Here is a 57,671-nt window from a genome sequence, read left to right as displayed (position 1 = left end):
AAAATGTGAATACTGTATCGCTATAACGGGCGAACCCGGTGATACCTCATATTGGTACCAACACTCCAAGGCCATTTTCAAACGCGCTTTCAATACCTTCTCTCAGCAAACGAAGGCTCTCTGTAAAAGCAGGGGACGTTTTACTTTCCTTTTTACAGTGTTTCAATATATTGTCTTGTGCTTTGATAAAAAACACTTTACATGAAGCCAAAAAATTTGTCAACATATTTTCTGAAAATTTAGAAGAGAGAGAAATTTGACGCGACTTAAAATCATAGAGAAAAGCTTGTTTATCAATGGTGCAAACAGTAAAATGGAATGGTAAAAATTTTGAAAAGGTTGGTGAAAGGGATGACTCAAAAATGGCAAAGTCAACAGGATGATTCAGAACAGGTTCAACACTTGGCATTGACGGAAATCAGACCGAATCCGTACCAACCTCGAAAAACGTTTGATGCTGAAAAGTTAACAGAGCTCGCGCAATCGATTGCACAACATGGGGTATTACAGCCGATTATCGTGACAAAAGCAATTCATGGGTTTTACATTGTCGCGGGTGAGCGCCGTTATCGGGCGAGTCTTGAGGCAGGCTTAACGCACATTCCAGCTATCGTCAAAACTTTTTCAGATGGTGAGATGCGAGAGCTAGCGATTATTGAGAACTTGCAACGTGAAGACTTGAATGCATTAGAAGAAGCAGAAAGTTATCAACAACTGATGCAACATTTGAATCTGACACAACAAGAAGTCGCTGCACGATTAGGTAAGTCGAGACCGTATATAGCGAATATGTTGAGACTGCTCAAGTTACCTGTTAAGATTAGAACTTTAATACGAGAAGGCGAACTTTCAGGAGGACACGGACGCACACTCCTCGCATTCAAAGAGCCGGAAACCATGATTAAATATGCACATTTAGCCATCCGGGAGTCTTGGAGTGTGAGATATTTGGAGCAACAAGTCGCTGAATTTACAGGCAGTGGACAACAAACGGCATCGCACCAACAGCACACGACGAAAAAGCCCGCACTGATTCGACAACATGAACAACAATTAAAGGAACAGTACGGGACAAGCGTCGAAATTACGACAAAGAAAAATGTAGGCGAGATTACTTTTACGTTCCACTCTGAAAGTGACTATCGCCGACTGATTCAATTGCTTAAAAAAATGTAAAATTTTCAGGGTCGTGCGCATCAATATACATCATTTAAGATTATCCATAGAGAAGGGAGTTACTTATGAATCAATTAGAAGCGATATTAAAAAGTATGGTTCAACCGTTATTAGATCCAGAAACCTATTCAAACTTACTGACGAAACTGATTATTGTATTGATATATGTCATCGTCGCTTTTATTGTTGTGCGTATTTTAAATAAAGTTATCGCGCAATTTTTTAAAGTCAACAATCGTTCAGGGAAAACTAATCGTGCCAAAAGGTCGAAAACATTAATTACACTCGTTCAAAATGTGGTCGGTTACATCGTATGGTTTATTACACTGACAACCGTGCTTAGCAAATTTGGGATTAGTGTTGAAAGTATTTTAGCAGGGGCCGGCGTTGTAGGTTTAGCGATTGGTTTTGGTGCGCAAACACTCGTGAAAGACGTGATTACAGGTTTCTTTATTATATTTGAAAATCAATTCGATGTCGGGGACTATGTGAGTATTAAAAACAATAGTGCACCTATCGCAGAAGGAACAGTCAAATCGATTGGTCTTCGTTCGACACGTATTTTATCATTTACAGGGGAGCTCTCAATTATTCCAAATGGGACGATGAGTGAGGTCACAAACTTTTCAGTGACGAATGGTGTATCGATTATTGACATTCCGGTGTCAATTCATGAGAAAATTGATGATGTAGAGAAGAAAATGAACCTCTTCTTAAAAACGATACCAAAGAAATATGACATTTTTACTGAACCGCCTGAAGTGCTAGGTGTCGATAAATTTAACAGTTATGAAGTAATGATTCGTGTGGCGGGTGAAACGATACCAGGTGAAAGCTTTAGTGGGTCACGTATTTTACGCCGTGAGTTAAAAGAATTTCTACAGTCTGAAGGTATTGAAGCACCGATGCCGACGCTTGTCCAGTTATATCAAGAACAACAAAACAAGGATGCATAGAGGTGAAATTGAGTGGCTTCAAATTACGAATTAAATGATATAGTAGAGATGAAGAAGCAACACGCATGTGGAACGAATCGCTTTAAAATCATTCGTATGGGCGCAGATATTCGGATTAAATGTGAAAATTGTCAGCGCAGTATTATGTTACCACGTCAAACTTTCAACAAAAAAATAAAAAAAGTACTCGAAAAAGCGAGTTCAAATGAGAAGGAGAATGAAACATGGCTTTAACAGCTGGTATTGTCGGCTTACCTAACGTCGGAAAATCAACTTTATTTAACGCAATTACAAAAGCAGGTGCACTTGCTGCAAACTATCCTTTCGCAACGATTGATCCTAATGTCGGAATCGTTGAAGTGCCAGATACACGTTTAACACAATTAGAAGCAATTGTAAATCCTAAAAAAACAGTACCGACAACGTTTGAATTTACAGATATTGCAGGTATCGTTAAGGGAGCTTCAAAAGGGGAAGGTCTCGGAAACAAATTTTTATCACACATTCGTGAAGTGGATGCGATTTGTCAGGTTGTACGTGCATTCGATGATGAAAATGTGACACACGTTGCAGGACGTGTGAACCCGATTGAAGATATTGAAGTCATCAACATGGAATTGGTATTAGCGGACTTAGAATCTGTTGAAAAACGTTTGCCACGTCTTGAAAAAATGGCAAAACAAAAAGATAAAACAGCGGTCAATGAAGTGCGTATTTTAACAAGAATTAAAGAAGCACTTGAAAATGGCCAACCTGCTCGTAGTTTAGAATTTAACGATGAAGATCAAAAATATGTGAATCAAGCGCAATTGTTAACTTCAAAATCGATGTTATATATTGCGAACGTCGGTGAAGATGAAATTAACGATGCAGAAAATGATAAAGTGAAAGCCATTCGTGAGTATGCAGCACAAGAAGATTCAGAAGTTATCGTCATTAGCGCAAAAATCGAGGAAGAGATTGCGACATTAGACGATGAAGATAAAGCAATGTTCTTGGAAGAATTAGGTATTGAAGAGCCTGGTTTGAACCGCTTAATCCGTAAAACATATGATTTATTAGGATTGGCGACGTACTTTACAGCAGGTGTGCAAGAGGTGCGTGCTTGGACGTTTAAAGAAGGCATGACGGCGCCACAATGTGCGGGTATCATTCATACGGACTTTGAACGTGGCTTCATTCGTGCTGAGGTGACAAGTTATGAAGACTTCGTTGCGCATAACGGTGAACAAGGTGCGAAAGAAGCGGGTAAAATGCGCTTAGAAGGTAAAGATTACGTGATGCAAGATGGAGATGTCGTGCATTTCCGTTTTAATGTGTAGGAGATAACAATAAGAGCTAAAGTGTTGAGCACATCAGCATTTTAGCTCTTTTTTTGTTTTGGGATACTTTGATACACTTTACGTACTGGAATGCGAACCCACTCGACTGCTTGAAATAGGCGGCGCGTTCCTAGGAGTCTCGGGAGGTGCTTGCAATCTTGTTTGAGCTTCACATTTCAAAACAAAGGAAGATGGCGTGTACATTATCCTAATTAAAAAAGTTTCTGCATCCATTCATGAGTATTAAGGGGATGTGATAAAAATTTCTTGGTTTTTAAGTCGATAAGAAAGTTTTGGACTCTCTTTGATACAAGCTTTTCTTAGATCATGTAAAGTGTTTTATAAATTTTATGTAAAATTGAAAAAATATAATGTATTATGCATAAAAAGTGGTAAAATGTGCTTAAACAAGCATGTGTAACGCAGACAACGATGAGAGAGGTGAGGACGATGTTAGTCCGTGTAGACCAGCTACAAAAAACATTGAATGGTAAAAATGTGATTAATGATATTTCATTTACTTTGGAAGCGGGAACGATTAATGCGATTTTGGGGCCAAACGGTGTAGGGAAAACAACAACAGTACGATTATTGACAGGGTTGCTTCAACCGACGCATGGCGAAATTGAAGTGTTTGGTGTCAAGACGACAGATCCCCATTTTGAACATGTACGCAAACAAATGGGTGTACAAAATGATGGCAATTTGTATGAAAACTTAACGGTATATGAAAATTTAAAAATATGGGCACGTTTTTATGATGTGCCAAAAGCAGAGATTGACGGCAGAATTGATGCGTTATTAACTTATTTTGAGCTAACTGAGCGTAAAAAAAGTAAAGTTGGAACGTTGAGTAAAGGGTTGAAACAAAAAGTAGCGATTATACGTGCGCTCATTCATCAACCGAAATTATTGATTTTAGATGAACCAACGTCTGGTTTGGATCCGTCAGCTTCTGAATCGTTGAACACATATTTACAAAAGCAAGTGCGTGAAAATCAGATGACGGTATTTATGTGTACACATCATTTACAAGGGCTAGAACAAATTGCAGACCATATTTTCATGATGGATCAAGGCCGCTTTATTGCTTCAGGACGTGCGGAGGATTTGTTGCGTGAAGCGTGGCCACAAGTGGAATTTGATATTCATGTGAGTGATGTGGCACGTGCATTGGCATTATTGGAGCAAGAGCAGACATTTGTTGCTAAAGAAAATAGTGACAAAACAGGATATATTCGCGTGAAAGTGGAGGCGTATCACGATATTTCCCAGGTAATCAAGCTGTTTATTGAGCACCAGTTGGATGTATATACGGTCACTGAAGTTCAACATACGATTAAAGAATTATACTTCAAGAAAATGGATGTGGTGCAACATGATTAATATGAAGCATGTCTTTACAATTGTTTATAAAGACGCTCTAGACATTAGAAGTGATCGTGGCGTTTTTGTGTCGGTATTGATTGTTCCATTTATTTTCAGTTTGGTATTTCCATTAGCGATTGTTATTGGTGACGTCAGTTTTAGTGTCGTCGATTACATTGGTGGTGCACGTACGTTCATTGACCAGTTGCCTGAACAAGTGATACCGAAATCTATCGACCATCATCACGGTATTGTCTATGCGGTTTTGATGTATTTCTTTATTCCATTTTTTATTCTGATACCGGTATTTGTTTCCAGTATGTTAGCTACTACAAGCTTTACAGGTGAAAAAGAGCATAAAACGATTGAAGGATTACTTTATACGCCGATTACAAATAAAGAATTGATGCTCGGTAAGATTTTAGTTGCAGGCATTCCGTCAATTTTGCTCACTTGGATCTCCGTATTGATTTATGGGATTATTGTTAATACTTACGGTGTCAAAGTGTTAGGCGAGATGATTTTCCCGAATTTTAGTTGGCTAATGGTGACATTTCTTATTGCGCCGTTAATTACATTTTTATCCATTTCGCTCGTTGTCGCTGTATCGCAACGAGTGAACACAAGTAAATCAGCGCAATCGATATCAATGATTTTAATTTTACCGATTATTGGGTTCATTATTTCTCAAGCAAATGGGGTATTTTTGTTTGGACCGATGATTTCAGTCATTCTCGTCGTAGTGTTAATCGTGTTAGATCTCGTCGTATATTTAGCCATTTCAAAACGATTTAATTCGGACAAGCTATTAACAAAATAGGATATAAAAAAGAGGCACATATCATTGTAGTACAGTGTCAACAATGATGTGTGTCTCTTTTAATTTTTATTTGAAGAAACCGCCGAATAAACTGCCAAATGCGTTTTTCAATGTGTTAACAGTTTTAGCTGTCTCAATAGCTGTTTTTACCACTTTTGGATTTTCATATAATGTGTATAAAACTTTGCCTGTATTAATGCTTTCTGTTACAAAGTTTCTTGTATGTGCATATGATTTAGAAAATACGTTAGCTTTGTCATCGATGTCTAATGGTTTGATGTATGAGTTAGACCCATTTTTTCCAAGTATAACAAGTACAGACTGATCAATTGTATTTTTGTATTTGAAATATAAATCTGTGTAAGTTTTTGCATTATTATATTTTTCTGTAATCTCGTCGTATTGCTTCTTTAAATATTCATAGCCACTTGTTACACCATTCTTAATGTAATTATAGCCACTAGTCACGCCATCTTTAACATAATTATAACCATTAGTTACACTGTTTTTAAAACCGTTCCAGTAACTTGAAAGTGTTGAAGTTGTTGAGTTTGTTTCGCCTGTTTTAGGTAATACAGGTGCAACTGCTTTTGTATCATTTTTAGACTCAACTGATGGGTTTACTTTTTTAGATTCTTCATTTGTTTTGTTAGCTTCATCTAATTTTTTAGTTTCAGATGATTTTTCAGTTTGAGATTTTTCTTCTGCCTTAGGTGCTGTTTTAGATTCAGCTTCAGGTTTAGCTTTTTTACTGTCATTTGCTTTGTCAGTTTTGTTTTCTTTTTTTACTTCAGGCTTCTTCTCAACTTTTGGTGCTTCATTTGCTTCGTTTTCTACTTTAGCTTCAGGTTTTTGTTCTGTATTAGCTTCAGGATTTTCAATTGGTACTGGTGTTTTTTCAACATCAGGTGATTGTCCAATTTGAAGTTCTTTTTGGTTAGCTTTAGCTTTAATTTCTGCATCACGTGGGCCATTGATTGCTTCTAATTGTTTTTGGAAGTCATCAACGTTAACTCTATTTTTTGGTAATTTGTTGATTGCGCGTTGTGCTGCACGTCTATTTTGAATTGTGTCTTCTTGTTGTAAAGCTTGAAGTGCATTTTTAGCATCAGCAATGCTTTGGTTTTCTTTCTCTAAAATAGGGTTGTGAGGTGCTTTTGGTTCTTCAGCTTGAGGTGCAACTTCAGGTGTGCTGTTTAATGATTTTACGAATACATCTTGGCTTTGATCAGGATTTTCTTTGATTTCTTCGATGTAAGCATCACGTTGTTTGTCTGATAAGTCTTCGTTATGTAATAAACCGTAAAATGCATTTTGTTGTGCTACACGACGCTCAGGGTTTGTCGCATCTTTAATTGATTCTGAAAATACGTTTTGTGCGCTACTTGGATCTTCATGAAGTTGTTTAATGTATTGGTCACGTTGACTTTCTGAAATGCCATCCATGTGTAATACTTGGTAGAATGCTTTTTGTTCAGGTGAAACGTTTGCTGATTCAAAAGTTGCTGGTTGTGCGTCTGCGAGTGATGATGTTTTCTCGCTTGCATCTGCGTTTCCTTGTGAAATAAATGTTGCTAAAGATAATGTTGCTGCCCCAATTAATAATTTTGATGTGTATTTAGTTTTCATGTTCATTCCCTTTCTATTTTTCTAAGCGGTTTGATTTGTTCTTCTTAACACAAAAAAATATACCACGTTTTAATGGCGATAAAAATTAACTGTTTCTTAATTAAAAATAAAAAGTGATTAATTTTGAATTCGATTAAGGAGAAAGCGTTTTAATTTATTAGAATTTTAATGGGGTGCTAATCAAATGAGGCAAGCGAACAATTTAAATTGAGGAATTCGTGAAAGATATTGTAATTTGTAAGGGGCTATGATACAATCTTTGAATGTGAGTAATGAAAATTATTCCTTGCTTATCATTTGAATTTTGATAAGCCGCATAGACCATAAGGAGGTGCCAATATACAATGAGAACATATGAAGTAATGTACATCGTGCGTCCAAACATTGAAGAAGAAGCACGTAAAGCAGTAGTTGAACGTTTTAACGGAATTTTAGCTTCTGAAGGTTCTGAGGTATTAGAAACTAAGGACTGGGGTAAACGTCGCTTAGCTTATGAAATTGAAGACTTCAAAGATGGTTACTACAACATCGTACGTATCCAATCTGAAAACAACAAAGCTACTGACGAATTCCAACGTTTAGCTAAAATCAATGACGATATCATTCGTTACATCGTTGTCCGTGAAGACGAAAACAAGTAATAGAATAATTGGGGGCGTGTAAATGCTTAATAGAGTCGTATTAGTAGGTCGCTTAACTAAAGATCCAGAATACAGAACGACACCCTCAGGCGTAGGTGTAGCGACATTTACCTTAGCGGTTAATCGTACATTTACGAATGCGCAAGGGGAACGTGAAGCAGACTTCATTAACTGTGTAGTTTTCCGTAAACAAGCAGAAAATGTTAACAATTTCTTGTTTAAAGGAAGTCTAGCTGGCGTTGATGGTCGCTTACAATCACGCAGTTACGAGAACCAAGAAGGCCGACGTGTATTCGTCACTGAAGTGGTATGTGATAGTGTTCAATTCCTTGAGCCTAAATCACAAAACCAACGTCACGCGAACCAAAACCAAGGCAACCAATTCGATAGCTACGGCCAAGGATTCGGTGGACAACAACAAGGCCAAAATTCGTCTTATCAAAACAATAATCATCAACCTGCTAATGATAATCCATTTGCGAATGCGAACGGACCTATCGATATTAGCGATGATGATTTACCATTCTAATGACAATCTGAACGTATAGAAAACAATCTTTAATGTAAGGGAGGCACAAATCATGGCAGGTGGACCAAGAAGAGGCGGTCGTCGTCGTAAAAAAGTTTGTTATTTCACAGCAAACGGTATTACACACATCGACTACAAAGATACTGAGTTATTAAAACGTTTTATCTCAGAACGCGGTAAAATTTTACCACGTCGTGTAACAGGAACTTCAGCTAAATATCAACGTATGTTGACTACAGCGATCAAACGTGCACGTCATATGGCATTATTACCATTCGTTAAAGACGAAGCGTAAGCCAATATATAAAAACCCCGTACATCTATTGAGGTGTATGGGGTTTTTATATATCTATCACTCAATAAATATCTTTAACAAAGAGTGAAGATAGTATATATAATTGAAAAAGAAATAAGCAATAAAGAAATTGAAGAACATACAGAACTCATAACTGACTATTTGAAAGTTGAATGGGAGAGCGTTAAATTTAACAAAGGAATGTATTATGTAGAATGTATTTATGAATTTAGATATTCAAATTTACTTTAGAGCTAGATAATTTACAAAATTTGTTGTATATTTCCCAATTGGGTGATATTATAATTAATGTGAGCAATAGCTTACTCATTGAGTGTAAGGGAGGTGAGAGTCCCAATGCACGAAATAATAAAAGCACTAACAAGTAGAGATGTACAAGTTGCGATTGTACTCATTCTACCGTTAGTGCTAAGACAATTGAGATTGTGGCATATAAGCTATCTATTAGTTAGCAAAAAGCCAGACAATCAAGATATTGATTAATTGTTTCGGGAGTCATTCGTGGCTCCCTCTGCTTACACTCACATTATACATTGAAATAGTGAGGATTTCAAATGAGTTTAGTCAAGTTAGGAATGACAGTATTCATTTTTCTTATCCCACAAATAATTAAGTTAGTGAGAATTTTGCATATGCGAAAATTAAGTTATAGATATGAAGGTGAGCACATTGTCAGAATACAAAAAGACGATTGAACGTTTGCTTAACAGTCAGGTAAGTGCATATAAAATTCATCAAGAAACAGGTGTTAGTACAGGGAGAATAAGTGATTTAAGAAATGGTAAACGTGAGCTTGAAGGGATTACACTACAAACTGCTGAAAAGTTGTATGCGTATCAATGTAAGATTGAGGGACAAGGTTAGTTGTGAGATTTAATAAATCACATGATTGGTATGTCAATTTGAGAGATAAAGAAGGTGAAGTTGTAGCGACTTATACACAAACTAAGGATGAGCCAATTATTAAAATAGATGTGCAAGGAAGAAGAATCAAATAGTGATGGATTAAAGGTTTTATTGAACAATGTGTGGGGTGGGTGAAATGAAAGAAGTTCACAAGTTACTTTTTGGACGAGTGCTAACAAATATTGGAGATAGTATCATACTCATCTCATTAACGTGGTATGTAGCTGTCACTTATCATAACACGTTATACTTAGGCATCATTGGTGTCATCTTAGGGGTTATTGATGTATTCATGTTCTTTTTAGGGCCCATTTTAGATAGATATAATATTAAAAAAATCTTATGTATCAGTACACTTGCACAAGTTTTTATAGTGATGCTGATGTCTTTGTATTTCTTACTAGATCATCATCATTTGCTTATTTTGTACATATTGTTAAGTATGTCTACGCTATTTTCGTCTGTGATTTATCCTGCAGAAAGTGTACTTATTCCCAAATTGTCTACCGATGAGCATCAAGTGATTAAATATAATGCAATATTTCAAATGACATATAAAGGGCTAGATGTGGTATTAGATGCTTTAGTTGGGGTTTTACTCAGTATATTTTTGATAGTGAATATCTTTTCATTCAATGTCATCATATTTGTTGTGGCCTTTTTTGTATTTAAACTGCTTAGAATAAATTCAACAACAATTCATCATAAAGATAATATAGAAGCTAGCGACCGAATATTAAGTCGTTATTTAGCAGATTTGAAAGAAGGGACGAAATACGTATCGAGCCCTAAAATATTAAAACTTTTACTTCCGCTGTCCGTAATCAACTTTTCTATTTCAGCCGTAACGGTAATTTATCCTAAAATAGCTGTGCTAGAAGGAAACGATAGTAAAGTGTTTTCATTGATATTATTTGTTAATGGTCTAGGGCTTATCTTAGGTTACCTAGTGGGACCAAGAATCATTGGATATATCAAGTTTAGCAAATTACTATTTAGCAGTTTTTTCATACTGTCCATCATATGGTTATTTATCTATCTATTCATCAATGCAAGTTATGTTTATATTTTACCGATGTTTTTAGTTTCAAATATCATGATTGGAATTATCAACTTAGCATTTATCAACGCATTTCAATTATTGCCACCTAAAAATATGCTAGGTCGTGTAGCAACTACAAATGAAACGCTATTAAGTATTTTGATACCATTTGGCGCGTTCACTGGTGGGATTTTACCTCAAATTTTTGGTACGATAAATATCAATTTTATTTTAGTAAGTATCGCGAGTTTAGTGATTTCGCTTTTTTATGTAACGGATAAGGAAATCAAGAAAATGAATGACTTAATGTTAATGGCAGATGAGTAGATATAAATGAGACCGAAAGTGGTAAAAATATTTTGAGTGAATCATTTTAAAAAACGTGCAAATCAAAACCCCGTCCCTCATCAATTGTAGGGTACGGGGTTGATTTCTTCTATTCACTTAACGGTCCCAATATCTCACGCGATCAAATGCTTGTACAATCGTATCGGGTTCATCTGATGTGAAGACACCGGGTGCGTTGAGATCGATTTTTGAACCTTTGAATTGATCCGCGGCTTTTTCATTCACCACTAATGGTTTTTTATGTTTATACGTCATTTCCGCAAATTCTTCTACTTCTGGCAATAGGTCTGAGCCATCTGATAATACAATCACACTGTCGAATAGCGTAGGGTGTGCGGTATCATAAGTTTCAGTGATACCGAAATCTTCATCAATCGCACGAGGCTGTTTACCGACGAACGCATAATTCAGCTTATTGTCTGTAAATACTTTCACATAAGATTTTAATATGTCCTCGCTCATTTCACCACTGACTAACACAGCTACAGAATGCCCTGGTAATGGGATATCAAATTTTTCCATTGTGAGTTGACTGTCTTTCGCTGTAGACTGTACTTCTTCATTTTCTTCTGGGACAGACACGCCAACATTTGCCGCAACTGTTTCCGCTAATTGGCGATCTACTTTATTCAATTGGTTAACGGCGTTTTGTTTGACCATCACAGACTTGCACATGCCAATTTCAAATGAGAAACCTGCAGCCATATGCTCGTATTCAGCGGGTGTTAAACTATTTAAATACAATTTTGCTTGACTATAATAGTCTTCAAAACTTGCGCTGCGTTTTCTAATTTTATGACCTTCCACTTTTTCTTGATAATGTTCATAACCGCCTTCTTCTCTCGGTGTTGTGTGCGGGTCGTTGTTGTTTAACGCATTTTTATGGTAAGCCGTTTGTCCTTGGTGTACATTCATTTGGTGCATGGCGTCACGTTGATTGTTGTGTACTTCATTGACAGGACGGTTGATTGGGATTTGGTTAAAGTTAGGTCCACCCAATCTTGAAATTTGCGTATCTGTATATGAGAATAAGCGACCTTGTAATAAAGGATCATTTGAAAAGTCAATGCCAGGCACAATATGACCCGGATGGAATGCTGCTTGTTCTGTTTCGTCAAATACGTTAGACACATTGTGATTGAGCGTCATTTTACCTACAATTTCAACGGGCACTTGATCTTCTGGCCAAATTTTTGTTGGGTCTAAAATATCAAAATCAAAGTCGAATTCTTGTTCTGGACGAATGATTTGAAGACCGAGCTCCCAGGCAGGGTAATCGCCTTTTTCGATGGATTCGTACAAGTCTTTACGGTGGAAGTCGATATCTTTACCGGATAAAATTTGCGCTTCATCCCAAACCAATGACTCTAAACCGTGCAATGGCTTCCAATGAAACTTCACAAAATAAGATTGCCCTTCACGATTGACGAGACGGAATGTGTGCACACCGAATCCTTCCACTTGTCTAAAGTTTTTCGGAATGCCACGGTCACTCATTGCCCAAAATGTCGTATGTGTTGATTCAGGGTTTTGTGAAAAGAAATCCCAAAAAGTATCGTGGGCACTTCCGCCTTGTGGCATTTCGTTATGTGGTTCAGGTTTAACGGCATGAATTAAATCAGGGAACTTAATCGCATCTTGAATGAAGAATACTGGAATGTCGTTACCTACGAGATCGAAAATCCCTTCATCGGTATAGAATTTTGTCGCAAAACCACGTACGTCTCTCACTGTATCTGGTGAACCTTTAGAACCTTGTACAGTCGAAAATCTTACAAATACAGGTGTTGTTTTTTCTGGATGCGTTAAAAAGTCTGCAGAAGTGTACTCTGATAAATCTTTGTATACTTGGAATTCACCATGAGCACCAAATCCACGTGCATGAACAATTCTTTCTGGGATACGTTCGTGGTCAAAGTGCATGATTTTTTCTCTAAAATGGAAATCTTCTAGTAAACTCGGGCCACGTTCCCCGACAGTTAAGGTGTTTTCATCCTCACTCACTTTGACACCGTTATTCGTCGTCATTGCTTTACCATCATTGTTTTTTTCATCATTTTTCAATTGTTCTAGCTTTTTATTATCCATTTCCAACGCTCCTTCCGCGATATAGTGATTAACAATATACATTTACCTTTATTAAAATTTATGAAACATTTTACACCAATGTATTCTTAATATACTGATTAATTCACATATATAATGAGCGCATTGTTGAGTTGGGGGCAGGACGTATTGTATTAAAACTTGTCATAGTAATTTCGATTTTAAACAAAGGTGAAATGATAGGTGTCTATGCTAAGAAGGACATCACACGAGAAGCGCTACAGAAATACGTAGAAATGACTGGTGAAAGACAATAAGGTGGACATGGATGGATAGGCAAATATCACAACTGTGAAAAAAGATGTATTGACAATTAATATAATCTCGGTACAATTAGAAATTAAAAAGATAGAGAAAAGAGGTTATTATGAAAGCGGAATTAAGGGAGATACCTAAGCTCGAATTGCATTGTCATTTAGACGGGTCAGTCAGTTTAAAATATCTTGAACATCAAAGTCAGCAACAAGGCGTGGCGATTCAATTGGACAAAGTGACAGTGGATCAACATTGCCAGAGTTTAGCGGAATATTTACAGTCATTTGACGAAATTTTAAAAGTCATGCAGACGCGCACAAGTTTGAGCGATGCTGTTGTTGATGTTGCAGAACAAGCAGTACATGATGGCGTGAAATATATTGAAATTCGCTTTGCACCCGCATTTCATCAAGAACAAGGGTTGCAGATTCCAGAAATATTAACAGCAGTGTGTGAAGGTGCGGCTGCGGCTGAACAAACTTTCGATATCAAAGTGAGAATGTTAGTCTGCGGGATGAAGCATCATTCGGATGAAATGAACCGCGCGATTTTCGACAGTCTCCGCGATCATAAAACTTTAGAAGACTATATTGTAGGTGTGGATTTAGCAGGCGATGAAGCAGCATCACCGACAACAAAACATGAAGCCTTAGTTCAATATGCACAACAACAAGGCTTGAATATTACATTACATGCTGGGGAATGTGGTTGTGCTAAAAATGTGTATGATGCAGTGCGATTCGGTGCACAACGTATCGGTCACGGGGTTGCAGCATTTAAAGATGACGACGTGCTTGCAGCTGTAAAAGCACAAGACGTATTACTCGAATTTTGTCCACAAAGCAACCTACAAACGAAAGCGATTGAATCATTGGACAGTTTAGACTTACAACGTTTATTAAAAGAAAATATCGCATTTTTAATCAATACGGATAATCGTACCGTGACACAAACGAATTTATTAGATGAGTACGCATTGTTATTGGAACATAAACTGCTCAATTGGGAAGATATTGCACACATTAATTTAAAAGCGATTGACTATATATTTGCGAATGCATCCACTAAAACATGGTTAACACAACAATTTGAAGTAGAAATACATTAGAAGAGTAGCAACGGTAGCAGTCATTTTGATTGAAGAAGATGCTGACCTCTATGCTATCCAAAGACGACCACAATGTTCATAGTATCGTAACTATGAGGCATCAGTGGTCGTTTTTATTTTGTGTAGAGGTGCGGAATACGTCAACCCCTGTCATTACGCGAGGTGATTGTCATCTTTTCACTCAATAGAAACAGACTATTCGCTAATATAAACACAATTGTGATGATGGTATATAATGTATGCAAAGACATCCAGTGTAATAGGACAGAAGCGGTATAGCCAGCGATAGGAATCGTTCCCCAAGTGAATAAATAGATGGTCGAGTTTACCTTTCCACGAATATGGGCAGGAATGATTTGATATTGCATCGTTGTTCGTAATACACTACCAAAACTTCTACAAAGATAACCTAAAAATACACCAACAAAAAATAAGTAAGCATCGAATAAAATAAGAATAAAAGGAAGACTTAAGAGTAAATTAACAATGCCTATTGATTTTTTAAGTGAATATCTTTTTAAAATCCATGTAGGTATTAAAGCACCTAAAATCGCACCTATTGATAATAAACTAATGATGATTCCAGAAACTTTGCTGTCAATGTGTAAGTCTCTAATGATGTAAATCACAATCGTATTGGCAAGTATCGTCATTGAAAAATTGATACCTATTGTAACTAAAATGATGAGTGACAAGTTTTTATTGCTGAATATATATTTAAACGCGTTAATTCGGTTACTTTCAGAATGATGGTGTACAGCAGTGACTTGTCTATATGCCGTTTTTCTGAAAATCAGCATATAGAGGCATAAGTTTAAAATTTGCAAAGTAATGAGTATCGTAAAAGCGATAATGACATGCGTGCTTAATGTGAAAACGATGATAGGTGAAATGAAGTTAACGATAGATCTTACAAATTGAATCGTGCTATTAACGGAAGCTAAATTTTTGTTGAAGTAATCTGGAATAAACACACTTGTATTAATTTCAAGTAGGCTAGAAGTCAAACTCAATAATAAAATAAACATAAATATTTGAATGAACGATGTGGCATGAAACATTACGAACATGAAAAAGAGAATATGAAGCAAAACGTTGAATATGTAAGCATAAATAGGGATAATACGGCTATTGTGTCGATCGATTAAATAACCAGATAATTTACTAAACAAAATGAAACCAATTGAATAAGTTGAAGTTAAAAAGACGATTGAAGCATTAGAAAATTGCCATGCCGTAATACTGAGTAAAGGAATTAAATAAATAAGTATATCATTTATCATGAGTCTGTTAAATTCTGATAAAGTAAAATATTTATGCATTTTCGTTATCCTCGTCATGTAGGTTTACCGCTACGTTAAGCATAATCTTCAAATAGGGTGCTATTAATATATTATAATTACCAATATTCTGTCAATTTAAATTTGATGTATCATACTAATCATAAATGTCTATTGTTATTGTATTGTGATTAAACAAATATATATTAAAGAAAACGCTGAGAGCAAATAGGGTATAGCCCTCAGTTTTTATGTGACTACAAACAATCACTGTCTCCAGAAGAAACGAGAGTCTTTTTTATCATGAATATTAAAATCAATGATGTCGTACAATAACTTATAATTGACTTCATCCGTCCACTTGATTTTCATAAACATTTTTGTCATTTGATAGCCCGCTTTTTCAATATCTTTCGCAAAAGTATCTAATGTATATTTCTCTGGTGCAACGGCAAAGTGTGGTTTTGCTTTACTGAATCCTAAAATAAAAGTGCCATTTTCTTTATACAGTAACATCGGTTGATTCCATTTAATTTCCATAGTGAGTTCAGGATATTGATGTAGTATTGTTTCGATTACTGTTGTCAATTTATCACGGTGCTCTTCTTTTTCAATGGTTTTCAAAAATTCTTCAAATGTCTCCATGTTATCGCCTCCATACGCATTTTTAGACTGCGGTCCGTCTTAATTTGATGATTTTGCTTTGATTATAAGTTGTATTTGCAATTCTAGTGATATCGCTCCATACAGTATACCCCAAAGTACTTTAAAATGAACCTCCTTTTATATTGTAAACTTAATTATAAAAATAGTTACAATTATGATATACTGACTTTTATATGAGGAGGAATGACTATGAAAATAGCGAAAGAAATATTAGAAGGTCGTGCATTGACTCCAGAGAAAGCATTAGATTTATTAGTGAATCCGTCATATGACACGATGGATCTTGTACATGAAGCGTATCAACTTCGCAAACATTATTATGGACATAAAGTGAAGTTAAACATGATTTTAAATGCGAAAAGTGGGATTTGTCCTGAAGATTGTGGCTATTGTGGCCAATCACGTGAAATGAAAGAAAAGCAACGTTATGCCTTAATCTCAGAGGATGAAATTACAGAAGGTGCACGCGTCGCAGCAGAGAATGAAATTGGAACGTATTGTATTGTGATGAGCGGTCGAGGTCCGAGTGATAAGGAAATTGATCACATTACGTCGTCTGTTGAACGAATTAAAGCGGCACATCCACAGTTAAAAGTATGCGCATGTCTTGGGTTAACGAATGAGACACAAGCGGAAAAGTTAAAAGCAGCTGGTGTGGACCGTTATAATCACAATTTGAATACAAGTGAAAACTATCATCATGAAGTGGTTACGACACATACATATGAAGACCGTGTCAATACAATTGAAATCATGAAGCAAAATAACATTTCGCCATGTTCAGGTGTGATTTGTGGCATGGGTGAGTCGAATCAAGACATCGTGGATATGGCTTTTGCATTGAAAGAAATTGATGCTGACAGTATTCCAGTCAACTTTTTACATCCGATTAAAGGAACGAAATTTGGCAGTATGGATCAACTGACACCGACACGCTGTTTACGTATTTTAGCACTTTTTCGCTTAGTTAATCCTACAAAAGAAATTCGTATTGCCGGTGGGAGAGAAGTTAATTTACGTTCATTACAAGCGACAGCGCTAATGGTTGCGAATTCGATTTTCGTTGGAGATTATTTAATTACAGGTGGACAACCGAATCAATTAGACTACGAAATGATTCAAGATATGGGGTACGAAATTGATTATGGTACTGCTTGTGAATCGGAAGTATTGTCATAAACCTAACTTTAGTCTAGTGGCACTACACTTTTACGCTTAGGTCCCAGGAATGATAATATTGTTGGACATTCATGGTAAAATAAGGAAAATAGCGTAGCACTAGGAGGAAGTGACGGAAATGTATAAAAAGCTATTAATTAGTGGCGTGGTCACATCGATGTTGATGGTAGGCGTTGCTCAAGCCGCAAATGAATTTAAGCCAAAAGAAGAAATATTTATCCAAGGCGCCGATTTGAACAATAATCAACTTGAAGAGACGAAAGAGAAATTGGGTGTGGGGAACAATGTGACGACGTACAAAGTAACGAATGCCGATGTGATTGAATATACAGGAACAGAGTACGACTTTATCCATTCTAGTGCTTTGATTAAACCGAAACGCTTTACGAGTGGTGTCGACGTTGAAATTGAAACACCTGAAAATATTACACGTATTACACGAGAACAGTATATGAATGCTGCGATTACGTCAGGGATTCAAGATGCGACGATTAAAATTGCTTCTGTCGATCAGGTGACGGGTGAAGGTGCGCTGACAGGGATTTATAAAGCTTATGCCGCACAAGGTCATCGTTTAAATGCGCAAGATATTCAAAATGCCAATCAAGAAATGAATCATTTAGCGCAAATTAGTGAAAATCATAAAAATAAAGAGGGCTATTCTGATGAAGCATTGAATGAAGCAATCGCAGAAATGAAAGCCCAAATCGCTGAAGCAAAGGCTGAACAACAACAACTGAACAGCACAACAGTGAACCAAATCGTCAACCAAACATTAACAGAGCGCGGATTGAATCAAATTTTAAGTGATAACGAAATTGCGGTCATTCAAAATATTATGATGAATGTTGCACAATCCAATGTTGTGAATCAAGATCCGGATGCATTTAAAAAGCAGGCGAATGAACTTAAAGAGATGATTCAAAGCCAAGCCGGTGATAAGTTGAAGAAACTAAAGGATTTAGATAATGAAGAGACACGTAACTTCTTGCAAAAATTGTGGGAAGCGATTGTCAGTATCTTCACTAAAATTTGGAACTGGTTGATTTCGTTTTTGTAGGATTGAGGTGTTTTTGAGCATTTCATTGCACATTGTAATAAGAGAAGCATTCAGATGACAAGAACGGTATTTCACTATTTAAGATGTTTGTCCTTTATTGATTGCACTCAAAGGGCTCCCTTTCCTAGGGGCTGAACCTTTAACTCACTAACGTTTGATTGAACTGTTATATTTGTGGAAGCGTTAGTGGATTTTGGGAGCAGTACAGAAATCTCATGTGTAACAAAGGTTTCGTCGTACTGCCCCCGCAAGGCTGACTAGACTTCTCAAAAGCGAGCGTATTGAGAAGTCAGACAGCTACTGCGTTAAACAGCAGCCACGATTAAACATCAGAAATCGCATTAAGCCTTTGTTTTTACCCCTCAGGAGTCTCGCCCAGATTTGCAATCAATAAGGACTTGATTTTTTAGAGACATACCGTTCTACTAATCTTAAGTTTGTCCTCTAACCAAAAACGGGTGGCATGTTTTAAGAAAGTGGTATGCCAATCACAGTATTTCAAAAGCAATCAATCTTTCATTTGAGAATGGGGATAAACTCAATTTTCGTGTTCTACCTTATCTTTTTGTTTATTGAATAAGAATAGGTCTATTGTAGTGGCCTTTATTGATTGCACCTAAAGGGCGTGTGTTTTTAAGTTTGTACTAATGGATGAAATAGTCGTGTTGACTTTACATTAACAAAATAGAAAATCGGACTGGTGAAAAGACAACCATTTTTCACCAGTCCGATTGATTTTATAACCCTATTTAGTTACGAATCAAGTAGTCGAATGCAGATAATGCTGCTGTTGCGCCTGATCCCATAGAAATAATAATCTGTTTATAGCGTTGGTCTGTACAGTCACCTGCTGCAAAGACACCTGGGATATTTGTGTTACCTAAACGGTCGACTTCAATTTCACCCATACGGTTACGTTGAACAGTATCGCCTAACCATTCTGTATTAGGAGAAAGACCGATTTGAACGAAGACACCATTTAAATCAACATGTTTTTCTTGGTTTGTTTCGTTACAAGTGTAAGCAATACCGCTCACACGGTCGTCACCTTTAATTTCTTGTGTTGCTGCGTGTGTGATGACTGTTGTATTTGGTAATGAGTTTAAACGGTCTTGTAATACAGAGTCTGCTTTTAATGATGCACCGTATTCAAGGACTGTCACGCTTTTACAAATACCTGCTAAGTCAATCGCGGCTTCAACACCAGAGTTACCGCCACCGATAACCGCGACATCTTTACCTTCAAATAGAGGGCCGTCACAGTGCGGGCAGTATGCGACACCTTTGTTTGCGAATGTATCTTCACCAGGTACGCCAATTTTCTTCCAACGTGCACCTGTCGCAATAATCAATGAACGTGTTTTAAGTACTGCGCCGTTATCTAAAGTTAAATGAACGATATCATCTGTTTTTTCTAATCCTTCTGCACGTACGCCAGTCATGATATCCACATTGTAGTCTTTAATGTGTTCTTCAAGACTTGTCGCAAGTGAAGGACCTGTTGTTTTCTTCACACCAATTAAGTTTTCAATATCAGCTGTGTCATTGACTTGACCACCGATTCTGTCAGCTACGATACCTGTTTTTAAACCTTTACGTGCAGCATAAATCGCAGAGCTTGCACTTGCAGGACCGCCACCAACAACAAGGACGTCAAATGTTTCTTTATTTTCAAATTCAGAAGCATCAGGACCTTGACCTAATTCACTAAGAATGTCCGTCACTGTCATACGGCCGTTACCGAATTGTTCACCATTTAGGAAAATTGCGGGTACTGCCATAATATCTTCAGCTTCTTTTTTGAAAACTGCACCATCAATCATCGAATGCGTAATGTTTGGATTGATGACACTCATTAAGTTTAACGCTTGAACTACGTCAGGGCATTTTTGACATGTTAAGCTAATAAATGTTTCAAAATGAAGGGGTTCGTCGATAGACTTGATTTGATCAATTACAGATTGTTCTTCTTTTGGTGCACGACCACTAACTTGTAAGAGTGCAAGGACAAAAGAATTGAACTCATGACCAAGAGGGACACCAGCAAATGTAATGCCAGTGTCCTCATTTGGTCTGTTGATACTAAAGCTAGGTGTACGCTTTAATTCAGCTTTTTCTACTGTAATTCGAGATGACATGTCTGAAACTTCATTAACGAGATCATTCATTTTTTGAGAATGGTCATCGTCGCCAGTGCTTACCTTCAGTACAACGTCACCTTCCATCAAATCAAGAAGTTGTGAAAGTTGTTGCTTTAATTCTTGATTTAACATTCAGTATAGCCTCCTTAAATTTTACCGACTAAATCTAATCCTGGAGTTAAAGTTTCGCTACCTTCTTCCCATTTCGCTGGGCAAACTTCACCTGGATTTTGACGGACATATTGTGCCGCTTTGATTTTGTGTACAAGTGTGCTTGCGTCACGGCCGATACCGTCTGCATTGATTTCAGCTGCTTGAACAACACCATCTGGGTCAATGATGAAAGTACCACGTTGTGCAAGACCTGAAGTTTCATCTAATACATCAAATTGACGTGTAATTGTTTGAGATGGGTCACCAATCATTGTATATTGTAATTTGCTGATGGCATCTGAATGATCGTGCCATGCTTTATGTACGAAGTGAGTATCTGTAGAAACAGAGAATACGTTTGTACCTAACTCTTGTAATTTTTCGTAATGATTTTGTACATCTTCTAATTCAGTTGGACATACGAATGAGAAATCTGCAGGGTAGAATACGACAACGCTCCAGTTACCTTTTAAATCTTCGTGTGTCACTTCAATAAATTCATCTGTTTTTGCATTATATGCTTGTGCTGAAAATTCCTCAATTTGTTTACCGATTAATGACATAATCAAAATCCTCCTATTTTATGAATCATTATTATTTGGATTAGAATCAAGTTTTACTTTGTGATAATTCCTTATTAATAATAATTCTAATCTCAAATAGTATTATGACATGGAACAATCGTTACGTCAAATAAATACAAAATATTTTTATCCACTTTGAAGTAAAACGCTTTCATAATTAATAGCAATGATGACTTAATTGGTGAAATAAAGGTTAAATACAGTAAAAACGCCACTTTTTGATCACAATTCGGTCACATTTAATGTCGTTTTAATACATTTTCCTCCTTATAGTGATGATGATATTGAAGTTGATAAATATGGAATAAAAAATGGAATAGAGTCAATGAGTAAAAAATTTGAATATCATTTATATGCTTTCATTCTCAATTAAGTGATAAATTGTAAAAGATGGTTTTGTGAAAAAAGATTATTAATGAAGAAACGTGGTAGCATCATCAAAATAAAAGCGCTACATTTTTCGGTCGTGTTACTTTAACGTAAGATGTAGCGCGTTTCATTTATGGTTCTATTGTGGCTTGAACTTCACCAATGCTGCTATAATCGATGTGATATGTTCCAGGTTGTGCTGGAATAGGTGTGATAAATGTACCTGATGAAATGACCATGCCTTTCGTTAAGTGCTTGCCATGAGTGCTTAATTTTTGTGCCAACCATTGAACTGCCTTTGCGGGATGGCCCAATACTGCTGTAGAATGACCTATATGCGTCACTTCACCGTTATATTTTAAGGTCATTGTAATATCTTCTAAAGTATCGACACTCACATTTGATACAGATGTGCCGATCACGAGTAAGCCTGTTGCAGTGTTATCAGCAAGTAAGTCGCCTAATGTAAAGTTTGGAAACCAGTCGATATAGCGTGCATCAGGAATTTCAATCGCAGGCGCAATATGGGATGCAGCGACAATTTCTTCAATTGTAGGCGATGCTGAAAGATCCTCAGTGAGCACAAAGACGAGTTCCGGCTCGATTAACGGTGCAAATAAGTTCGATAAGCTGATGTGCGCTTGAGAATCTTTAACAACATTGCTTAACAATGTGCCATATGCAGGTTCGTGTGTATTGGCATAAGCTTGTGTTTCGGTACTTGTCATACTTACCTTATATCCACGAACGTGACTTTCATGTGCAGTGGCTAATTTATCGACGAGTTGCGCTTGAAGTTCATAACCTTTGACTTCATCAATCGCATGTTCTGGATTGAGAAATGATACGGCTGTGCGCGTTTGATAGGCATCAAAAAGTTGATTGACTAAGTGATTGGACATATAACTACTCCTTTTATCAGAATATTGTTACTATTATGATAAATATTGGTACGTCATAATGCAAGAGGCATGCGTTTTACTAGGGCAAGTGTTACGATGAAAGAAAAGGATGTTAGGAGTGTTTTTATGTCAGAATATGTGTATGATTTGGCGAAACGTCATCATTCAGTACGAAAATTTAAATCAACACCGATTGAACGAAAAACGATTGAAAAATTAATAGAAGCAGGACAAATGGCATCTACATCAAGCTATTTACAAACGACATCATTTATAGGTGTAGAATCTGTTGAAAAGAAAGAAGCACTCAGAGAAGTCTCAGGTCAGCCTTACGTCGTTGAAAATGGATACTTACTTGTCTATGTGATTGATTACCATCGCCATCAACTCATTAACGAAAAAATGAATGCAGACATGGAAGCGAGTTTTGAATCGGCTGAAGGGTTATTAGTCGGTACAGTGGACGCTGCCTTAGCTGCTCAAAACATTGCATTGACTGCAGAAGATATGGGTTACGGTATTGTATATCTCGGTTCATTGCGTAACGATGTCCAACGTGTACGCGAAATTTTAAATTTACCTGAGCACGTCTTTCCACTATTTGGTATGGCTATTGGTGAACCAGCAGATGATGAAAATGGCGCGCCGAAACCACGTCTCCCGTTATCACATGTCTTCCATGTGGATACGTATAACCAAGATGATGCTGAATTGTCTCAACAAATTGAAGCTTATGATCAAACTGTTTCTGAATATTATCAAGAACGTACACAAGGCAAACGTGATGAAACATGGTCCAACCAAATTGCTGGCTTTATGAGTAGTAAACAGCGATTGGAGATGAACGATTGGTTGCAAATGTCAGGGTTTAATAAAAAATAAGATATCGAAAATCAAATAAATTCTCCCCGTTCAAAATAAGTGGATGGGGAGTTTTTTAGGATTAAAGATGAAGTCCTTCTATTTTTAGCTATTTTATTTCTGCATATACATAAAAGCGAAATAAGATAAAAGAATTTATCTAATATTGTTGAAAACCAGGTTGTTATAAATTATAATAAAAGTGTAATGTTATTATAAAGGAGGATAAAATTATGAAAAATAAGATTTTGAGTGCTTTAGTCGCTGGGTTATTGTTAATAGGTGTTGGTTCGTCTAGTTTAGTCAGTGCAGAAACTATCTATACTGAAGGAGGAACTTGGAATTATGGTGTGGGAAGTAAATACGTATGGTCATATTATAGTAATAACTATAGATACCATAGTTCAACAGCAATTGGAAAAACAAGATCGTTTAGTGGGTTTAGAAAACCTGGAGTTAGAGCACTAGCATCATCGTCAAAGAGATGGTGGTGGGTTAATGAAGCATATTATAATGTATACTAAATTACAAATTTATAGAGGTGAGCAATGAAGTGGACGAAACACTTATTAGATGTGGTCACGCTTACACTAATAAGCTTATTTTTAATGCTTGTACTGTACGAAGAGGATAGCGAAATCCTTACTGGAAGTCGTGTGATGCTTGAAGTTGAAAGCTGGGACTATCAGCATTCGAAAGCAGAAGTTTTTGAGAAGTTTGAGAAGGTTGCGAAAGACGCAGATATTGCGATTTTTAAAGTCGTTATCGATCATAAAGAACATCAAGTCGATAAAGCGATTTATGCGTTTAATGAGAAAACCAATCATCACACTATTGCGCCTATGAATACGACATATAGTTACCATCGTTTAACGCATGATGAATTGATGCAGCGAGATGTACGTGGTGATTATTTCATATTAGATAATATCGACAATAAGGATCAATTGAAAGCAACTTTAGAGAGTGTCGGTCTTAAGGTGAGGATTGGATCTGTACAATCATGGATGATCTATGGTGATGTGCTCATTAATCGAGGCGTACTGCTTCCATTTGTGACATTACTCACTATCTATTTATTGTATCATTTGCATTATCGAAGTCAAAATTTTAAAACGTATGCGACGATGCGTTTACATGGTTATCGCTTTTTTAACATCTTATTTCTGAATATTAAAAAAACTATTATCAGATGGTTCATATTAGCCGTAAGTGTCGGACTTCTTTCGATAGGATTGTTGAAATGGTTAGGATTGGACGGTCAACTCGAATATTTTGTAAGTCGTCTCATCGTAGCGGATATTTTATTTTGGGGGATTTTATCTATCAGTTCATTACTGTCTTGTATATTACTTATCCGGATAGATATTCCATTGATGATTAAAGGGCTCAAACCATATCGTCTGTTACGTGCGATGAATCATATCTCTAAGTTGAGTATGTTAGTTTTACTCACACTTCTCATTTTGCCGAATCTTAATCAAATGAAAAAGTTAGAACAAATTCAAGAAACAGAAGCATGGTGGGGCAAATTAGATGATTATTACACCATTGACTTGAAACCCATACGGCGTAGTATGAACGAAGAATTGGAATTTGCGAAACGATATCATCAAATGTTTATATACAGTGAGCAACATGAGCAAGCTCTGCTGATGAATCAAAATGTGTTGTATGAACCAAGTCAAACAAATTATATGCCAGACGAAGGAAATGTGCTGTTTGTCAATCAAAACTTTGTTGATTTTTTTAAGGCTCAATTACGAGAGTTACCGAATTTAGAAGACCGACCTGGGCAAATAGAGTTGTATTTACCTCCTCAAGCCAAAAATAAATCTTCAGCCATACGCGCAGATTTTCAAGATTGGGTGAACTACCAACTTCCAAATCCAGAATCAAAGACAAAGGTACAAGTGACGCAGATAAAAAAACCGTATCAAGTGTATGCTTTTGATGTAAATACAGGATTGTCAACAACCTATTTGAAGTCGCCTGCAATTTTATTGTTGAGCGCAACAGATTTAACGGAATTTTATTATTATGCTGCATTATCACAAGGAGAACTGATTTTTAAAAATTATGAAAACATCGTCCGTAATATCGACCGTTTTGATTTGAAAAATGATGTTCAAGGTGTAACTAATTATAAAGACAGCGTTATGAAAATGTATCGAGAAGCGCAAACGAAATGGGTGGTGTATAGCTTTTCTAGTACAATCGCGATGGCCGTCTTGTGTATCGTGACATTATTAGATGTATTGCATTACTTTGAACAGCATCGTCAATGGTTACTCATGCGAAAAATGTTTGGCTTCAGACGTTGGCAAAACTATCGCAACTATATCATATTAAATGCTTTATTTACTGCTCTTATTGGCGCGTTCTTATTTGAGAAAACACAAAATATCAATGTGCTATGGATATTTGGCGTGATTTTACTATTTCAATTCGTCATTCAATGGGCTTACATCCATTACTTAGAAAAACAATTTAATACATTGATTAGGGAGGCATAAGTATTGAAGAAAAATGTGCTGATTACGATGGGTGTTATTGTAGTGATAGGAGGGTTATTTTTAGCTTTTGCACGTATTCCATATGTCGACTACTTTAACCCATTTTTGAAAAAGGAGACATCTTATGCGGTGGTACCATTAGGAACACAAACCTATGTAGATATCCAAGCATATGACAAATCGGGCGAACCACTTAAATATCGTTTGAATTTCGGTGGCTATGATGCCAAGTCTGATCATGTGAAAGTAATTCACAAAGGTGCGTATGTCTTTGAAATCGAGTATATTCATGATTTTTCAAAGTGGCCTAAAGAGGTGAAGGTGAAAGAATGATTGAATTAAAAAATGTGACGATTCAAAAAGGGAAGCGTACGATTTTTGACAATGTGAATTTAACATTTGAAACGGGGAAGTCTTATGCGCTTATTGGTCATAGTGGTTCAGGGAAATCAACTTTATTGAATACGATTGCAGGATTCGAAACGTTGAAGCAAGGTGAAGTGCACCTGGACCAACGCCCATTAAAGACAAATTATCGTTTTTATCGAGATGTACTTGGCTATGTTTTTCAAAACTATGGTCTCGTTGAATCTATGACTATTAATCAAAACCTCGACATGGCACTTGCTTTCAAGAAGGCATCCAAATCAGAGCGTCAACAGTTGAAAACGAATTGCTTACAAAAAGTAGGGATTGATATAAATCGAAAGCGTAAAGTTGCGACATTAAGTGGCGGTGAGCAACAACGTGTCGCCCTCGCGCGTTTGATACTGAAAGAACCGAGACTCATTTTAGCAGATGAACCCACGGGATCTTTAGACGATGGAAACGGTCAAAAAGTGATGGAACTGTTATTTGACATGGTCGACGAGACACGAACACTCATTATCGCGACGCATGATTTGACGCTCGCACAACAATGTGACGAAATCATTCAAGTCGATTTACTTAAAACTGCAACTTAAGAAGCGTGAAGACACTCTCCAAACAATAAGAAAACGGCAAACATCATGAAAGGGAAAACCTTTGATGACGCTTGCCGTTTTTTGTATTAATACACAATCGTCTAATGTTGTGCTGTTAATTCGTCCATATGGTTCGAATGGAAAATATCTTCATCGAGTTGTTTTGTCAGTTTTGCAGTGCCAGTTCCCGCTAAGATAGAGTCATTCACGTTGAGTGCTGTACGACCCATATCAATCAGTGGTTCGACTGAAATTAAGACACCCGCAAGACCGACTGGCAAGTTCAATGCAGATAAGACAAGGATTGAGGCGAACGTTGCACCTCCACCAACACCTGCAACACCGAATGAACTTAATACGACAACGATAATGACTGTTACGATGAACTGTAAATTCACTTCAACACCTGCGACAGGCGCGACCATAATCGCAAGCATGGCAGGGTAGATCCCCGCACAGCCATTTTGTCCGATAGACAGTCCGAATGAGCCCGAGAAGTTTGCGATCGCTTGTGGGACACCGAGACGATTCGTTTGTGCTTGAACATTTAAAGGCAATGTACCAGCACTTGAACGTGAAGTGAACGCGAATAAAATAACTTCAGCTGTCTTCTTCACATATTGAACTGGGTTGACCCCAATAACTGCTAAAATAATCAAGTGTATGATATACATTGTAATCAGTGCAGCATATGATGCAACGACGAATTTACCGAGTGTCCAAATCGCGGCAAAGTCACTCGTGGCAATCGTGTTAATCATAATCGCCAAAATACCATAAGGTGTCAGACGCAATACAAATGTGACGATCGCCATCACAAGTGCATAAACGGCGTCAATACCACGTTTTAAAGTTTGTCCATTTTCAGGCTGTTTGCGTGCGACACGTAAAAACGCAAAGCCTACAAATGCGGCAAAGATTACGACTGCAATAGTAGATGTTGCACGTGCACCCGTGAAATCTAAAAATGGATTTGACGGCAACAATTCTAAAATTTGTGTTGGTAAAGTGGTCGCGGTAAGCCCTTTCGCTTTATCAGCAATTTCCGCGCTACGTGCATTTTCTGCCTGACCTAAGTCGATACTAGAGGCATCTAAATTGAATGCCAGTGCATAGATGATACCGACAATCGCTGCAATCGTCACTGTACCAATGAGGAACATGAAGATTAAGCTGCCCATTTTCGCAAACTTTTCTCCAATTTCGATTTTCGTAAATGCTGCGACGATAGAAACAAAAATGAGTGGCACGACAATCATTTGTAACAATGAAATGTAGCCATTCCCGATTAAACCGACCCAATCTGTTGTTTGAGACGTGACTGTGCCCTCAACACCATAAATCAGGTGGAGTAAAAGGCCTAATACAATCCCTAGACCAAGCGCAAAGAACACGCGTTTTGGAAATTTGACGTGTTTTTTAGCCATGACCCAGAGGCTAATTAATGCAATAAGAAAAATTATTAAATTAATAATCACTAAAAATACAGACATACATACGCTTCCTTTTTAATTCCGACTTCTATAATAGGATAATAGTAAGGACGTATAAAATCAAGATATATTTTTTATATTTGCTTGATTTGAGGTGTAAATGAATGAAGTTGTGTACGTGCTTTTCTGTCTCCATCAACGAGTTCCGCCATCAATAGTCCAGCAATCGGTGACAGTAAAATCCCATTACGATAATGACCCGTCGTGACAAAAAGTTGTGGCGCGACTTCTCCCATAATTGGGACTTCATCTTCAGTGATGGGACGAATGCCTGTCCATGTTTTAATGACGTGGTGTGAACGTAATTCGGGAATCATGTTGAAGCTTTCTCGATCAAGCCAAGCCAGATTGTCAGCGTTATTCTCAGTTTCCCAACAATCATAATCGGACGTAGCACCAATTAAGAAGCGATTTGGACGTTTGGGAACGATATAGCAACCGTTCATATTAAAAATGGTTTCTTTTAAGCCGTCGTAATTAGATGCAATGAGTTTAACATCGCCTTTGACTGGATGTGTCGGTAGTTCGAAACCTAATTGTTGTAGTAACGTGCCGCTCCATGCACCAGCTGCAATAATGAGTTCGTCTGCATCAAATGTGCCTTTTGATGTCTCAACACGATAACCGTTGTTCAAATGTTGAAGCGTGTGAACTTCGGTGTGGGTCATCAATTCGATATGAGGGCGTTGCGTCACTGAGGCAATGAGCGCTTGGGTGTAAATATTCGCATTAATTTGACCGTCGTCTTGAATTTTAAACGCGGCACTTTGTGATGGGTCAAGATGGGGGAACCGACGAGTCAATTGCTGTGTCGACAGTTGAGTCACAGTGTGGTCATGATGATGTAAAAACTGGAACTGTTGATGCACTGCTTGAACATCTTGCAGTTGAGAAGCGACTTTGATGAGCCCGTATTGTTGATATTCTATGTTGATGCCTGTTTCTCGTTCGAGCGTTTGGGCTAATTCAGGCATCATCGCACGACTTTTCATGGCGAGTCGATAAAGTGGCGTGTCCTCAAAAAATTCATTTTGTGCGCCTAACATCCCACCCGCTGCATAAGATGCGTTCATTCGTGGGGTAGAACGATCAATAATGCGGATATGGCGATGCTTGGAATCGAGTTGTCGTGCAATAGACAACCCCATCACGCCTGCACCAATAATTATCGTTTGTTTCATAAAAAAAGACCTCCTGCATAAAAGGATGCAAGAGGAATGCATATATGATTGAAATAAAGTGATCGCTCATAATTAAACTTGAGACCATTTCGTCGTCATATTACGCTTCCCTTCGTTGGTTCTAACCACGTCAGGTTCAAAGAGTTAAGATACCATCTTTCTCAGCTCACCTCGAGCACCCCTAGCTTATGATTTTTTAATAATGATTCATGATACAACTTAAACGTATGTCAAATTGAAACGTGACATCTTCATGGTTTAGCCTACCATAGATTTTTTTAACCACCAAATAAGCGTTGAAAGAACCCTTTTTTCTCGTTGCGGTGGATTGTTTCAGCAAGCTCTTGATGTTCTTTCGTTTGTGTTTCAATCGTTTCTTGCGTTTTTGTCAGTTGCTCTGTTTGTTGTTGCTGTGCAGTCGTGAGCGCTTCAAGAGACTTGTTGCTCGTTTCCAACTCTGTATGTAACTTCTGTTGTAAAGCTTTAAGCTCTTCTTGTTGTTGATGCACTTGTGAGACCATTTGACCTAACATTTGACGTTCTTCACGCATTTGATTGATTTCATGACGCAATTCTTGAATCAATTGTGGGACTTGTTGGTCAGTTGGTAATTGATGATCGTTTTCTTTAACGATGACTTGTAAAAAGTCTTTTTCTTTTTCGAGCGCTTCGAAAGCAAGATCGTAGCTATTCGTTTGTGCGACACGTTCAGCAATTTCTTGGAAGAGTTCGATATCTTCTTCTTTAAAGTCTGTCGCTTCACGTCCACGATATTCAGTCTTGTTTAAATGATAGCCGCGTTCTTCAAGATGTTGGACAATTTTACGGACTTGTTTTTCACTAAGCTCAGATTTTTGAGCGAATTCTTTTGTAAGCATATGCCATTAGGTCCTTTCTCTCATGTTTTTAGACTGTCGGTAGTGTGCGTTCAGTGACCCGTCAGTCTTACCTCTATATCATTGTAACGGCTTTAACGGCTGATTTCAAGGGCTTAGGCATAGGGTTCTTTACGTAAATCCATTTTAACAAGCAACGGATAAATTACATGTCTTGGAATCCGGTTTGCAAAAACATATTTGATAATGTACGCAGATTTAATACTTGTACCGAAAATATCCTTCGTTAGAGGAATATTCGCTTTAATGTACAACTCCATCGGTACGGGTTTACCATTACGATCTAATGAAGGTTGTAAATAGGTAATATCACTCTGTTTTTCATAGCCGTTTTGTACTAAAAAGCGACGACGAAAAGCAATTTTATCTGCTGTCTCAGTGTCCACGTCAGGTGATTCAAATGTCGACTCGAACATGAAGAAATTCACATCACGACCGTGGAGCTGATTAGAAATTTGATTCACATCTCGTTCGATTTGTTCGAGTGTTACTTTAAGGTAATGTTCACAATTTTCGCCGGGTTGACTAATCAGATAGACTAAAAAGCCAACATTCGTCGTTGCTTCATAATGGGCTGTCGCAAAACTGACGACTTCATTATCTTCTATGCCAACGATAAATACGAAATCATATTGTGTTTTTTCTGTTTTCAAGGATTGTTCAAATACAGACTCGTCTTCTGTTACGAGGGGGTCTAGTTTATCCATATAAAACGCGATTGCTGGGACATACCATGGATCTTGGGTTGATTGAATATGTACAAAATGCATGTCACTTCACCTCTCTTAATGGCTATAGTATAGCATATATGGAGAAAGAAATAGCACAATTAACGGGGAACATAGGAAGGTTGATCTCTAGACATCAATACTTCACCCAAGATTTAACACTTTCTATACAATAGAGAGACCTCTACGTACGAAAGTCGAAAGTCGGGTTAAATCTTGGGTGAAGAAGGAAGAGATACATGCACGAGGTGTGAATTACTCAATCTCACCATGATGTTCAGATGGTGCATGTTTATCTTGTAACTTTTGGTTCGCAACGTTATGTTTTTCATATTCATCTTGACCATATTTCAATTCTTGAACCATAATTACAATTTTGTTGTTTAAAATGTCTTGTTTCAGATCTTCTTTTTGTTCTTCAGAGAAACCAAATTTTGCTAATGCAGCTTCTTCACCATCTTCACCAATGAAAAAGCGCATGAACTTTTCACTAATCGTACCTGTTGTTGTTTTGTGTCGAATTTGAGAATCATGGAAACGATCTGTGTTCAGCTTGTCTTTACTTAAGACGACGATTTGATTTTCTTCAACGCCTTCTTTTAATAATTGATCTACATATTGAACTGCTTCGTCTTCAGTTCGTTTGACTTCGCATTTTGAGATTTTATAAAGTGTCATGCTATGAAACCCTCCCGATCATGTTTTATATTTATTTACCCGTATTTTAAACGCGTTAAACGGTTACATCATTATTATGGCCTTTACTCCACGAATAAGCAAGAATTTACATAAATTTCTGAAAACACTTGATTTAGTACGATAGTATTGCGTAAGTACTTTAAATTTGCTATCATCATGTAATAATTTATCACGCTCATATAATCTGAAGAATATGGCTTTAGAAGTTTCTACCATGTTGCCTTAAACGACATGACTATGAGTAATGGGACATCTATGTAATATGTAACGCGCTGTATCAATGCCTGTATATGTACGGTATCCATTTCTCCGCGCATCACTACGCTAGGCCTTTAGACGTGACATAGTGCCACTTTACAATTGTATGACTCTTACTCGTATACCTGAAACGCTATTCTTTAGTTTTGGGTTTTTTTGATATCTTTTTCGAGGAGGAATAGTAGTGGACGCATTGAGAAGAAAGGTCATGGAAGACGGCGTCGTGATTGATGAAAAGATTCTTAAAGTAGATGGGTTTTTAAATCACCAAATCGATGCAGGTTTAATGTACGACATTGGTCAAACCTTTTACGAACAGTTTGTAGATCAAGGTGTGACAAAAATTCTGACTATTGAGGCATCGGGTATCGCACCTGCTATCATGGCTGCTTATCGTTTTGATGTACCTTGTCTGTTTGCAAAAAAGGCTAAACCAAGTACGTTGAATGCAGGCTATTTCCAAACGGATGTGCACTCGTTTACTAAAAACAAGACCAATACAGTCATTATTTCTGAAGAGTTTTTATCTGCTGATGACAAAGTGTTAATTATTGATGATTTTTTAGCAAACGGTGAAGCTGCATTAGGTTTACATCGCTTAGTTGAACAAGCTGGCGCAACAACTGTCGGTGTCGGCATTTTAGTAGAGAAAAGTTTCCAACAAGGTCGTTCTCGCTTAGAAGAGGCTGGCTTAACAGTATCATCATTATGCCAAGTTGCTTCATTAGCAGGCAACCGAGTAACGTTAGTAGGAGATACAGAGTCATGAAACGATTTTTATTAAGTTTACAACATTTACTCGCGATGTATGCAGGTGCCATTCTTGTACCTATAATAGTAGGAACAAGTTTGAACTTCACACCTGAACAGATTGCTTACTTAGTGACAGTGGATATTTTCATGTGTGGGGTTGCAACTTTTCTCCAAGTTTATCGCGGCATCGGAATTGGATTGCCAGTCGTATTAGGATGTACATTTACAGCAGTTGCACCAATGATTTTAATCGGCCAAACGAAAGGTATCGACGTGTTGTACGGTTCGCTCTTCTTATCAGGGCTATTGGTGGTCATCATTGCTCCGTTTTTCGCGTCGTTAGTCAAGCTTTTCCCACCTGTTGTGACAGGGAGTGTCGTAACCATTATTGGTATTACATTAATGCCTGTTGCAATGAATTATATGGCAGGGGGACAAGGGGCTAAAGATTACGGTGACCCGAAACATATTTTACTCGGTTTTGCGACACTCGTGATTATTTTAGTGTTACAACGTTTTGCAAAAGGATTTTTAAAGTCCATTGCGATTTTACTTGGTCTAGTATTCGGCACGATTTTAGCAAGTGTATTTGGTCTCGTTGATGTCGCGCAAGTCGGACAGGCGAACTGGTTTGAACTTCCGAAACCATTTAGATTCACAGGCTTTTCTTTTGATGTCGGTGCTACGATTGTCTTTTTCATCGTCGCATTAGTCAGCTTAATCGAATCCACAGGTGTTTATCACGCCTTGAGTAAGATTACAGGAAAAGAACTCGAGCGTAAAGATTTCAGAAAAGGTTATATGGCTGAAGGGATTGCGATTACATTAGGTTCAATTTTTAATGCTTTTCCTTATACGGCTTATTCTCAAAATGTCGGTTTAGTGTCATTATCAGGTGTTAAAAAGAACGATGTCATCTATGGCATGGTGATTTTACTCGTCATTTGTGGCTGTATTCCGAAACTCGGGGCACTTGCGAACATTATTCCATTATCTGTACTCGGTGGCGCAATGCTTGCCATGTTTGGTATGGTCATGGCATATGGCGTGCGTATTCTCATTGATATTAACTTTAAAAACCAAAACAATTTATTAATCATTGCGATTTCAGTAGGGTTAGGTGCAGGGATTACTGCAGTACCTGAAGCTTTCAAAGGTCTTGGCGATCAATTCGCATGGTTTACACAAAACGGTATCGTGTTAGGTACGGTTTCAGCAATTATCTTGAATTTATTTTTTAATGGTATAAACTATCAACAAAGCAAAGAAAATGTGAAATAATAATAGGTATAAAAATGAATGGAGGCTGTCAATAGTTATGTGGGAAAACAAGTTTGTAAAAGAAGCACTCACTTTTGATGATGTACTTTTAATCCCAGCAGAATCAAATGTGTTACCGAAAGAAGTCGACTTAAGTGTAGAATTATCAGACAAAATTAAGTTAAACATCCCTGTGATTTCAGCGGGTATGGACACAGTAACAGAGTCTAAAATGGCGATTGCAATGGCAAGACAAGGTGGCTTAGGTGTGATTCATAAAAATATGAGCATCGAGCGCCAAGCAGACGAAGTACAAAAAGTTAAACGTTCAGAAAATGGTGTTATCACAGATCCGTTCTTCCTTACACCAGAAGAAAGTGTTTATGAAGCAGAAGCATTAATGGGTAAATACCGTATTTCAGGTGTGCCTATTGTCGACGATAAAACATCACGTAAACTTGTTGGTATCCTGACAAATCGTGACTTGAGATTTATTGAAGACTTTTCAATTAAAATTTCTGATGTCATGACACAAGAAGATTTAGTTACAGCTCCAGTTGGTACAACGTTACAAGAAGCGGAAGAAATTTTACAAGCACACAAAATTGAAAAATTACCGCTTGTTGAAGATGGTGTATTACAAGGATTAATTACAATTAAAGACATTGAAAAAGTACATGAATACCCATATTCAGCTAAAGATGCACACGGTCGCTTACTTGTAGCTGCAGCGATTGGTATTGCGAAAGATACAGACATTCGTGCACAAAAATTAGTAGAAGCGGGCGTGGATGCATTAGTGATCGATACAGCACACGGTCACTCACAAGGTGTCATCAATCAAGTCCGTGCAATTAAAGAAAAATACCCTGAAATTACAGTCATTGCTGGTAACGTAGCGACAGCAGCTGGAACAAAAGCATTGTTCGAAGCAGGTGCAGACGTTGTTAAAGTGGGTATCGGACCAGGTTCAATCTGTACAACACGTGTCGTTGCAGGTGTCGGTGTGCCTCAAATCACAGCGATTTATGATTGTGCGACAGAAGCACGTAATCACGGTAAAACAATTATTGCAGACGGCGGTATTAAATTCTCAGGCGATATCGTGAAAGCTTTAGCAGCAGGTGGCCATGCAGTCATGTTAGGTAGCTTGCTTGCAGGTACTGAAGAAAGCCCGGGCATGGTTGAAATGTTCCAAGGTCGTCAATATAAAGTATATCGCGGTATGGGTTCATTAGGTGCAATGGAAAGTGGTTCAAACGACCGTTATTTCCAAGAAGACAAAACACCTAAAAAATACGTGCCAGAAGGTGTAGAAGGCCGTATTGACTACAAAGGACCATTAGCTGATACGATTTATCAACTTATCGGTGGTGTGAAGAGTGGTATGGGTTACACAGGCTCAGCTAACTTGAAAGCATTACGCGATGAAGCGCAATTTACAAAAATGAGTGCAGCAGGTTTAGCAGAAAGTCACCCACATGATGTTCAAATTACTAAAGAGTCACCGAACTACTCATTCTAATTGATAAAGGAGTACACAGAGTATGGAAATGGCAAAAGAACAAGAGCTGATTCTTGTCCTCGATTTTGGTAGTCAATACAACCAATTAATTACACGTCGTATTCGTGAAATGGGCGTATACAGTGAATTACATGACCACGAGATTTCAATTGAAGAAATTAAAAAGATGAATCCAAAAGGTATCATTCTATCAGGTGGTCCAAACTCAGTATATGCAGACGATGCGTTTACGATTGACCCTGAAATTTACAACTTAGGCGTACCTGTATTAGGCATTTGTTATGGTATGCAACTTACAACTAAAATATTAGGCGGTAGAGTGGAACGTGCGAACCAACGTGAATATGGTAAAGCGATCATCAACGCCAAATCAGACGAACTATTTTTCGGCTTACCAGAAGAGCAAACGGTTTGGATGAGCCATTCAGATAAAGTCATCGAAATTCCAGAAGGCTTCGAAGTGATTGCAGATAGCCCAAGCACACAATACGCTGCAATTGAGGACAAAAAGCGTCGTATCTATGGCGTACAATTCCACCCAGAAGTGCGTCACACAGAGTATGGTAATGACATTTTACGTAACTTCGTGCGCCGCGTTTGTGAATGTACAGGCGAATGGACGATGGAAAACTTTATCGACATCGAAATCGAAAAAATCCGTGAAAAAGTCGGCGATCGTCGTGTCCTTTGTGCAATGAGCGGTGGTGTCGATTCATCAGTTGTTGCTGTATTATTACACAAAGCGATTGGTGATCAGTTGACATGTATCTTTGTAGACCACGGTTTATTACGTAAAGGTGAAGGCGACATGGTGATGGAACAGTTCGCGGAAGGTTTCAACATGAACATTATCCGTGTGAACGCGAAAGACCGTTTCATGTCTAAATTAGAAGGCGTTTCAGATCCAGAGAAGAAACGTAAAATTATCGGTAACGAATTTGTTTACGTATTCGACGACGAAGCATCAAAATTAAAAGGTGTCGATTTCTTAGCGCAAGGGACACTTTACACAGATGTGATTGAATCAGGTACAAAAACAGCACAAACAATTAAATCGCACCATAACGTAGGTGGTTTACCTGAAGATATGGAATTCGAATTAATTGAACCGATTAACACATTATTTAAAGATGAAGTGCGTGCATTAGGTATCGAACTGGGTATTCCTGAACATTTAGTATGGAGACAGCCTTTCCCAGGACCAGGTTTAGGTATCCGTGTCTTAGGTGAAATTACAGAAGACAAATTGGAAATCGTTCGTGAATCAGATGCGATCTTACGTGAAGTCATTCGTGAAGAAGGCTTAGAACGTGAAATTTGGCAATACTTCACAGTGTTACCAGACATCCGTTCAGTAGGTGTCATGGGTGACTACCGTACGTATGATTACACAGTCGGTATCCGTGCAGTTACATCTATCGACGGTATGACAAGTGACTTTGCCCGCATCGACTGGGAAGTCTTACAAAAAATCTCAACACGTATCGTCAATGAGGTCGATCACGTGAACAGAGTCGTGTATGACATCACATCAAAACCCCCAAGCACAATTGAATGGGAATAATGATATAGTGTAAATGATAGGCTAGAAATACCGTTGTGATGCGGTTTCTAGCCTTTTTCTTTTTGCGTTGAATACGTTAACGCTAAAAATTGATATGATTTGCGAACTTTTCAGCCACTTGGTCACGTTGTTTTTCTATTACGTGAGCATAAATAGCCACAGTGGTTTTAATGTCGCCATGCCTCAAACGGTCTTGAACCTCTTGTATAGATAACCCCGCTTCAAATAAAAGTGAACAATGGGTGTGTCTAAAACTGTGTATCTTGAGCCACTTAAAATTATGGTTTTGACAAATACTATCTAATAGCTTGTTTACATGTTCAGGATAGAGAGGTTTGTTACTCATCATAACATTAGTCAATGCGGGCTAGTGTTTATCTGAGGTATTATGACTATATTTAAGTGATTCAACACGTTGGTGTATTCTCCATGTTTTTAATATAGAAGGGGTTTTGTCGGCAGTCTAATACGATACTACAAATTTCATAGTGTTTTCATGATATATGAATTAAATTTAGTATTTAACATTTTAATCAGTTCTTTAGAAGCGCTAATTACATCAATCGTATCAGCACCAATTTTTAATAAAGATGTATCATCATAAAAAATGATAAAAGGTTGAATATGACTATTCTTGATATACATGCAATAATTTAACACTTCTGTAATATCTATATCGTATATACTAGAAATGATATATTTTTCATAATCGTAATGAATATTTTCACGCCAATTTTTTATATTAATATACCATCCAAGCCGAGTCACCTCTCTTTTACTATAAGGTGAGATAACTTTTGATAGGAATGAACTATTAATCTTTGACTTAAACGATAATCTCATTATTTCTGCAAGGTCTCTCTTTTGAATCGAGTTAATATCCCATCTTATTTTGTAATTATCTTCAACTTGAAAATAAGGCGTTTCACTGTTTAAGTCGAATTGAACTACTATATTTTTTAATTTAATGTCCATTATTAATCTCCAATGCTCTTTAAATTAGTATCGTATATGCCATTACGCCCAATTTCTTAATTCTACTAAATCCTTGCCAAGCTCCACCACTGTGACTATCGGCGTCGGGAGTTATATACATTGGGTTACCTCGTTTATTTCTTTTAAACACTTTTTTACCGTTCTTTAACCTAAATGAACCTAGGGAGGGTAAACAATTTCCAGTCTCTTCATATGAAAGTATACTAGAGAGTAGTGGAAGTTGAGAAGTATGTGGTTAAAAAGTATTGACATAATTTTTGTTATAAACTATTATTTGGTTATAAACGACAACGCCCTCACTCCTTTTTAGGCAGATACGCTCTGATGTGGGGGTATTTTTTTATACATAAGGGGATACAATGGAACCAAAACATCTTAATTTACAGCAACAAATTGATTTGCTTATTGATAGAGGTATGATAGTTAGTAACAAACAAGTGGCTATTAGTAAGCTAGAGAACATAGGGTACTACAAGCTTAAAGAATTTGCTTTTCCAATATCAACCGTTTCTAAGAATGAAAATGATGAGATGATTATACGTTATGACGGTGTAAAATTTGATAGTGTGATCACACGTTATTATCAGGATAAAAATTTAAGGCTTGGACTATTACACGCTATTGAGAAAATTGAAGTTTCTCTTAAAACAAAAATTTCGTTTGTTTTAGGAGAAGCGTATGGCGCCTTTGGGTATTTAAACTTTTCTAACTGGTGCAATAGAAACGAATATTGTAAACATTATCTTAGAGATCAAGAAAATAAATTTAAAAGAGAACTCATTAAAAAAATGAAGCTATCTCACAGTCCTGAATTATTTAATAAACAAAACTTCACTAAAAATGATATGCCTAGTATATGGTTAATGACGGATGTTCTAATGTTTGGTGATATTATAAATCTTTTGAAACTAATGTCTAAAAAGAACATACAAAGAATTGCTAACTTTTATAATTGCTCTGATAGCGAACTGATTTCTTGGTTAAAGTGTGTTAATTTTGTAAGAAATATATGCGCGCATAATTCTAATATACTAGATATAAAGTTGAAAACAGCACCAAAAATTCATGTTAATTGGAAGCAGGACATATATCAATTTAATGATGGGAATTATTCAAATAGATTGGCAATAGTAATTTTTATTATCCATTACTTTATTGGTCATATTAATAATAAGTACCATTTTTCAAAAATTTCAAAAGCTATTGAAAAAATTGTTGAGAATGATGAACAACTTATTCAGCAGTTGGGATTTACAAACAAAAAAGCGATTGAAAAATTAAAGAAATTCTAAGAAATATATGAGCCATAAATTTTTGTTTATCCAATTTTATCGGTTGGTGAAATCATCACTGACCGTTATTTTTAAAATATTGTGACTTTTTATTGTTATTGTCTTCAAGGGGGCCAAGACCAAAGTTTCTTCCTCATCAGCTATGATTAAATAATTGCTCAAAGCATTATTTTCATCAAATATATAAAGAGAATAGTGTGACTCGGTATTTTTTTCTGCTGTATTTTCTACAAGGAATTTTGAAATCTGCTAATTTTTGACTATGTTTCCTTTATGGTTATTTGAGGAACATATGATTCCGCATAACCATCATAATAAGCGATATGCTTTTTATAACCTCTTAAAGTTGCATCAAATTTCACTCTAAGCCTCTCATTTTTGTCATTTATTCCACTCCTGCAATGTATTACAACTTTATTATGACATACTTCAGTTACTTAATGTCTTTTCCTATGCATAAGAGCTTTTGAATTTAAAGGAATTTTCATCTTATATCATGACTCAAGAAAAAATAATCAGAAAAATATAAGTATTGTGAAAAATAATCGTGATTGATATAGTAGTAAATAAAAGAAAGGTGAAGTCTATGTTTAAACAATCAATCGCAAAGGGTTTATATCAAATTTTACAAGACCAAATGACTTTTTACGAAATCTACCAGTTGATTGAATATCCGGCTAATGAAAATCATGGGGAGTATTCATTTCCGACATTTCAATTGGCTAAAATTTTTAAAAAGCCTCCAGTTGAGATTGCCAATAGTATCAAAGAAAAGTTTGATAATGTTGATGTTCGTCAAACAGAAGTTGTGAATGGTTTTCTCAATTTCTTCTTGGATAGGGATGTGAGTGCACAGAAAATTATTGCACATTTTGGTAATGGACATTTAGAAAGTAACCAAACATTAAGTGGAGAAAAGATTGTTATTGATTACTCAAGTCCGAATATTGCTAAACCATTTTCGATGGGGCATTTGAGAGCTACAGTGCTTGGTGACAGTTTGTCCAAAATACTTGAAGCAAATGGTGCAGAAGTGATTAAAATCAACCATTTAGGTGACTGGGGAACGCAATTCGGTAAGCTTATTGTTGCTTATCAAAAATGGGGAGATGCGAAGAAAGTTGAGGAAAATCCGATACAGGAACTTTTTTACTTGTATACCAAATTTCATGAAGTGAGTGAAGAAGATCCGCAACTTGATGCAGAGGCGAGAGAAGCTTTTAGACTGCTTGAAAGTGGGAACGATGAGTACGAAGCGTTATGGTCTTGGTTCCGTGAAGTGTCAATGACGTCCTTTAATGCACTCTACAAACTTTTGGATATCCATTTTGATTACATACAAGGTGAAGCTTTTTATAATGATAAATTAACAGATACTGTCAAGTTACTGGAGCAAAAGGGTTTATTAAAGCGTGATGACGGCGCCTATATTGTAGAATTAGAGGATTTACCACCAGCATTGATCAAAAAGAGTGATGGCGCTTCCCTTTATATTACTCGTGACTTATCTGCTGTTTTATATCGTACAGCAACTTTTGACCCAACACGTATCTTATATGTTGTTGGCCAAGAGCAATCTATTCATTTTAAGCAACTCGAACAAGTGGCGCATTTATTGGGATTAAAAACTGTCATAGAACATGTTCCGTTCGGTTTGATTTTACAAGGTGGCAAAAAAATGTCCACAAGACAAGGGAAGGTCGTATTGCTTGAAGACATCATGGCTGAAGTGGAAGCGGCTGTACTCAAAACTTTAGAAGAAAAGCAATCTCAATTAACGAATAAACAAGAAACTGCGCGAGAAATTGCCATTGCGTCTGTTAAGTTTTACGATTTGAAAAATGATCGTTTGAGTAGCTACGATTTTAGAATTGATGAGATGTTAGCGTTCGAAGGCGACACAGCACTGTATATTATGTATACGTATGCAAGAATGCAATCTATTTTAAGAAAGAGTGGATATGCGAATAACGCTAAGGATAGTTTTCAATTTGAAGAGAACATGTGGGCGATTTTGAAGCATTTGAAATCTTATAATGAAGTTCTAGAAATTGCTGCGGTTAACTATACACCATCTTCAATTTGTCGATATACATTACAGTTATGTCATCATTTCAATAGCTATTACAATGTTGAAAGAATATTAGACAGTGAAAATGAAAAGTCGAAAATGATATTATTAGAGATTGTTTCTAAAAACATCGAAGAAGCGATGCAGTTATTAGGTATTAAATTAATAAATGAGATATAGATTAATGTAAAAAACAAAGAAACATAAAAGAGCGACCATAAGTTTACATCGTTATGCTGTAAATGTTATGGTCGTTCTTTAATTTAAGATATATCTGTAATAGTTACGGTATGCACAGAATATTAATTGACCTCACAAGCAAATCCATCATGGTCTCTATCTAAACGGCGCTGATAGGCAGGATGACCAGCTGGAACACCAGACGGATAAACTTTATTGAGTTCACCACAGTTTCTGAAATATGTTTGTTGAGGTGCGCTATTTTGATTTACTGTTGTTTGATTTGACGGTGTGTTGACTGTATTATTAGCAGGTGTTTCAACCGGTGCTGTATCTTGTGCAACAGAATCCGCTTGTTCAGACCATATACCTAATTTTTCTTCTTTAGCTAGCGCTTCTGCTGCTTTCAAACGATCTAAATATTTAGTATTAGGCGGATAAACATAAGCGACTTTTGCTAATCCTTCTCTGACTAAGATTTCATTGACCATTTTGCCATCTACAAAAACGTAAGCTAAGTCTCTACCATATTTATCAGTTTTAGGCCCTACATCATATTCAACTTCAATCTTTTTGGCACTACTCAGCAGAGATTTCGTTCTTTCGGAAGCTTCTTTGCCAAAAGGTTGGACACCTAAACGGGGATGCTTTGTTTCAGGTGTATCAATTAATAAATAACGTACAGTTTTCTCTTTACCTTCAATTTTAAACTTAGACGTATCACCATCAATATGTTTAATGAATATCGCAAGAAATAGATTTTCTGACGTTTTCTGCTTATCTTTTTCGTGGTCAGAGCTATTCTCATCATTTGATTGCTTTTCTTCCGCTTTTTTACGAGTTTCCGCATCCTTTTTGTCTTTCTTATCTTTCTCTTTTTTATCTTTGTCTACTTGATGGGTTTTCGTATCTTCGGAAGCACTTTTATCTTTAGGTCTGTCATTAGTTAAACCAACTAAAATACAAAGAATTAGAAATGGAATGAAACTGATTGCGTATCTCTTGGCAACGGGTTTTACAGGTTGTTTTTTAAAGAAATTCACAATCATTTTGACAAACAAATAAACATTATAAATCCAAACGAGCAACAATAGAAAAACAAAAATATTTCCTAACACCTTTTCCCTCATCCTTTACTTTTTCTTTTTATTATGATGTGAAATTATGTTTATGTAAACATTTTTTAACATAATATTATGTATTTTGCCCGGAAAATTAAAAACTGACTAAAGTTAGAATGAGAGAAGTGATGAGTAGCGTTTCGATGAGCTAGTTAATCTTACAATTTGAAAAGAAATGTAGGATCTTTTGAAATAATAAAAATTCTAAAATGGCTTCATTATGTTTTTAAAAAAGAAAAAACAGGCAATAATTTGTCCGTTTTGAAAAATTTAATTTCCCTTTTAAACTGTTTTAACTGGATGGCTTACCGTGAGTATCGTAATTTTAATGCTTTATATAAGACGAATTAACTTTTTTAGTGAATTTTCAGTGGTTTTTGCATCGTTTTTACTGTCTCAGTGTATTGTAAAATAAAACCCATGATTTCTTATATCCTCTGTATATTGCGCTTGCTTGCGATCATGGGTTGTGTTAAATTATTTTTAGGTAATAGTATTTCACTTTTGGTTGTCAGTAACCACGCAATCATTTTTCCCATTCTCTCATGAGTTTTAGCAAATGTAATAGTCATTGTGTTGAAAACTCAGCCACGCAATTCATTCTCGCGATGATGCTTACCATGTTTTTTATTTCCTATATTCCCATTAATACGTTTATTGTAGTGTGTAATCAAAAGGCTTTCAAAAAGGGCTGACAATGGTTCGTCTTTAAAACGATGAGATGATACAATAAACCGAATCCAAAATTCAGAAAATAACGACAACAAGAAAGAAGGAATTACATTGAATACATATGAGATCACATTAAGGGATCAAGCTTTTAAATATAATCGTGTTGCAGTAACGTTTAATTTGGAATCAGTAGTAGAGGGTGAAAGTGACAAAATATTTAATTTTAAAGTGAAAAGTACGTTCGACAATCAAAGTGTTTCTACAGATTTAGCGCTATTTGAAAGTGATATGCAGCAACTGCAGCAATTTGAGTTTAAAACGGGTATGACAGACATTACATTTTTAGAACCAGATCTTTATTTAACTGTAATACAGCTTGAGGACGACGAAATGGTACTTTATGTGCACTATGATTCGGGCATGCTATACGCCAATATGGGTACAGACGCAGGGGTAGCGGTTAAACTGAATGTCACCCAACGTGCTTTTCAGTCATTTATTAGTGAATTGACTGGGCTTGTTAAGTGAAGTTAGAAATTTAACCTTACCAAATCGAAGTACCTCATGAAATGGATTAAAGAAATATAGGAGTGGGACGATGAATGCTGCGATGTATATTTTTTGTATGTTGATTTGGGGTCTTAATTTTATAGCGATTAAAATACAAGGGGAAAGTGTTAGCTTAGAAGTGGCACTCCTTTATCGCTCTGTGATTGCATTAGTTTTATTTGGTGTGTTGCTATGGTTGCTACGTCAACGTGTTACATTAAATAATGTGAATGGGTTAACAGTGATAGGTTTCGGTCTTTGCAATTTTACTGTGAGTTATTTGTTGCTCTATTACGGGACGTTTTATAGTACAGCAGCTATTGTGACGCTCATTTTTTCAATGAAGTCTATTTTGACGCCTGTTCTCATCAGCATTGTATATAAAAAGTCTATCGCTCCTAAAATTTATATCGGCGGGTTTTTAGGGATTCTCAGCGTCATTATCATTTTGTATCCTGATTTGAACCATTTGTCCAGCGCGTTCATTATGGGTATAGTGATGGCAATCTTTGGAACAATCATCACTTCTGTAGGGGATGTCTTGTCGGTGTTCAATAGTAACAGAGGGACGCACCCAGTTCTTGCAAATACGTTGGGCATGTTGGGAGCGGTTCTATTTTTACTGTTTTATACATTAATCCGAGGTCAACAGTATACTGTTCCTACAGATGTGAATTTTTGGATAGGCCTGCTCTATTTATCGGTATTAGCATCATTTCTTGCGTGGTTATTTTATTTGAAATTGATTAAAAATATCGGCGCTTCGGAGAGTAGTTATATGGTGGCAATGTTTCCAGCTATAGGTGGGCTTGCCAGTGTATTATTAGGTGAGTCCAAGTTGAGTATCAGTTTAGTTTTAGGGATTGCTTTAGCTTGTTTTGGTGCTTATTTGGCATTAAGGAAAAAAGACGTATCAAAACGTTACCAGCACTAAACACATAAAAAAACCATTGTCTCTCATCCAAGGCAATGGTTTTGTGTTCGATGAATTTTGAAGCATGAGGGCCATACTTTTGTTTATAGTGAAAGCAGTGGGCTTGCTTTGAGAAATGCTTCGGTTGAAGATTTTTCTCGCCATTGATCGACTAATGCACCTTCGACATGACAAATGAAGCGCCCATCGACCATTAAATATGCGCCGTCTTCAGAACTTTCACCGACTATCGCGACATCTTGATGTGTTTTTTTAAAGTGACTGTGCAAAAAGGCTTTCATTTCATTGAATGCGGTAATGTAATCATGTGCTTCTTCGTTTGGAATGCTGTAGGCACCGACTTTCGTTTGACCCGATACGAGGCCTGTTGTATCAGAAAGGACTGCGACAGGACTGTAAACCGCAATAATGTCTCCTTCATCAGGCGAGAATGAATACCGACTTAAAATGTATTGACTGTTTTGCCAGTGCACCTCTTGATAATCGGGCAATTCCGCATATTCTAGATAATACGTCTCAAACTGGGTTTCTTCTACTGCTTCTGTATGTAATTTCATCCCCTCCACTGCCTCTAACCATGATTTCACTTCTTCTTCCGTTTTGAAAATACCTACGACTTGCCGTGTGTCATATTGTTGTAATTCTAATAAATACATCACGCATCGCCTACTTTCGTTAATTTGTCTCTATGATGATTGTATCTGTTCAAAGCGGTGCATTCAAAGAGAAATGTGCTACGCCTGTTTTAATTATGAAGGGGAAATTTGTCTCGTAAAATACTATGCTCAAAAACCTATAAACTGGATAGGGAATAAATTTAATTTCTAGTTAATATTCAGTTAATATCATTTGTTCCTTTAATGTATTAAATTAAATTAGTGTTGAATATTATTGTGAGTGAGGTTAATGATGTTAAAAGAAAATTATAAATTAAGAAAATTAAAAGTGGGCTTGGTTTCAACAGCAGCGGCAATGATTTTTGTTGTTTCAAATGGGACGGCAGAAGCATCTGAAAATACAGAGACGGAAGTACAAACAGAAGCTCAAAATGTTGTGCCAGAAGAAAAAGAAGCAGTATCAGAATCTGTTGCACCTCAACAAGCGTCAGCAATTCAGCTTGATGAAGTGCGCCCAGGAGATACGCATGTTTCTGGATATACACAACCTAACAAAGCCATTTCTATTAAAATCGATAATAAAGATATCGTATCATTGGATGAAGATTTTGAAGAAGTCGTGTCAGATGATGAAGGTAAATTTACATATGACTTAAAAGGTCGTAAAATCGTTTACAATCAAAAAGTAGATGTTGAAGCAACTGCGCCATTAAACTTAGAAGAGTTTGATGAAGAAGAATTGGAAAGTGACGGAGCAGAAAATCTTGATGCATTAGATGGATTAGAAGATGAAGAAAGCATCACGACTTCTGTGACAACACCACGTTATGAAAATGCCTATGAGATTCCAGAAAAGCGTTTGGAACCTATGGAACATCAGCATCAAGTGTGGATTGAGCCTGTATTGGAAGGTTCAGGTGTGATTAAAGGTCATACTTCAGTAAAAGGTAAAGTTGCATTAGCGATTAACAACGAACATGTGCACTTGGGAGATAAGCCAGAAAAGCTTGAAACATTAAATGATGCACAATGGCAAGAGCGCTATGATGGCATTTGGCGTCACATTAATGATAAGGGCTTTTTTGAATTTGATTTGAACCGCCATTTTGATAAGTCTTATCCATTACAATTAGGAGATCTCGTGACATTGACATTCAAATCAGATGATGCCAATGACGCGGTCGGACCTGTTGTATTTAATGTGCAAACAGAACCATTTGAACGTGTGGCGGATGCTAAAACAATCTATCAATTAGGTGAGAGTCCTGCAATTGAAGTATTAGATGATGTTGCGCATGAAATTGAAGTACAACCGATATTAGGTGATGTTTTACACACTGAAGCACGTGGTGAGCATCAAGTGCTTGTAGAAGGTACGAAAAAGATTGAAGGTCGCACGCAATATGGCAACGCACTGATTCAAATTGATTCAAATCTTGGAGAACACCGTAGTTTCCCAACGTTACAAGCAGATGAAGCGGGTTACTTTACGTTTGATTTGAAAAAAACAGAGATGCAATTGTTAAACGGAGAAGCTTTGACGTTTAAAGTTGTCGATCCACATACAAGCAAAGTGTTAGCTGAAACGACAATGGGTATCAATCCGGCTGATAAAAAGGATCAAGCGCCAGAAAAAGAATATTTGTATGGACCACTCACAGAGGAACAAAAAGCAAAGTTGAAAGCAGAAATTCTACGTCCAATGATTTTTGATGCAACGGACAATCTAGAGCCAGATACAGAATTGACTGATGAAGCAGATGCAGCACCTACTGAAGAAATGGATGAAGTAAAGGCAGATGCAGCGCCAGTTGTTGAAAAAGCTGATGTTAATGCTGAGACAACACCGGTTGCTGAAAAAGCTGAGACAGACACAAAATCGACTGTAGATACTAAAGCGACGGAAGATGTTCAGAAAACGACTGAAATGAACACGGAAGTCAAGCCATCTGTGACTGACACTTCTATGCCAGTAGAAGATGTGACATTACCTGGCCCGGTGGCACAATCAGACGACAGTGACGTCCTGGATACATCTATGCCTTCAGCAGATGTTACAAACATGGGTGGAAATGCAGAAATGGTTCATTACAAAAATCGCTTGCCATTAATACAAATGATGCAAAGCCAAGAGGCAAAAGACATGCCTACATTGATGTTGCAATGGAATGGTGCAACAGAACGTATGGCAGATGTTAATAAAGTTGTGGCACAAGAAAAAGTAGTGAAACCAACGACAGTAAAAATGGCAAAAGAAACAAATACAACAACAAGAGCGCAATTGCCAAGTACTGGTTCTATGACGCAAGTATCGTTATGGTCAGTATTGATGCTTGCTTCTGGTGCGGCATTGTTATGGTTTAGACGTCGTCGCCAGTCTTAATCACAAATATTTTCATATCAATAAGGCAATGGACTGGGAGATTAAGTTTTCCCAGTCCTTATCTTTTTTTATGAGCAATGTTATAAAAAATGTGCTGCTCATACTTCAGTCCTATTGTATATATAAATTTATTTGATATATTTATAAGTAGATAGTACTAAACATACACAAGTGAGGTGTTGAACATGAAAAGATTAGCTTTTACACTTTTTGCCTTATTGCTTTTGTTAGCTGGATGCGGTGACAAAGATTCTCAAAAAGAAGAACAAGCATCGACTCAAAACAACAAGACAGAAAAAACAGCGGATCAAAAAGACAAAAAATCAGAAAAAGATCAGAAAGAAAAAGCAACTACAGAGAAAGAGAATCAGTCGGAGCAAGCAGCAGATACAAATAACAACAAAGATGAGATGAACGGTCAGCAACAGGCCCAAAACAATCATGCGCAAAATCAAAATAGTGGAAATCAAGCTACTGTCAACACGCAACCGTCTCAGCCACAACAAAATGCAGGCGAAAAGTCTAAAATTGCATTGGCATTTTTCGGCAGTGACATCGATCATTACAGTATCACACAGTCTGAAATTATGAAAGGTGTGTATGAATATCAAGGTCCGGGTATGACTTCGACAAGACAGATCAACCAATTAACATTAAAACGTATGCAAGATATACCGAATGCACCTCAAGGAATGAAGTTTTATACTGTGATGCCGGCAAAAGGGAACTTTGCGACAATTATCGGTGTGAATGAAAACAAAGTATTTGTCGGTGGAACGCAAGGTGCATTGGTCGATTATCAAAAACTGTTAACAACGGGTAAAGAAATGAACGCACAAAGTTTGTATCAAGCACATCAAAATGACCCAGCGTTGACAACGATTGCGAATAAAATTCAAATTACAAACTAATATAAGATCATGGCGTATCTATGAAAGGATGCGCCATTTTTTATGAGTGACGTTTGTATATCGAGGGAATAAGTTAGCGTGCATGTGAATGAATAAAATAACCATCACTTTAAAGAGAGGCGAAGGTAGTGAAAATTATTGCGACAAGTTTATTTGTAGATGATCAAGAAAAAGCGAAACAGTTTTATACGACACAACTTGGGTTTGAATTAAAACATGATATTGATTTAGGTGCGGCACGATGGTTAACAGTCGTTGAACACGATTCAGACAATCCTGTTGAAATTGTACTCGAACCGAATCAAAATCCGATTGCACAAGATTATCAAACGCGTCTATTTGATAGTGGTATTCCAGCGACAATGTTTGGTGTAGATGATCTTGAGGCAACCTATCAAGCATTAACTGAGAAAGGTATTACGTTTACACAAGCACCAACGATGATGGGAGAAGTAAAATTAGCGGTATTTGATGATACATGTGGTAACTTGATTCAAATTATCGAAAACATATAAATAGGAAAATTTTAGAGACAGATGCTGTAAATGTGACAGTGTCTGTTTTTTTATACGACAAAAAAGTATTTAGACGAGTGCTTTAGGCGTGTCATTTTTAAATAAAAGAAAAACGTTAAAGAAAAAGAAAATAATAAAAATTAATGAAATAAGATAACTGTAGCTAAAAAAGAGAGAATCATAAAGTTGATAATGATTATCATTGTTGACAATTCAAAAATTAGAGGGTAGGATATTTTTAAATCGTTATGATTACGATTTGCAAAAATTAATATTTATTTTTAAAGGAGATGGAATAACATTGGAAATTGTGCATTTTTCAAAATTTAATCCATCTGGAAATATGACCGTATTAGTCGACTCACAACACGATCCTGCAGATTATGCACGGATTGCACAACAACTGATGCAAACGTCGCATGTAGGATGTGAACAAGTGGGCTTTATTGTTGATGATGAAGGCGACATTCCACATCAACTTGTCATGAGCGGACAAGAATTTTGTGGCAATGGTACGCTGTCATTTATCCGTTATTTAAAGGACAGAAAATTACTTTCTGAGCCCTCTTTTCATTTGCAAGTGTCAGGGTTGGATGAACCTGTTGCGTGTGCGGTAGATGCGGAACACAATCAGTACGAAACGACTTTACCAGAACCGCACAATATTGAAGAGAAACATTATACGATTGATGATGTGCTGTTTGAAGGTTTAGAAATTCAATATGATACATACCAACATTTTGTCTGTCCGATTACTGTATGGTCAGACAAACTGGCAACATCTGTTGAGGCGTTTGTAAGAGCGCAACAATGGCCTGAACATCTGACAGCAGTGGGCATGATGCTCTATGATACGCTGCACCAACGTTTATATCCTCTGATCTATGTTCCGCAAGTCGACAGCATGATTTGGGAGCAAAGTTGTGGCTCTGGGACAGGATCTGTAGGCATTTATGAAGCTTATCGACAGCAGTTAGACCATGTAGAAAAAGAAATTGTACAACCTGGAGGCGCATTGTCTGTGATTGTCGATCGAACGGAATCAGGCTATTCGATTGCGATTAAAGGACAAGTTTCAACAGTGGCCACAGGTATGGCATACATAGAATAGGAGCTCGAGATGATTAAAATGCAACAAAATACGAACGAATTTGAAACACGTTTGAAGCATTATCAACAACAGTTTGAGCATTTATATAACACTGTTCAGGAAGGTGAGCGTGCACTGGATGACTTAGAACAGTTAATTGATGAATACAGTGGCTACATTCTTGATGATCAGCCGACACAACAATACGAACATTGGCGTACATCTACTTCTGAACAGCAACCGCTCATTAAGCCATTAGCAGATATTACCGCGCGTTGTGTGAAATTGATGGAATCGACACGTGCACGTCGTTTGATTCACGGAGAGCTCGGTTCGACGGGATACTTTGATAATATCGAGCATTGTATTTCAGAGGAGTTTGGCCAGTTCGAGATTACACCAGAAGATACGGTGCTTCTCGTCGGTTCAGGTGCGTATCCGATGACCCTTGTTCAAATTGCTCAAGAAACAGGGGCGCGCGTCATTGGCATTGATATTGATGAAGAAGCGGTACGTTATGGCCAACAAGTGATTAACATTTTAGCGCCAGATGCACCCATCGAAATACATCAAAAAACCGTTTCAGAACTAGAAGATATCAGTGAAGTGACGCACGTGATTTTCAGTTCGACAGTTGAAATGAAGTATGACATTTTAGCAGAACTGTATGATTTAACAGACCACGATATTGTCGTGTCAATGCGCTACGGAGATGGCTTGAAGTCAATTTTCAATTATCCGAAACAAGAGACACATCCACAACAATGGACATGCGTGGATGATATTACGCGTCCTGATCAAATTTTTGATATTGCACTTTACCAAAAAAGATCAGAAGGGCGTGCATAATATGTCAAAATCTGTATTGATTGCCGGGACGGGCCCTGTAGCCGTACAACTCGCGGTATTATTCAAACGCTATACGTCACACGCTGTTGATATGGTGGGACGAGGGCGTGCGACAGAGAAAGCGCGGCAGTTTTGGACGGCATATCAAACGGCACAACAATTGGAAGTGCGTGTTCAAAATGACTTGCATGCATCGTTAGCAGGTACCGCGTCGCTTGGACAAGTGTATGACAGTTATGAAACGGTCGCACCAGAGTATGATGTGTTAGTCCTTGCGTGTACAGCGGATGCGTATAGCCAAGTCATTCAACAATTGTCACCCGCCGTACGTCAACGTCTCAAACATGTCGTCCTTGTTTCTCCAACGTTCGGCTCACATATGATTGTGCAACAACAATTCAGTGTGGATCAACCGCACATTGAAGTGGTGTCATTTTCGACATATTTAGGTGATACGAGCGTGCCGAATCCGGAAACACCGCACTGTGTACTGACTAAAGGCGTAAAGAAACATCTATATTTAGGAACGACACATGAACAGTCAGACTTTTCCCGGGAAATGATGACACTCATGTCTCATGTTCAAATCCCAGTGACAGTCGTTGCACACCCGTTAATGGCAGAGTCACGTAACAGTTCATTGTATGTGCATCCCGCTTTATTCATGAACACCCATGCACTACAAGCTGTGTTTGAAGGGATGGCCGTCCCATTTTACGTCTATAAATTATTCCCAGAAGGCCCAATTACGATGCGCTTAATTGCGGAAATGCGTCAAATGTGGCAAGAAGTGATGGCGATATTAAAACGTTTGAATATCGATACGTTGAATTTATTGAAATTTATGGTGAAAGAAAATTATCCTCTCCGTCCTGAAACGATGGATGAGGCACGTATTGAAGCATTTGAAACGTTATCGCCAATTGAACAAGAATATTTATTATACGTGCGTTATACCGGGATTTTGATTGATCCATTTTCAGAACCTGATGAAAACGGGAAATACTTCGACTTTTCGGCCGTGCCTTTTAAGCAAGTGTTTCAAAATGAACAAGGGGTTTGGCAAATTCCAAGGATGCCAAGTGAAGATTATTACCGAACACAAATGATGCGCGGTATGGCACGGGCGCTGGATATTGCGACACCGATGATGGACACATTGATTGAGCGTTATGAAGCGCAACTGACTGCTTTTCAAAAGGCACATGCTGAAGACGCGCTATCATCACAATTCGAAATCCAGTCGTTTGAGGAAGATGTCGCAAGTATCGCCGCATTATTGAACACTGGTGCATAAATGACAATGGACATTATGAGAAAAATCAGATGTATTGCAAACATAGCGCATCATCATTTTGGCTGATGTGTAATATGAGGACATTTCAGTTGCTGATTTTCTGTGATGTTAGACTTCGATGGGATTTGGATGCAAATTTGAGATTGCAAGAACTGCCCGAGACTCCCGAGGGAATAAGGCGAAGTCGAAAATCCGCCAATGCCACCTTACTGTAAAAGTAAAATCAAGCATTGGCTAGTTGAGACGAGCCCCTGGGAAAGCGAGGGCAAGTTCAGCAATCACAAAGACTGTACGCGAATCAAGTTCCGCAAATCTTCACCCTAAAAGCTTTAATGTATATTCAAATGTCAGCACCAAGAATTGAGATAAAGAGAGGATATGAATCATTATGAAAAATTTAAAGTGGATTGCCATGTGTGTTGTTTTTATACTCGTACTCGCAGCTTGTGGCAACTCAAAAGCATTAGAACAGAAAAAAGAAGACAAAAACCTTACATATGCCACATCTAAAGATATTGGGGATATGAATCCACATGTATATGGTGGTTCGATGTCAGCACAAGGGATGGTCTATGAATCATTAGTCGACCATACACAAAAAGGGATTGAACCTTTATTAGCTGAATCTTGGGATGTATCTGAAGATGGTAAAACTTACACGTTCCATTTGAGAAAAGGTGTGAAATTCCAAGATGGGACGCCTTTTAATGCAGAAGCTGTGAAAAAGAACTTTGATGCGATTCAAGCGAACAAAAAGTTACATTCTTGGATTAAATTATCGACATTAATCGATCGTACAGAAGCGAAAGATGAGTATACATTTGTCATCACTTTGAAAGAGCCGTATAACGCAACATTAGAGGAACTTTCAATGACACGTCCTTATGTCTTTGTCTCACCAAAATCATTTAAAGATGGCGGTACGAAAGATGGCTTGAAATCTTATGTCGGTACAGGTCCATACCAATTGAAATCTCACGACAAAGATGAACAAGCGACATTCGAGCGTAATTCGGACTACTGGGGCGGCGAACCTAAACTGAAAACAATCGTTGCCAAAGTATTGCCTGCAGGGGAAACATCATTTTTAGCGTTACAAAAAGGTGAAGTGAACTTTGCATTTACGGATGACCGTGGTACAGACAATATCGACAATGAAGCGATGAAAAAACTAACGGACAATGGCGATTTCCAATTGAAGCGCAGTCAACCGATGAATACGAAAATGATTGTCGCAAACTCTGGTAAGAAAGACAGTCCTGCACAAGATAAAGCGGTTCGTGAAGCATTGTGGTATAGTGTAGACCAAAAACGTATTGCGGACAAAATTTTAGATGGCACTGAAAAGCCAGCTTCACAATTGTTCTCGAAAAACGTGCCACATGCAAACATTGATTTACCAAAACGTGATTTTGATTTGAAAAAAGCAGCGGCGTTACTAGATGAAGCGGGATGGAAACAAGCTGACAAAGGCGAAGTTCGCGAAAAAGACGGTCAAAAGCTCGAAATGTCGTTATATTATGACAACCATTCAAGTTCACAAAAACAAGAAGCCGAGTTTATTCAAGCGAAAGCAAAAGAAATTGGCATGGCATTGAAAATTGTAGGTGAAACATCTGATAAAGTGGCAGAGCGTCGTACATCAGGTGACTATGACTTACTGTTCAACCAAACATGGGGTCTTCAATATGATCCGCAAAGTACGATTTCTGGATTTAAAGCAGATACAGGTTATAAAGCGGCAGTTTCAGGCATCAAAGAAAAAGACCAATTGTTTGATGACATCGATACAGCTTTACAAACACAAGATTCGAAAGTACAAGAGCAAAAATATAAAGACATTTTAACAACAGTCCATGATGAAGCAATCTTTATTCCGATTTCTCATGGGGGTATGACTGTAGTGGCACCGAAAGATTTAGAACATATTTCGTTTAAACAATCACAATACGAATTGCCATTTGAACAAATGGATTACAAATAGGGTGGTTCATTGATGGCATATAGTGTGATGAAACGTTTGTTACTGATGATACCGTTGTTGATAGTCATTAGCTTTTTGACTTTTGCATTAACGCATTTATCTAGTGAAGACCCAGCTGTCGTCATTCTACATGCACAAGAAGTTCCAGACATTACGCAAAGTTTAATCGAACAAACACGTGCCAAGTACCATTTAGATGCGCCGTTCCTCGTACAATACTGGGAATGGCTGCAATCTGCGGTACAACTTCAATTTGGACACAGTTTTGTGACGGGCGAAGATGTCGGTTTGAGACTGTGGCCAGCATTTTTTAATACGTTGAAGTTAACGCTGATTTCAAGCGTGGCGATTATTGTGTTGTCATTGTTGTTCGGTATTTTGACAGCTTTGTTACGTGGCACATGGTTTGATCGTGTGACACGGACGACAGCTTTCGTATTAACAGCGATTCCATCTTATTGGCTCGCTGCGATATTGATCATTTTTCTATCGGTTAAATTGAATGCATTACCGACGTCAGGCTTAACAGGTCCTGAAAGTTATGTCTTGCCAGTTGCTGTGATTACGCTCGGTTATACCGGCATTTACTTTAGAAATGTCAGAAGTGCCGTTATTCAGCAGCTTGATCAAGATTATGTTTTATATATGCGTGCAATGGGTGTCCCAATGTCACAGCTTCTTATTTATGTGGCACGTAATGCAATGCAAGTCGTCGTTTCAATATTTTGTATGTCGATTCCCATTATTTTAGGAGGTTCTGTCGTCATCGAAAATGTATTTGCGTGGCCGGGTATGGGTCAATTGAGTGTCAAAGCAGTGTTGGAACAAGATTTTCCAATGATTCAGGCGTATGTTCTTATCGTTTCGGTACTGTTTATCTTGTTTAATACATTGGCAGACGTGATTAATATGTGGCTGAACCCGAAATTAAGGGAGGAGCGTTAAGATGATCGTTTTCCAAAGATTATTAAAAGATAGCGGCGCGAAATGGGCGTTAGCGATTATTGGCATTTATATTGTGCTTGGGATATGTGCGCCGATTGTGACGCCTTACGACCCGAATACGGTGAACATCGATGACAAATTTGCCGGCATATCATTTGCACATTGGCTCGGGACAGATCATTTAGGTCGAGATATTTTAACACGCTTGATTTTTGCGATACGTCCGAGCTTTTTACTCATTTTGTTTGCATTAGCATGTTCAGTGTTAATAGGGACGTTACTCGGCTTTATTTCAGGCTATTTTGGACGTTCAGTTGATGCTTTAGTGATGCGTATTTGCGATGTCATGCTATCATTTCCAACGTATGTTATGACACTTGCTTTGATTGGTGTACTCGGAATTGGTTTGAAAAGTATTATCGTCGCACTCATCATTACGCGTTGGGCATGGTTTTGCCGTATTATCCGGACAAGTGTGATGCAATATCGAAATTCAGATGATGTGAAATTTGCGCGTACGATTGGCTTGTCTCATACACGCATCATTATGACACATATTTTGCCACGAACTTTAGCGGATATCGCCATTATTTCGACCAGTTCGATGGTGTCGATGATTTTACAAATTTCAGGCTTTTCATTTTTAGGATTAGGCGTTAAAGCACCGACAGCGGAATGGGGTATGATGATGAATGAAGCGCGTAAAGTGATGTTCAGTCACCCTGAGCTCATGTTTGCGCCAGGCATTGCGATTATTGTCATTGTCCTTGCAGTCAACTTTTTATCCGATGCACTCCAAATCGCGATTGATCCAAAATTATCACAGCAACAAATGAAACAGCGTATTAAGAAAGGGTGGATATAATGGAAGAAATGGTGATGCGTGTCGAAGATTTAACGTTAATTGACGGTCATACGAACCATGTCCTTGTCCATCACTTTAATTTGACGTTACATCGTGGTGAAGTCATCGCGATTATTGGTGAAAGTGGTAGCGGCAAATCCATGACGTGTAAAGCACTGCTTGGACTCAACGACCGCAATATCCGCATGAGTGGTGAAATTTGGTTTCAAGGAGAAGCATTGCATGACGCCTCTGAAGCAGACTTTCGAAAAATCAGAGGGCGTCGTATTGCGATGATTATGCAACAAGGTGCGACCGCATTTAATCCTTCGTTTACGGTGGGGACACAGTTGAAAATGATGTTGAAGCAGCATCGTCCCATGTCGCCACAACAACAGAAAGAGACATTACAACATTATTTTGACATGCTTGGCTTGCGGGATTTTGAACGTATTTTAAAGTCATATCCACATCAATTGTCTGGTGGGATGTTGCAACGGTTGATGATTATATTGGCACTCGCCCTCCAACCTGACGTGATTATTGCAGATGAGCCGACAACAGCGCTCGATGCGATTACACAATATGAAGTGATTGAAGAATTGCGTGAAGTGAAGGAGAAAATCGGTTGTGCCATGCTGTTTGTCTCTCATGACTTAGCAGTGGTGAAGTCGATTGCGGATCAAGTCATCGTGATGCGTCATGGTGATGTCGTTGAGGCAGGACCAGCGCACCAATTGTTTACACAACCTCAGCATACGTATACGCAGTTTTTGATTGCAGCACGAGATCGTGTGACGCGTTATTACAAATCATTGCGAGGTGATGCGTCATGTTAGAAGTACAAAATGTCACGAAATCTTATC

The 57,671-nt window shown here is 37.5% G+C and carries 52 protein-coding genes, 3 pseudogenes, 2 riboswitches and 1 other annotated feature (2 of these 58 cut by a window edge); of the genes and pseudogenes, 38 read left to right on the top strand and 17 right to left on the bottom strand.

From position 1 onward, the window contains the following. Positions 1–165, bottom strand: a binding site (T-box leader) (it extends 152 nt beyond the left edge of the window). Positions 166–351: 186 nt separating this feature from the next. The 6 genes from CCE82_RS07590 (at position 352) to CCE82_RS07565 (ending at position 5,642) form a co-directional block, all read left to right on the top strand. Beyond that, positions 352–1,176: a ParB/RepB/Spo0J family partition protein gene (locus tag CCE82_RS07590; RefSeq protein ID WP_086428807.1), complete on the top strand. Its 825-nt coding sequence runs from the start codon at positions 352–354 to the stop codon at positions 1,174–1,176. A 65-nt stretch (positions 1,177–1,241) separates the two neighbouring features. Next, positions 1,242–2,132, top strand: a complete 891-nt coding sequence (locus CCE82_RS07585) for a mechanosensitive ion channel family protein (protein WP_086428806.1) — start codon at positions 1,242–1,244, stop codon at positions 2,130–2,132. A 12-nt stretch (positions 2,133–2,144) separates the two neighbouring features. Continuing rightward, on the top strand, positions 2,145–2,366 hold the full coding sequence (locus tag CCE82_RS07580; RefSeq protein WP_014614931.1) for a DUF951 domain-containing protein: 222 nt from the start codon (positions 2,145–2,147) through the stop codon (positions 2,364–2,366). After that, the gene (gene ychF, locus CCE82_RS07575; RefSeq protein ID WP_086428805.1) at positions 2,357–3,454 is read left to right on the top strand and encodes a redox-regulated ATPase YchF; all 1,098 of its coding nucleotides are present in this window, start codon (positions 2,357–2,359) and stop codon (positions 3,452–3,454) included. Before CCE82_RS07580 ends, ychF begins: the two co-directional genes overlap by 10 nt. Before the next feature lie 399 nt (positions 3,455–3,853). Then, positions 3,854–4,840 carry an ABC transporter ATP-binding protein gene (locus CCE82_RS07570; protein ID WP_240507188.1) on the top strand — a complete coding sequence of 329 codons (987 nt, stop codon included), beginning with the start codon at positions 3,854–3,856 and terminating at the stop codon, positions 4,838–4,840. Then, positions 4,833–5,642, top strand: a complete 810-nt coding sequence (locus tag CCE82_RS07565) for an ABC transporter permease subunit (RefSeq protein ID WP_086428803.1) — start codon at positions 4,833–4,835, stop codon at positions 5,640–5,642. The genes CCE82_RS07570 and CCE82_RS07565 overlap by 8 nt, the downstream gene beginning before the upstream one ends. Positions 5,643–5,708: 66 nt before the next feature. On the opposite strand, the gene CCE82_RS07560 is transcribed toward CCE82_RS07565, so the two are convergent. Further along, positions 5,709–7,271 carry a B domain-containing protein gene (locus tag CCE82_RS07560; protein WP_086428802.1) on the bottom strand — a complete coding sequence of 521 codons (1,563 nt, stop codon included), beginning with the start codon at positions 7,269–7,271 and terminating at the stop codon, positions 5,709–5,711. Positions 7,272–7,615: 344 nt separating this feature from the next. Between CCE82_RS07560 and rpsF the strand changes: the two genes are divergently transcribed. The 5 genes from rpsF (at position 7,616) to CCE82_RS07535 (ending at position 11,032) form a co-directional block, all read left to right on the top strand. Beyond that, positions 7,616–7,912, top strand: a complete 297-nt coding sequence (rpsF, locus tag CCE82_RS07555) for a 30S ribosomal protein S6 (protein WP_086428801.1) — start codon at positions 7,616–7,618, stop codon at positions 7,910–7,912. 22 nt (positions 7,913–7,934) lie between these two features. Beyond that, positions 7,935–8,441 (top strand): single-stranded DNA-binding protein, encoded by a 507-nt coding sequence (gene ssb / locus CCE82_RS07550; RefSeq protein WP_086428800.1) that lies wholly within the window; start codon positions 7,935–7,937, stop codon positions 8,439–8,441. A gap of 52 nt (positions 8,442–8,493) precedes the next feature. Then, positions 8,494–8,736 carry a 30S ribosomal protein S18 gene (gene rpsR, locus CCE82_RS07545; RefSeq protein ID WP_014614919.1) on the top strand — a complete coding sequence of 81 codons (243 nt, stop codon included), beginning with the start codon at positions 8,494–8,496 and terminating at the stop codon, positions 8,734–8,736. Between the two features lie 690 nt (positions 8,737–9,426). Next, on the top strand, positions 9,427–9,621 hold the full coding sequence (locus CCE82_RS07540) for a hypothetical protein (protein ID WP_086428799.1): 195 nt from the start codon (positions 9,427–9,429) through the stop codon (positions 9,619–9,621). A 178-nt stretch (positions 9,622–9,799) separates the two neighbouring features. Continuing rightward, complete coding sequence (locus CCE82_RS07535) at positions 9,800–11,032, top strand: MFS transporter (protein WP_159454525.1); 1,233 nt, start codon at positions 9,800–9,802, stop codon at positions 11,030–11,032. 117 nt (positions 11,033–11,149) lie between these two features. Here CCE82_RS07535 and CCE82_RS07530 read toward each other — a convergent pair whose 3' ends face one another. Further along, on the bottom strand, positions 11,150–13,141 hold the full coding sequence (locus CCE82_RS07530) for a catalase (RefSeq protein ID WP_086428797.1): 1,992 nt from the start codon (positions 13,139–13,141) through the stop codon (positions 11,150–11,152). 385 nt (positions 13,142–13,526) lie between these two features. Here CCE82_RS07530 and add point away from each other — a divergent pair, with 385 nt between their 5' ends. Continuing rightward, positions 13,527–14,522, top strand: coding sequence for an adenosine deaminase (add, locus tag CCE82_RS07525; RefSeq protein ID WP_086428796.1), 996 nt, complete (start codon positions 13,527–13,529; stop codon positions 14,520–14,522). Between the two features lie 140 nt (positions 14,523–14,662). Here the strand turns inward: add and CCE82_RS07520 are convergent, their stop codons facing one another. Next, the gene (locus CCE82_RS07520; RefSeq protein ID WP_159454524.1) at positions 14,663–15,844 is read right to left on the bottom strand and encodes an MFS transporter; all 1,182 of its coding nucleotides are present in this window, start codon (positions 15,842–15,844) and stop codon (positions 14,663–14,665) included. Positions 15,845–16,069: 225 nt separating this feature from the next. Continuing rightward, positions 16,070–16,447 (bottom strand): iron chaperone, encoded by a 378-nt coding sequence (locus tag CCE82_RS07515; protein WP_086428794.1) that lies wholly within the window; start codon positions 16,445–16,447, stop codon positions 16,070–16,072. A 210-nt stretch (positions 16,448–16,657) separates the two neighbouring features. Here CCE82_RS07515 and bioB point away from each other — a divergent pair, with 210 nt between their 5' ends. Together bioB and CCE82_RS07505 are read left to right on the top strand one after the other, a co-directional pair. Further along, the gene (bioB, locus tag CCE82_RS07510) at positions 16,658–17,647 is read left to right on the top strand and encodes a biotin synthase BioB (RefSeq protein ID WP_086428793.1); all 990 of its coding nucleotides are present in this window, start codon (positions 16,658–16,660) and stop codon (positions 17,645–17,647) included. Positions 17,648–17,765: 118 nt separating this feature from the next. Continuing rightward, positions 17,766–18,707, top strand: coding sequence for a DUF1002 domain-containing protein (locus CCE82_RS07505; protein WP_086428792.1), 942 nt, complete (start codon positions 17,766–17,768; stop codon positions 18,705–18,707). Positions 18,708–19,456: 749 nt separating this feature from the next. Here the strand turns inward: CCE82_RS07505 and ahpF are convergent. The 3 genes from ahpF to CCE82_RS07490 all read right to left on the bottom strand — a co-directional run bounded on the left by ahpF (position 19,457) and on the right by CCE82_RS07490 (position 22,856). Further along, on the bottom strand, positions 19,457–20,980 hold the full coding sequence (gene ahpF / locus CCE82_RS07500) for an alkyl hydroperoxide reductase subunit F (protein ID WP_086428791.1): 1,524 nt from the start codon (positions 20,978–20,980) through the stop codon (positions 19,457–19,459). A 14-nt stretch (positions 20,981–20,994) separates the two neighbouring features. Beyond that, positions 20,995–21,564, bottom strand: coding sequence for an alkyl hydroperoxide reductase subunit C (gene ahpC / locus CCE82_RS07495; RefSeq protein WP_086428790.1), 570 nt, complete (start codon positions 21,562–21,564; stop codon positions 20,995–20,997). Positions 21,565–22,085: 521 nt separating this feature from the next. Further along, the gene (locus CCE82_RS07490; RefSeq protein WP_086428789.1) at positions 22,086–22,856 is read right to left on the bottom strand and encodes a 2-keto-4-pentenoate hydratase; all 771 of its coding nucleotides are present in this window, start codon (positions 22,854–22,856) and stop codon (positions 22,086–22,088) included. Positions 22,857–22,982: 126 nt separating this feature from the next. On the opposite strand from CCE82_RS07490, the gene nfsA reads away from it, so the two are divergent. The 5 genes from nfsA (at position 22,983) to CCE82_RS07465 (ending at position 27,198) form a co-directional block, all read left to right on the top strand. Continuing rightward, on the top strand, positions 22,983–23,738 hold the full coding sequence (gene nfsA / locus CCE82_RS07485) for an oxygen-insensitive NADPH nitroreductase (protein WP_086428788.1): 756 nt from the start codon (positions 22,983–22,985) through the stop codon (positions 23,736–23,738). 212 nt (positions 23,739–23,950) lie between these two features. After that, positions 23,951–24,241, top strand: coding sequence for a lactococcin 972 family bacteriocin (locus CCE82_RS07480; RefSeq protein ID WP_086428787.1), 291 nt, complete (start codon positions 23,951–23,953; stop codon positions 24,239–24,241). Positions 24,242–24,265: 24 nt separating this feature from the next. Further along, positions 24,266–26,233 (top strand): bacteriocin-associated integral membrane family protein, encoded by a 1,968-nt coding sequence (locus tag CCE82_RS07475; RefSeq protein WP_086428786.1) that lies wholly within the window; start codon positions 24,266–24,268, stop codon positions 26,231–26,233. Between the two features lie 3 nt (positions 26,234–26,236). Then, entirely contained in the window at positions 26,237–26,566 is a 330-nt protein-coding gene (locus CCE82_RS07470) for a YxeA family protein (protein WP_086428785.1), read from the top strand. After that, positions 26,563–27,198, top strand: coding sequence for a putative bacteriocin export ABC transporter (locus CCE82_RS07465; protein ID WP_086428784.1), 636 nt, complete (start codon positions 26,563–26,565; stop codon positions 27,196–27,198). The genes CCE82_RS07470 and CCE82_RS07465 overlap by 4 nt, the downstream gene beginning before the upstream one ends. A gap of 101 nt (positions 27,199–27,299) precedes the next feature. On the opposite strand, the gene CCE82_RS07460 is transcribed toward CCE82_RS07465, so the two are convergent. The 5 genes and pseudogenes from CCE82_RS07460 to CCE82_RS07440 all read right to left on the bottom strand — a co-directional run bounded on the left by CCE82_RS07460 (position 27,300) and on the right by CCE82_RS07440 (position 32,174). Further along, a complete protein-coding gene (locus tag CCE82_RS07460) occupies positions 27,300–28,691 on the bottom strand; it encodes an L-cystine transporter (RefSeq protein ID WP_086428783.1) in 1,392 nt (463 codons plus the stop codon). Between the two features lie 74 nt (positions 28,692–28,765). Beyond that, positions 28,766–29,872: a glycine oxidase ThiO gene (gene thiO, locus CCE82_RS07455; protein WP_086428782.1), complete on the bottom strand. Its 1,107-nt coding sequence runs from the start codon at positions 29,870–29,872 to the stop codon at positions 28,766–28,768. 90 nt (positions 29,873–29,962) lie between these two features. Then, a riboswitch (TPP riboswitch) is annotated at positions 29,963–30,065 on the bottom strand. Positions 30,066–30,219: 154 nt separating this feature from the next. Then, positions 30,220–30,750, bottom strand: a pseudogene (locus CCE82_RS07450) (DNA-binding protein); the annotation flags it as partial. Positions 30,751–30,863: 113 nt separating this feature from the next. Continuing rightward, the gene (locus CCE82_RS07445) at positions 30,864–31,538 is read right to left on the bottom strand and encodes a hypothetical protein (protein WP_086428780.1); all 675 of its coding nucleotides are present in this window, start codon (positions 31,536–31,538) and stop codon (positions 30,864–30,866) included. Positions 31,539–31,751: 213 nt separating this feature from the next. Next, positions 31,752–32,174, bottom strand: coding sequence for a general stress protein (locus CCE82_RS07440; RefSeq protein WP_086428779.1), 423 nt, complete (start codon positions 32,172–32,174; stop codon positions 31,752–31,754). Between the two features lie 176 nt (positions 32,175–32,350). Further along, positions 32,351–32,453, top strand: a riboswitch (purine riboswitch). 184 nt (positions 32,454–32,637) lie between these two features. Here CCE82_RS07440 and xpt point away from each other — a divergent pair. Genes xpt through guaA form a run of 4 tightly spaced genes read left to right on the top strand, consistent with a single transcriptional unit; the run spans position 32,638 to position 37,555 of the window. Continuing rightward, positions 32,638–33,222, top strand: coding sequence for a xanthine phosphoribosyltransferase (xpt, locus tag CCE82_RS07435; protein ID WP_086428778.1), 585 nt, complete (start codon positions 32,638–32,640; stop codon positions 33,220–33,222). Continuing rightward, entirely contained in the window at positions 33,219–34,487 is a 1,269-nt protein-coding gene (gene pbuX / locus CCE82_RS07430) for a xanthine permease PbuX (protein ID WP_086428777.1), read from the top strand. Before xpt ends, pbuX begins: the two co-directional genes overlap by 4 nt. Before the next feature lie 37 nt (positions 34,488–34,524). Then, entirely contained in the window at positions 34,525–35,991 is a 1,467-nt protein-coding gene (guaB, locus tag CCE82_RS07425; protein WP_086428776.1) for an IMP dehydrogenase, read from the top strand. A gap of 22 nt (positions 35,992–36,013) precedes the next feature. After that, positions 36,014–37,555, top strand: coding sequence for a glutamine-hydrolyzing GMP synthase (gene guaA, locus CCE82_RS07420; protein ID WP_086428775.1), 1,542 nt, complete (start codon positions 36,014–36,016; stop codon positions 37,553–37,555). Positions 37,556–37,637: 82 nt separating this feature from the next. Here the strand turns inward: guaA and CCE82_RS07415 are convergent. The 3 genes and pseudogenes from CCE82_RS07415 to CCE82_RS07405 form a co-directional block, all read right to left on the bottom strand. Then, a pseudogene (locus CCE82_RS07415) lies at positions 37,638–38,012 on the bottom strand (tyrosine-type recombinase/integrase); the annotation flags it as partial. 26 nt (positions 38,013–38,038) lie between these two features. Continuing rightward, the gene (locus CCE82_RS07410) at positions 38,039–38,530 is read right to left on the bottom strand and encodes a hypothetical protein (RefSeq protein ID WP_086428774.1); all 492 of its coding nucleotides are present in this window, start codon (positions 38,528–38,530) and stop codon (positions 38,039–38,041) included. Between the two features lie 2 nt (positions 38,531–38,532). After that, positions 38,533–38,693 (bottom strand): annotated as a pseudogene (locus CCE82_RS07405) (toxin C-terminal domain-containing protein); the annotation flags it as partial. A 217-nt stretch (positions 38,694–38,910) separates the two neighbouring features. Between CCE82_RS07405 and CCE82_RS07400 the strand changes: the two are divergent. Next, positions 38,911–39,843: an Abi family protein gene (locus CCE82_RS07400; protein WP_086428773.1), complete on the top strand. Its 933-nt coding sequence runs from the start codon at positions 38,911–38,913 to the stop codon at positions 39,841–39,843. Positions 39,844–40,429: 586 nt separating this feature from the next. Further along, positions 40,430–42,094 carry an arginine--tRNA ligase gene (argS, locus tag CCE82_RS07395; RefSeq protein ID WP_086428772.1) on the top strand — a complete coding sequence of 555 codons (1,665 nt, stop codon included), beginning with the start codon at positions 40,430–40,432 and terminating at the stop codon, positions 42,092–42,094. Between the two features lie 122 nt (positions 42,095–42,216). Here the strand turns inward: argS and CCE82_RS07390 are convergent, their stop codons facing one another. Further along, entirely contained in the window at positions 42,217–43,212 is a 996-nt protein-coding gene (locus tag CCE82_RS07390; protein ID WP_240507187.1) for a thermonuclease family protein, read from the bottom strand. A 786-nt stretch (positions 43,213–43,998) separates the two neighbouring features. Between CCE82_RS07390 and CCE82_RS07385 the strand changes: the two genes are divergently transcribed. Continuing rightward, complete coding sequence (locus CCE82_RS07385) at positions 43,999–44,415, top strand: hypothetical protein (protein ID WP_086428771.1); 417 nt, start codon at positions 43,999–44,001, stop codon at positions 44,413–44,415. A gap of 70 nt (positions 44,416–44,485) precedes the next feature. Beyond that, positions 44,486–45,370 (top strand): DMT family transporter, encoded by an 885-nt coding sequence (locus CCE82_RS07380; RefSeq protein WP_086428770.1) that lies wholly within the window; start codon positions 44,486–44,488, stop codon positions 45,368–45,370. A gap of 83 nt (positions 45,371–45,453) precedes the next feature. Here the strand turns inward: CCE82_RS07380 and CCE82_RS07375 are convergent, their stop codons facing one another. Further along, a complete protein-coding gene (locus tag CCE82_RS07375) occupies positions 45,454–46,026 on the bottom strand; it encodes a hypothetical protein (protein ID WP_086428769.1) in 573 nt (190 codons plus the stop codon). Positions 46,027–46,279: 253 nt separating this feature from the next. Between CCE82_RS07375 and CCE82_RS07370 the strand changes: the two genes are divergently transcribed. From CCE82_RS07370 to CCE82_RS07320, 11 genes are all read left to right on the top strand, one after another. Beyond that, the gene (locus tag CCE82_RS07370) at positions 46,280–48,370 is read left to right on the top strand and encodes an LPXTG cell wall anchor domain-containing protein (RefSeq protein WP_086428768.1); all 2,091 of its coding nucleotides are present in this window, start codon (positions 46,280–46,282) and stop codon (positions 48,368–48,370) included. Positions 48,371–48,555: 185 nt separating this feature from the next. Continuing rightward, positions 48,556–49,281, top strand: coding sequence for a hypothetical protein (locus CCE82_RS07365; RefSeq protein WP_086428767.1), 726 nt, complete (start codon positions 48,556–48,558; stop codon positions 49,279–49,281). A 128-nt stretch (positions 49,282–49,409) separates the two neighbouring features. After that, entirely contained in the window at positions 49,410–49,796 is a 387-nt protein-coding gene (locus tag CCE82_RS07360; RefSeq protein WP_086428766.1) for a VOC family protein, read from the top strand. Positions 49,797–50,106: 310 nt separating this feature from the next. Continuing rightward, on the top strand, positions 50,107–50,907 hold the full coding sequence (gene cntK / locus CCE82_RS07355; protein ID WP_240507190.1) for a histidine racemase CntK: 801 nt from the start codon (positions 50,107–50,109) through the stop codon (positions 50,905–50,907). 18 nt (positions 50,908–50,925) lie between these two features. Beyond that, positions 50,926–51,735 (top strand): staphylopine biosynthesis enzyme CntL, encoded by an 810-nt coding sequence (cntL, locus tag CCE82_RS07350; RefSeq protein WP_420822109.1) that lies wholly within the window; start codon positions 50,926–50,928, stop codon positions 51,733–51,735. 1 nt (position 51,736) lies between these two features. Continuing rightward, positions 51,737–53,032, top strand: a complete 1,296-nt coding sequence (gene cntM / locus CCE82_RS07345) for a staphylopine biosynthesis dehydrogenase (RefSeq protein WP_086428763.1) — start codon at positions 51,737–51,739, stop codon at positions 53,030–53,032. A 385-nt stretch (positions 53,033–53,417) separates the two neighbouring features. Continuing rightward, entirely contained in the window at positions 53,418–55,016 is a 1,599-nt protein-coding gene (cntA, locus tag CCE82_RS07340; protein WP_420822108.1) for a staphylopine-dependent metal ABC transporter substrate-binding lipoprotein, read from the top strand. A 12-nt stretch (positions 55,017–55,028) separates the two neighbouring features. Next, complete coding sequence (gene opp1B, locus CCE82_RS07335; protein ID WP_086428761.1) at positions 55,029–55,961, top strand: nickel/cobalt ABC transporter permease; 933 nt, start codon at positions 55,029–55,031, stop codon at positions 55,959–55,961. A 1-nt stretch (position 55,962) separates the two neighbouring features. Beyond that, positions 55,963–56,826 carry a staphylopine uptake ABC transporter permease subunit CntC gene (gene cntC, locus CCE82_RS07330; protein ID WP_086428760.1) on the top strand — a complete coding sequence of 288 codons (864 nt, stop codon included), beginning with the start codon at positions 55,963–55,965 and terminating at the stop codon, positions 56,824–56,826. After that, the gene (gene cntD, locus CCE82_RS07325) at positions 56,826–57,644 is read left to right on the top strand and encodes a staphylopine uptake ABC transporter ATP-binding protein CntD (RefSeq protein ID WP_086428759.1); all 819 of its coding nucleotides are present in this window, start codon (positions 56,826–56,828) and stop codon (positions 57,642–57,644) included. The genes cntC and cntD overlap by 1 nt, the downstream gene beginning before the upstream one ends. Next, positions 57,638–57,671, top strand: the start of a protein-coding gene (locus CCE82_RS07320; RefSeq protein WP_086428758.1) for an ABC transporter ATP-binding protein. It continues 707 nt past the right edge of the window; the window shows 34 of its 741 coding nt (coding positions 1–34); it begins with the start codon at positions 57,638–57,640; the stop codon falls past the right edge of the window. Before cntD ends, CCE82_RS07320 begins: the two co-directional genes overlap by 7 nt.

Source organism: Staphylococcus cornubiensis, assembly GCF_900183575.1.
Lineage (GTDB): Bacteria > Bacillota > Bacilli > Staphylococcales > Staphylococcaceae > Staphylococcus > Staphylococcus cornubiensis.
The sequence above is the reverse complement of the archived record's forward strand: the minus strand, read 5'-3'. Positions and strand labels throughout refer to the sequence as shown.

Bases quoted from the DNA above. Each gene is read 5' to 3' on its own strand.
- opp1B (WP_086428761.1), top strand. From the start codon at position 55,029: ATGGCATATAGTGTGATGAAACGTTTGTTACTGATGATACCGTTGTTG.
- cntC (WP_086428760.1), top strand. From the start codon at position 55,963: ATGATCGTTTTCCAAAGATTATTAAAAGATAGCGGCGCGAAATGGGCG.
- CCE82_RS07445 (WP_086428780.1), bottom strand. From the start codon at position 31,538: ATGCATTTTGTACATATTCAATCAACCCAAGATCCATGGTATGTCCCA.
- CCE82_RS07475 (WP_086428786.1), top strand. From the start codon at position 24,266: ATGAAGTGGACGAAACACTTATTAGATGTGGTCACGCTTACACTAATA.
- CCE82_RS07465 (WP_086428784.1), top strand. From the start codon at position 26,563: ATGATTGAATTAAAAAATGTGACGATTCAAAAAGGGAAGCGTACGATT.
- ssb (WP_086428800.1), top strand. From the start codon at position 7,935: ATGCTTAATAGAGTCGTATTAGTAGGTCGCTTAACTAAAGATCCAGAA.
- ahpF (WP_086428791.1), bottom strand. From the start codon at position 20,980: ATGTTAAATCAAGAATTAAAGCAACAACTTTCACAACTTCTTGATTTG.
- CCE82_RS07505 (WP_086428792.1), top strand. From the start codon at position 17,766: ATGTATAAAAAGCTATTAATTAGTGGCGTGGTCACATCGATGTTGATG.
- rpsR (WP_014614919.1), top strand. From the start codon at position 8,494: ATGGCAGGTGGACCAAGAAGAGGCGGTCGTCGTCGTAAAAAAGTTTGT.
- CCE82_RS07520 (WP_159454524.1), bottom strand. From the start codon at position 15,844: ATGCATAAATATTTTACTTTATCAGAATTTAACAGACTCATGATAAAT.
- CCE82_RS07370 (WP_086428768.1), top strand. From the start codon at position 46,280: ATGTTAAAAGAAAATTATAAATTAAGAAAATTAAAAGTGGGCTTGGTT.
- CCE82_RS07440 (WP_086428779.1), bottom strand. From the start codon at position 32,174: ATGACACTTTATAAAATCTCAAAATGCGAAGTCAAACGAACTGAAGAC.
- CCE82_RS07375 (WP_086428769.1), bottom strand. From the start codon at position 46,026: ATGTATTTATTAGAATTACAACAATATGACACACGGCAAGTCGTAGGT.
- argS (WP_086428772.1), top strand. From the start codon at position 40,430: ATGTTTAAACAATCAATCGCAAAGGGTTTATATCAAATTTTACAAGAC.
- CCE82_RS07515 (WP_086428794.1), bottom strand. From the start codon at position 16,447: ATGGAGACATTTGAAGAATTTTTGAAAACCATTGAAAAAGAAGAGCAC.
- CCE82_RS07585 (WP_086428806.1), top strand. From the start codon at position 1,242: ATGAATCAATTAGAAGCGATATTAAAAAGTATGGTTCAACCGTTATTA.
- CCE82_RS07560 (WP_086428802.1), bottom strand. From the start codon at position 7,271: ATGAAAACTAAATACACATCAAAATTATTAATTGGGGCAGCAACATTA.
- CCE82_RS07400 (WP_086428773.1), top strand. From the start codon at position 38,911: ATGGAACCAAAACATCTTAATTTACAGCAACAAATTGATTTGCTTATT.
- ychF (WP_086428805.1), top strand. From the start codon at position 2,357: ATGGCTTTAACAGCTGGTATTGTCGGCTTACCTAACGTCGGAAAATCA.
- CCE82_RS07530 (WP_086428797.1), bottom strand. From the start codon at position 13,141: ATGGATAATAAAAAGCTAGAACAATTGAAAAATGATGAAAAAAACAAT.
- rpsF (WP_086428801.1), top strand. From the start codon at position 7,616: ATGAGAACATATGAAGTAATGTACATCGTGCGTCCAAACATTGAAGAA.
- CCE82_RS07380 (WP_086428770.1), top strand. From the start codon at position 44,486: ATGAATGCTGCGATGTATATTTTTTGTATGTTGATTTGGGGTCTTAAT.
- CCE82_RS07480 (WP_086428787.1), top strand. From the start codon at position 23,951: ATGAAAAATAAGATTTTGAGTGCTTTAGTCGCTGGGTTATTGTTAATA.
- pbuX (WP_086428777.1), top strand. From the start codon at position 33,219: ATGAAACGATTTTTATTAAGTTTACAACATTTACTCGCGATGTATGCA.
- add (WP_086428796.1), top strand. From the start codon at position 13,527: ATGAAAGCGGAATTAAGGGAGATACCTAAGCTCGAATTGCATTGTCAT.
- nfsA (WP_086428788.1), top strand. From the start codon at position 22,983: ATGTCAGAATATGTGTATGATTTGGCGAAACGTCATCATTCAGTACGA.
- CCE82_RS07590 (WP_086428807.1), top strand. From the start codon at position 352: ATGACTCAAAAATGGCAAAGTCAACAGGATGATTCAGAACAGGTTCAA.
- guaB (WP_086428776.1), top strand. From the start codon at position 34,525: ATGTGGGAAAACAAGTTTGTAAAAGAAGCACTCACTTTTGATGATGTA.
- guaA (WP_086428775.1), top strand. From the start codon at position 36,014: ATGGAAATGGCAAAAGAACAAGAGCTGATTCTTGTCCTCGATTTTGGT.
- cntL (WP_420822109.1), top strand. From the start codon at position 50,926: ATGCAACAAAATACGAACGAATTTGAAACACGTTTGAAGCATTATCAA.
- cntD (WP_086428759.1), top strand. From the start codon at position 56,826: ATGGAAGAAATGGTGATGCGTGTCGAAGATTTAACGTTAATTGACGGT.
- CCE82_RS07460 (WP_086428783.1), bottom strand. From the start codon at position 28,691: ATGTCTGTATTTTTAGTGATTATTAATTTAATAATTTTTCTTATTGCA.
- bioB (WP_086428793.1), top strand. From the start codon at position 16,658: ATGAAAATAGCGAAAGAAATATTAGAAGGTCGTGCATTGACTCCAGAG.
- CCE82_RS07565 (WP_086428803.1), top strand. From the start codon at position 4,833: ATGATTAATATGAAGCATGTCTTTACAATTGTTTATAAAGACGCTCTA.
- thiO (WP_086428782.1), bottom strand. From the start codon at position 29,872: ATGAAACAAACGATAATTATTGGTGCAGGCGTGATGGGGTTGTCTATT.
- CCE82_RS07410 (WP_086428774.1), bottom strand. From the start codon at position 38,530: ATGGACATTAAATTAAAAAATATAGTAGTTCAATTCGACTTAAACAGT.
- CCE82_RS07535 (WP_159454525.1), top strand. From the start codon at position 9,800: ATGAAAGAAGTTCACAAGTTACTTTTTGGACGAGTGCTAACAAATATT.
- CCE82_RS07365 (WP_086428767.1), top strand. From the start codon at position 48,556: ATGAAAAGATTAGCTTTTACACTTTTTGCCTTATTGCTTTTGTTAGCT.
- CCE82_RS07490 (WP_086428789.1), bottom strand. From the start codon at position 22,856: ATGTCCAATCACTTAGTCAATCAACTTTTTGATGCCTATCAAACGCGC.
- cntM (WP_086428763.1), top strand. From the start codon at position 51,737: ATGTCAAAATCTGTATTGATTGCCGGGACGGGCCCTGTAGCCGTACAA.
- ahpC (WP_086428790.1), bottom strand. From the start codon at position 21,564: ATGTCATTAATCGGTAAACAAATTGAGGAATTTTCAGCACAAGCATAT.